Source organism: Streptomyces sp. NPDC006134 (assembly GCF_040628835.1).
Classification (GTDB): Bacteria; Actinomycetota; Actinomycetes; order Streptomycetales; family Streptomycetaceae; genus Streptomyces.
Map to the genome: position 1 here is coordinate 1 of NZ_JBEXTV010000011.1, position 57671 is coordinate 57671.

General features: G+C 73.5%; 49 protein-coding genes and 1 pseudogene (1 of these 50 running past the window's edge). 30 read left to right on the forward strand and 20 right to left on the reverse strand.

What is annotated here, in order from left to right; translation table 11 throughout:
* Positions 1-271 precede the first annotated feature (271 nt).
* Together ABZ340_RS09480 and ABZ340_RS09485 are read right to left on the reverse strand one after the other, a co-directional pair.
* Entirely contained in the window at positions 272-760 is a 489-nt protein-coding gene (locus ABZ340_RS09480) for a hotdog fold thioesterase (protein WP_358781168.1), read from the reverse strand.
* Positions 761-822: 62 nt separating this feature from the next.
* Positions 823-3102, reverse strand: coding sequence for an FdhF/YdeP family oxidoreductase (locus ABZ340_RS09485; RefSeq protein WP_358781169.1), 2280 nt, complete (start codon positions 3100-3102; stop codon positions 823-825).
* Positions 3103-3266: 164 nt separating this feature from the next.
* On the opposite strand from ABZ340_RS09485, the gene polA reads away from it, so the two are divergent.
* Both polA and ABZ340_RS09495 read left to right on the forward strand, forming a co-directional pair.
* On the forward strand, positions 3267-5990 hold the full coding sequence (gene polA / locus ABZ340_RS09490) for a DNA polymerase I (protein ID WP_358781170.1): 2724 nt from the start codon (positions 3267-3269) through the stop codon (positions 5988-5990).
* Positions 5991-6449: 459 nt separating this feature from the next.
* Complete coding sequence (locus ABZ340_RS09495; RefSeq protein WP_358781171.1) at positions 6450-6887, forward strand: hypothetical protein; 438 nt, start codon at positions 6450-6452, stop codon at positions 6885-6887.
* On the opposite strand, the gene ABZ340_RS09500 is transcribed toward ABZ340_RS09495, so the two are convergent.
* A complete protein-coding gene (locus ABZ340_RS09500; protein ID WP_358781172.1) occupies positions 6784-7662 on the reverse strand; it encodes a DUF4184 family protein in 879 nt (292 codons plus the stop codon). The two genes, ABZ340_RS09495 and ABZ340_RS09500, sit on opposite strands and share 104 nt — an antisense overlap.
* A gap of 261 nt (positions 7663-7923) precedes the next feature.
* Here ABZ340_RS09500 and ABZ340_RS09505 point away from each other — a divergent pair, with 261 nt between their 5' ends.
* Complete coding sequence (locus tag ABZ340_RS09505; RefSeq protein ID WP_358781173.1) at positions 7924-9735, forward strand: lytic transglycosylase domain-containing protein; 1812 nt, start codon at positions 7924-7926, stop codon at positions 9733-9735.
* Between the two features lie 131 nt (positions 9736-9866).
* Here the strand turns inward: ABZ340_RS09505 and ABZ340_RS09510 are convergent, their stop codons facing one another.
* Positions 9867-12539: an ATP-dependent helicase C-terminal domain-containing protein gene (locus ABZ340_RS09510; protein WP_358781174.1), complete on the reverse strand. Its 2673-nt coding sequence runs from the start codon at positions 12537-12539 to the stop codon at positions 9867-9869.
* Between the two features lie 332 nt (positions 12540-12871).
* A complete protein-coding gene (locus ABZ340_RS09515; protein WP_358781294.1) occupies positions 12872-13702 on the reverse strand; it encodes a class I SAM-dependent methyltransferase in 831 nt (276 codons plus the stop codon).
* A 362-nt stretch (positions 13703-14064) separates the two neighbouring features.
* On the opposite strand from ABZ340_RS09515, the gene rpsA reads away from it, so the two are divergent.
* The 5 genes from rpsA (at position 14065) to ABZ340_RS09540 (ending at position 19797) form a co-directional block, all read left to right on the forward strand.
* Positions 14065-15555 (forward strand): 30S ribosomal protein S1, encoded by a 1491-nt coding sequence (rpsA, locus tag ABZ340_RS09520; RefSeq protein ID WP_164396170.1) that lies wholly within the window; start codon positions 14065-14067, stop codon positions 15553-15555.
* Between the two features lie 249 nt (positions 15556-15804).
* Entirely contained in the window at positions 15805-17448 is a 1644-nt protein-coding gene (locus tag ABZ340_RS09525; protein ID WP_358781175.1) for an FAD-dependent oxidoreductase, read from the forward strand.
* A gap of 208 nt (positions 17449-17656) precedes the next feature.
* A complete protein-coding gene (locus ABZ340_RS09530; protein WP_358781176.1) occupies positions 17657-18595 on the forward strand; it encodes a PAC2 family protein in 939 nt (312 codons plus the stop codon).
* A 133-nt stretch (positions 18596-18728) separates the two neighbouring features.
* Complete coding sequence (gene coaE / locus ABZ340_RS09535; RefSeq protein ID WP_358781177.1) at positions 18729-19367, forward strand: dephospho-CoA kinase; 639 nt, start codon at positions 18729-18731, stop codon at positions 19365-19367.
* A gap of 49 nt (positions 19368-19416) precedes the next feature.
* A complete protein-coding gene (locus ABZ340_RS09540; protein ID WP_358781178.1) occupies positions 19417-19797 on the forward strand; it encodes a tetratricopeptide repeat protein in 381 nt (126 codons plus the stop codon).
* A 92-nt stretch (positions 19798-19889) separates the two neighbouring features.
* On the opposite strand, the gene ABZ340_RS09545 is transcribed toward ABZ340_RS09540, so the two are convergent.
* On the reverse strand, positions 19890-20153 hold the full coding sequence (locus tag ABZ340_RS09545; protein WP_358781179.1) for a DUF6343 family protein: 264 nt from the start codon (positions 20151-20153) through the stop codon (positions 19890-19892).
* A gap of 202 nt (positions 20154-20355) precedes the next feature.
* On the opposite strand from ABZ340_RS09545, the gene ABZ340_RS09550 reads away from it, so the two are divergent.
* Positions 20356-21306 (forward strand): acyltransferase domain-containing protein, encoded by a 951-nt coding sequence (locus tag ABZ340_RS09550; protein ID WP_358781180.1) that lies wholly within the window; start codon positions 20356-20358, stop codon positions 21304-21306.
* A gap of 110 nt (positions 21307-21416) precedes the next feature.
* Here the strand turns inward: ABZ340_RS09550 and ABZ340_RS09555 are convergent, their stop codons facing one another.
* Positions 21417-21878, reverse strand: coding sequence for an RNA-binding S4 domain-containing protein (locus ABZ340_RS09555; RefSeq protein WP_358781295.1), 462 nt, complete (start codon positions 21876-21878; stop codon positions 21417-21419).
* Positions 21879-22181: 303 nt separating this feature from the next.
* On the opposite strand from ABZ340_RS09555, the gene ABZ340_RS09560 reads away from it, so the two are divergent.
* Together ABZ340_RS09560 and pip are read left to right on the forward strand one after the other, a co-directional pair.
* The gene (locus ABZ340_RS09560; RefSeq protein WP_358781181.1) at positions 22182-22913 is read left to right on the forward strand and encodes a uracil-DNA glycosylase; all 732 of its coding nucleotides are present in this window, start codon (positions 22182-22184) and stop codon (positions 22911-22913) included.
* A 37-nt stretch (positions 22914-22950) separates the two neighbouring features.
* Positions 22951-23910, forward strand: a pseudogene (gene pip / locus ABZ340_RS09565) (prolyl aminopeptidase); the annotation flags it as partial.
* Positions 23911-24019: 109 nt separating this feature from the next.
* Here the strand turns inward: pip and ABZ340_RS09570 are convergent.
* Positions 24020-24433 carry a RidA family protein gene (locus ABZ340_RS09570; protein WP_358781182.1) on the reverse strand — a complete coding sequence of 138 codons (414 nt, stop codon included), beginning with the start codon at positions 24431-24433 and terminating at the stop codon, positions 24020-24022.
* Between the two features lie 191 nt (positions 24434-24624).
* On the opposite strand from ABZ340_RS09570, the gene ABZ340_RS09575 reads away from it, so the two are divergent.
* The 6 genes from ABZ340_RS09575 (at position 24625) to ABZ340_RS09600 (ending at position 30783) form a co-directional block, all read left to right on the forward strand.
* Complete coding sequence (locus ABZ340_RS09575; protein ID WP_358781183.1) at positions 24625-25440, forward strand: nucleotidyltransferase domain-containing protein; 816 nt, start codon at positions 24625-24627, stop codon at positions 25438-25440.
* Positions 25441-25811: 371 nt separating this feature from the next.
* Positions 25812-27668, forward strand: a complete 1857-nt coding sequence (locus tag ABZ340_RS09580; RefSeq protein WP_358781184.1) for an FUSC family protein — start codon at positions 25812-25814, stop codon at positions 27666-27668.
* 44 nt (positions 27669-27712) lie between these two features.
* Positions 27713-29158: an amidohydrolase gene (locus ABZ340_RS09585; protein ID WP_358781185.1), complete on the forward strand. Its 1446-nt coding sequence runs from the start codon at positions 27713-27715 to the stop codon at positions 29156-29158.
* A gap of 55 nt (positions 29159-29213) precedes the next feature.
* Positions 29214-29633 (forward strand): hypothetical protein, encoded by a 420-nt coding sequence (locus ABZ340_RS09590; RefSeq protein WP_358781186.1) that lies wholly within the window; start codon positions 29214-29216, stop codon positions 29631-29633.
* A gap of 119 nt (positions 29634-29752) precedes the next feature.
* On the forward strand, positions 29753-30442 hold the full coding sequence (locus ABZ340_RS09595) for a DUF899 domain-containing protein (protein ID WP_358781187.1): 690 nt from the start codon (positions 29753-29755) through the stop codon (positions 30440-30442).
* A 155-nt stretch (positions 30443-30597) separates the two neighbouring features.
* Positions 30598-30783 carry a hypothetical protein gene (locus ABZ340_RS09600; RefSeq protein ID WP_358781188.1) on the forward strand — a complete coding sequence of 62 codons (186 nt, stop codon included), beginning with the start codon at positions 30598-30600 and terminating at the stop codon, positions 30781-30783.
* A 216-nt stretch (positions 30784-30999) separates the two neighbouring features.
* On the opposite strand, the gene ABZ340_RS09605 is transcribed toward ABZ340_RS09600, so the two are convergent.
* Positions 31000-31440, reverse strand: coding sequence for a hypothetical protein (locus ABZ340_RS09605; RefSeq protein WP_358781189.1), 441 nt, complete (start codon positions 31438-31440; stop codon positions 31000-31002).
* Positions 31437-32156 carry an ATP-binding protein gene (locus ABZ340_RS09610; RefSeq protein WP_358781190.1) on the reverse strand — a complete coding sequence of 240 codons (720 nt, stop codon included), beginning with the start codon at positions 32154-32156 and terminating at the stop codon, positions 31437-31439. Before ABZ340_RS09610 ends, ABZ340_RS09605 begins: the two co-directional genes overlap by 4 nt.
* Positions 32157-32414: 258 nt before the next feature.
* Here ABZ340_RS09610 and ABZ340_RS09615 point away from each other — a divergent pair, with 258 nt between their 5' ends.
* The 3 genes from ABZ340_RS09615 to ABZ340_RS09625 all read left to right on the forward strand — a co-directional run bounded on the left by ABZ340_RS09615 (position 32415) and on the right by ABZ340_RS09625 (position 34696).
* Positions 32415-33275 carry a helix-turn-helix transcriptional regulator gene (locus ABZ340_RS09615; protein WP_358781191.1) on the forward strand — a complete coding sequence of 287 codons (861 nt, stop codon included), beginning with the start codon at positions 32415-32417 and terminating at the stop codon, positions 33273-33275.
* Entirely contained in the window at positions 33276-33551 is a 276-nt protein-coding gene (locus ABZ340_RS09620) for a DUF397 domain-containing protein (RefSeq protein ID WP_358781192.1), read from the forward strand.
* Between the two features lie 341 nt (positions 33552-33892).
* On the forward strand, positions 33893-34696 hold the full coding sequence (locus tag ABZ340_RS09625; RefSeq protein ID WP_358781193.1) for an SAM-dependent methyltransferase: 804 nt from the start codon (positions 33893-33895) through the stop codon (positions 34694-34696).
* 108 nt (positions 34697-34804) lie between these two features.
* On the opposite strand, the gene ABZ340_RS09630 is transcribed toward ABZ340_RS09625, so the two are convergent.
* On the reverse strand, positions 34805-36235 hold the full coding sequence (locus ABZ340_RS09630; RefSeq protein WP_358781194.1) for a PLP-dependent aminotransferase family protein: 1431 nt from the start codon (positions 36233-36235) through the stop codon (positions 34805-34807).
* A 47-nt stretch (positions 36236-36282) separates the two neighbouring features.
* Between ABZ340_RS09630 and ABZ340_RS09635 the strand changes: the two genes are divergently transcribed.
* A complete protein-coding gene (locus tag ABZ340_RS09635; RefSeq protein ID WP_358781195.1) occupies positions 36283-36834 on the forward strand; it encodes a carboxymuconolactone decarboxylase family protein in 552 nt (183 codons plus the stop codon).
* Positions 36835-37041: 207 nt separating this feature from the next.
* Here ABZ340_RS09635 and ABZ340_RS09640 read toward each other — a convergent pair whose 3' ends face one another.
* From ABZ340_RS09640 to ABZ340_RS09650, 3 genes are all read right to left on the reverse strand, one after another.
* Entirely contained in the window at positions 37042-38532 is a 1491-nt protein-coding gene (locus tag ABZ340_RS09640) for a glutamate synthase subunit beta (RefSeq protein WP_358781196.1), read from the reverse strand.
* Positions 38533-38719: 187 nt separating this feature from the next.
* Complete coding sequence (locus ABZ340_RS09645) at positions 38720-39199, reverse strand: anthrone oxygenase family protein (protein WP_358781197.1); 480 nt, start codon at positions 39197-39199, stop codon at positions 38720-38722.
* Positions 39200-39441: 242 nt separating this feature from the next.
* Positions 39442-40161 carry a DUF2293 domain-containing protein gene (locus ABZ340_RS09650; RefSeq protein ID WP_358781198.1) on the reverse strand — a complete coding sequence of 240 codons (720 nt, stop codon included), beginning with the start codon at positions 40159-40161 and terminating at the stop codon, positions 39442-39444.
* A 108-nt stretch (positions 40162-40269) separates the two neighbouring features.
* Between ABZ340_RS09650 and ABZ340_RS09655 the strand changes: the two genes are divergently transcribed.
* Positions 40270-40902 carry a uridine kinase gene (locus tag ABZ340_RS09655; RefSeq protein WP_358781199.1) on the forward strand — a complete coding sequence of 211 codons (633 nt, stop codon included), beginning with the start codon at positions 40270-40272 and terminating at the stop codon, positions 40900-40902.
* Between the two features lie 111 nt (positions 40903-41013).
* On the opposite strand, the gene ABZ340_RS09660 is transcribed toward ABZ340_RS09655, so the two are convergent.
* Positions 41014-42141, reverse strand: coding sequence for a magnesium and cobalt transport protein CorA (locus ABZ340_RS09660; RefSeq protein WP_358781200.1), 1128 nt, complete (start codon positions 42139-42141; stop codon positions 41014-41016).
* A 332-nt stretch (positions 42142-42473) separates the two neighbouring features.
* Between ABZ340_RS09660 and ABZ340_RS09665 the strand changes: the two genes are divergently transcribed.
* Positions 42474-43268 carry a methyltransferase gene (locus ABZ340_RS09665; protein ID WP_358781201.1) on the forward strand — a complete coding sequence of 265 codons (795 nt, stop codon included), beginning with the start codon at positions 42474-42476 and terminating at the stop codon, positions 43266-43268.
* A 105-nt stretch (positions 43269-43373) separates the two neighbouring features.
* Here ABZ340_RS09665 and ABZ340_RS09670 read toward each other — a convergent pair whose 3' ends face one another.
* Positions 43374-44354: a PfkB family carbohydrate kinase gene (locus ABZ340_RS09670; protein WP_358781202.1), complete on the reverse strand. Its 981-nt coding sequence runs from the start codon at positions 44352-44354 to the stop codon at positions 43374-43376.
* Positions 44351-45259, reverse strand: a complete 909-nt coding sequence (locus ABZ340_RS09675; RefSeq protein ID WP_358781203.1) for a pseudouridine-5'-phosphate glycosidase — start codon at positions 45257-45259, stop codon at positions 44351-44353. The genes ABZ340_RS09670 and ABZ340_RS09675 overlap by 4 nt, the downstream gene beginning before the upstream one ends.
* 102 nt (positions 45260-45361) lie before the next feature.
* On the opposite strand from ABZ340_RS09675, the gene ABZ340_RS09680 reads away from it, so the two are divergent.
* Complete coding sequence (locus ABZ340_RS09680; protein WP_358781204.1) at positions 45362-45790, forward strand: VOC family protein; 429 nt, start codon at positions 45362-45364, stop codon at positions 45788-45790.
* Between the two features lie 176 nt (positions 45791-45966).
* Here ABZ340_RS09680 and ABZ340_RS09685 read toward each other — a convergent pair whose 3' ends face one another.
* Positions 45967-46521, reverse strand: coding sequence for a methylated-DNA--[protein]-cysteine S-methyltransferase (locus ABZ340_RS09685; protein WP_358781205.1), 555 nt, complete (start codon positions 46519-46521; stop codon positions 45967-45969).
* Between the two features lie 82 nt (positions 46522-46603).
* Positions 46604-47485 carry a glycerophosphodiester phosphodiesterase family protein gene (locus ABZ340_RS09690; RefSeq protein ID WP_358781206.1) on the reverse strand — a complete coding sequence of 294 codons (882 nt, stop codon included), beginning with the start codon at positions 47483-47485 and terminating at the stop codon, positions 46604-46606.
* Between the two features lie 278 nt (positions 47486-47763).
* On the opposite strand from ABZ340_RS09690, the gene ABZ340_RS09695 reads away from it, so the two are divergent.
* The 6 genes from ABZ340_RS09695 (at position 47764) to ABZ340_RS09720 (ending at position 56528) form a co-directional block, all read left to right on the forward strand.
* A complete protein-coding gene (locus ABZ340_RS09695) occupies positions 47764-48651 on the forward strand; it encodes an MHYT domain-containing protein (RefSeq protein ID WP_358781207.1) in 888 nt (295 codons plus the stop codon).
* A gap of 40 nt (positions 48652-48691) precedes the next feature.
* Positions 48692-50845, forward strand: a complete 2154-nt coding sequence (gene uvrB, locus ABZ340_RS09700; RefSeq protein ID WP_358781208.1) for an excinuclease ABC subunit UvrB — start codon at positions 48692-48694, stop codon at positions 50843-50845.
* A 214-nt stretch (positions 50846-51059) separates the two neighbouring features.
* Positions 51060-51638, forward strand: a complete 579-nt coding sequence (locus ABZ340_RS09705) for a TerD family protein (RefSeq protein ID WP_358781209.1) — start codon at positions 51060-51062, stop codon at positions 51636-51638.
* A gap of 82 nt (positions 51639-51720) precedes the next feature.
* Positions 51721-53763, forward strand: coding sequence for a TerD family protein (locus ABZ340_RS09710; RefSeq protein ID WP_358781210.1), 2043 nt, complete (start codon positions 51721-51723; stop codon positions 53761-53763).
* A gap of 287 nt (positions 53764-54050) precedes the next feature.
* Entirely contained in the window at positions 54051-55052 is a 1002-nt protein-coding gene (locus ABZ340_RS09715) for a TerC/Alx family metal homeostasis membrane protein (RefSeq protein WP_358781211.1), read from the forward strand.
* A 375-nt stretch (positions 55053-55427) separates the two neighbouring features.
* Positions 55428-56528: an ionic transporter y4hA gene (locus tag ABZ340_RS09720; protein WP_358781212.1), complete on the forward strand. Its 1101-nt coding sequence runs from the start codon at positions 55428-55430 to the stop codon at positions 56526-56528.
* A 42-nt stretch (positions 56529-56570) separates the two neighbouring features.
* Here the strand turns inward: ABZ340_RS09720 and ABZ340_RS09725 are convergent, their stop codons facing one another.
* Positions 56571-57671 carry the 3' portion of an MFS transporter gene (locus ABZ340_RS09725; protein WP_358781296.1) on the reverse strand. The gene runs 171 nt beyond the window's last position, so only the last 1101 of its 1272 coding nucleotides appear in the window; its start codon lies off the right edge, out of view; its stop codon occupies positions 56571-56573.

The following is a 57671-nucleotide window of genomic DNA, read 5'->3' on the forward strand; positions in this document are numbered from 1 at the left end:
GGCGGGGGGTCGGGGGGGGCGGGGGGGGGGGTGGGGGCGGACGGGGGGGCGCGCGGGGGCCGCCCGTCACCGCGAAGCCGGAGCCGTCGGCCAGTCCCGCATGCCGCCGCTCCCGCCCAGGGGGGGCTGCTCCTGCCACGGAGGCCGCTCCCGCCCAGGAGGCCGCGCCCGGTCAGGGGTAGCTCCCCGTCCCGTGCCCTGATGCCACGGCGCCGGACGGCAGGGGGTGGTGGCCCTGCCGTCCGGCGCCGTGGAGTGTGCCGGGAGGTGTTCAGCCCGTGGTGCCCGCGCGGGCGGCGTCTCCGGGGCCGGCGTCCCGCAGCAGGCAGGTCAGCCGGGCGCTGCACACGCGGCGCCCTTCCTCGTCGCTGATCACGATGTCGTACGTCGCCGTCGTGCGGCCCCGGTGGACGGGTGTGGCCACGCCGGTGACCAGGCCGGAGCGGACCCCGCGGTGGTGGGTGCAGTTGAGGTCGACCCCGACGGCGATCTTGGTGCTGCCGCCGTGCAGCATGGAGCCGACCGAGCCGAGCGTCTCGGCCAGTACCGCGGAGGCCCCGCCGTGCAGCAGCCCGTAGGGCTGGGTGTTGCCCTCCACCGGCATGGTGCCCACGACCCGCTCGGCGGACGCCTCGAGGATCTGGACGCCCATGCGCGTGCCCAGGTGCCCGGCGGAGAACAGGGCGGGCAGGTCGACACCGAGCGCGGCGTACTCGTCGATGACCTCCTGCGGGAACTTCACGTGCTGCTGCTCGCCCATGGGCCCGGCTCCGTTCGTCGTTCGTCCAGATCGCTACGGCTGCGCGTCGGCTGAGCAAACGCTCAGTCGGTCGCCGATTGTTCCAGACGGACGACGACGGACTTGCTGGCCGGGGTGTTGCTGGTGTCCGCGGTGGCGTCCAGCGGCACCAGGACGTTGGTCTCCGGGTAGTACGCGGCGGCGCAGCCCCGGGCGGTCGGGTAGTGGACGACGCGGAAGCCGGGCGCCCGCCGCTCCGTCCCGTCCTTCCACTCGCTGACCAGGTCGACGTAGGAGCCGTCCCGGACGCCCAGCTTCCGGGCGTCCTCGGGGTTGACCAGGACGACCCGGCGGCCGTTCCTGATGCCGCGGTAGCGGTCGTCCAGGCCGTAGATCGTGGTGTTGTACTGGTCGTGGGAGCGCAGTGTCTGCAGCAGCAGCCGCCCCTCGGGCAGGTCGGGGTACTCCACCGGCGCGGCGGTGAAGTTGGCCTTGCCGGTGGCGGTGGGGAAGCGGCGCTCGTCGCGCGGGGCGTGCGGGAGCGCGAAGCCGCCGGGGCGGGCCACGCGCGCGTTGAAGTCCTCGAATCCGGGGATCACGCGTGCGATGCGGTCGCGGATCGTCGCGTAGTCCTTCTCGAACTCCTCCCACGGCACCGTGCTGTCCGCGCCGAGCACCCGGCGGGCCAGGCGGCACACGATGGCCGGTTCGGACAGCAGGTGCCCGCTCGCCGGGTCGAGCCGGCCGCGGGAGGCGTGCACCATGCCCATGGAGTCCTCCACGGTCACGAACTGCTCGCCGCTCGCCTGGAGGTCGCGTTCGGTGCGGCCGAGGGTGGGCAGGATGAGCGCACGCGCGCCCGTGACGGCGTGCGAGCGGTTCAGCTTCGTCGACACGTGCACGGTCAGCCGGGCGCGCCGCATGGCCGCCTCGGTGACCTCGGTGTCGGGGGAGGCCGCGACGAAGTTGCCGCCCATGGCGAAGAACACCTTCGCCTCGCCGTCGCGCAGCGCGCGGATGGCCCGGACGACGTCGTAGCCGTGCTCGCGCGGCGGGGCGAAGCCGAACTCCCTCTCCAGGGCGTCCAGAAAGTCGGCCGAGGGCCGCTCGAAGATGCCCATCGTGCGGTCGCCCTGCACGTTGGAGTGGCCGCGCACCGGGCACACGCCCGCGCCCGGGCGGCCGATGTTGCCGCGCAGCAGGAGGAAGTTGACGACCTCGCGGATGGTGGGGACGGAGTGCTTGTGCTGGGTGAGGCCCATCGCCCAGCACACGATGGTCCGCTGCGAGGCGAGCACCATGCGGAAGGCTTCTTCGATCTGCGCGCGGGTGAGGCCGGTCGCCGTGAGCGTCTCGTCCCAGTCGGCGGCGCGGGCCGCCCGGGCGAACTCCTCGTAGCCGTGGGTGTGCTCGCGGACGAAGGTCTCGTCGACCGCGCCGTCGGTCTCGACGATCAGCTTGTTGAGGAGGCGGAAGAGGGCCTGGTCGCCGCCGAGGCGGATCTGCAGGAACAGGTCGGTGAGCGCGGCGCCGGTGGCCAGCCCCTTGGGGGTCTGCGGGTTCTTGAAGCGCTCCAGGCCCGCCTCCGGCAGCGGGTTGACGCTGATGATCCGCGCGCCGTTCGCCTTGGCCTTCTCCAGGGCGGAGAGCATGCGCGGGTGGTTGGTGCCCGGGTTCTGCCCGGCGACGATGATCAGGTCGGCTCGGTACAGGTCCTCCAGCAGGACGCTGCCCTTGCCGACGCCGATCGTCTCCGACAGGGCCGAGCCGGACGACTCGTGGCACATGTTCGAGCAGTCCGGCAGGTTGTTGGTGCCGAGCTCGCGCGCGAAGAGCTGGTAGAGGAAGGCGGCCTCGTTGCTGGTGCGCCCGGAGGTGTAGAAGACGGCCTCGTCGGGGGAGGAGAGGGCGGCGATCTCCTCGGCGACGATGTCGAAGGCACGCTCCCAGGTGACCGGCTCGTAGTGGTCGGCGCCCTCGGGCAGGTACATGGGGTGGGTGAGGCGGCCCTGCTGGCCGAGCCAGTAGCCGCTGCGGCCGGCGAGGTCGGTGACGGAGTGCGCGGCGAAGAACTCGGGGGTGACGCGGCGCAGGGTGGCCTCCTCGGCCACCGCCTTGGCGCCGTTCTCGCAGAACTCCGCCGTGTGCCGGTGTTCCGGTTCCGGCCAGGCGCAGCCGGGGCAGTCGAAGCCGTCCTTCTGGTTGACGCTCAGCAGGGTCAGCGCGGTGCGCTTGACGCCCATCTGCCGCTGGGCGACGCGGAGGGTGTGGCCGATGGCCGGCAGCCCCGCCGCGGCGTGCTTCGGCTCGGCGACCTGCGGCGCGTCCTGGACCGGATCACTCGTGGGCGGCTTCGTGGCCATCGCGCGCTCTCCTTCACGTCCGCGTGTGAGGTACGTCTCCGATCCTCGCACGCGCCGGTGACAGTGCCGAGGGCCGGGCGTGCGGGAGGCGGGAAACGGGGCACGGTCCGGTGCGTCGCGGCGGGCGGCGCCGGCTGTCGGTGCGGCGTGGCAGGATCGGGGGCGTGGCAGAGACAGCATCGAAGAAGACCGACACCACCTCCGGCGGCCGTCCGCGGCTGATGCTCATGGACGGGCACTCGCTGGCCTACCGCGCGTTCTTCGCGCTGCCCGCGGAGAACTTCACGACCGCGGCCGGCCAGCCGACCAACGCGATCTACGGCTTCGCGTCGATGCTGGCCAACACGTTGCGCGACGAGGCGCCCACGCACTTCGCGGTCGCGTTCGACGTGTCCCGCAAGACCTGGCGGTCGGCGGAGTTCGCCGAGTACAAGGCGAACCGCTCCAAGACCCCGGACGAGTTCAAGGGCCAGGTCGAGCTGATCGGCGAGCTGCTCGACGCGATGCACGTCTCCCGCTTCGCGGTGGAGGGGTACGAGGCCGACGACATCATCGCCACGCTCGCCACGCAGGCCGAGGCCGAGGGCTTCGAGGTGCTGATCGTCACCGGTGACCGGGACTCCTTCCAGCTGGTCAGCGAGCACACCACGGTGCTGTATCCGACCAAGGGCGTCTCGGAGCTGACCCGGTTCACCCCGGAGAAGGTCGTCGAGAAGTACGGGCTGACGCCCGCCCAGTACCCGGACTTCGCGGCGCTGCGCGGCGATCCGTCCGACAACCTGCCGGGCATCCCGGGCGTCGGGGAGAAGACGGCCGCGAAGTGGATCAACCAGTTCGGGTCGTTCGCGGAACTGGTCGAGCGCGTCGACGAGGTCAAGGGCAAGGCCGGGCAGAATCTGCGCGACCACCTGGAGTCGGTCAAGCTCAACCGCCGCCTCACCGAGCTGGAGCGGCGGGTGGAGCTGGGCAAGCCGGTCACGGAGCTGGCGCGGGCCCCCTACGACCGCAAGGCCGTGGCGATGATCCTGGACACCCTGGAGATCCGCAACCCGTCGCTGCGGGAGCGGCTCTTCGCCGTCGACCCGGGCGCCGAGGAAGCGGAGTCCACGCCGGTCGTGACGGACGGCGTGGAGCTGGACGGCACGGTCCTCGGCACCGGGGAGCTGGCCGGCTGGCTCGCCGAGCACGCCACGCAGGCGCTCGGCGTCGCCACCGTCGACACCTGGGCGCTGGGCGCCGGCTCGGTCGCCGAGGTCGCGCTGGCCGCGCCCGGCGGGGCCGCCGCCTGGTTCGACCCCTCCCAGCTGGACGAGGGCGACGAGACGGCGTTCGCCGGCTGGCTGGCCGACGCCGGCCGGCCCAAGGTCTTCCACGACGCCAAGCGGGCGATGCGGGTCTTCGCCGAGCACGGCTGGAGCGTCGACGGCGTGCGGATGGACACCGCGCTGGCGGCCTACCTGGTCAAGCCGGGCCGCCGCTCCTTCGACCTGGACGCGCTGTCCCTGGAGTACCTGCACCGGGAGCTGGCCCCCGCCGCCGCGGCCGACGGCCAGCTGGCGTTCGGCGCCGACGAGGGTGCCCAGGCCGAGGCGCTGATGATCCAGGCCCGCGCCGTCCTCGACCTGGGCGAGGCGTTCGAGAGCCGCCTGGAGGAGGTCGGCGCCGCGGACCTGCTGCGGGACATGGAGCTGCCGACGTCCGCGCTGCTGGCCCGGATGGAGCGGCACGGCATCGCGGCCGACCGGACCCACCTGCAGGCCATGGAGCAGATGTTCGCGGGCGCCGTGCAGCAGGCGGTGAAGGAGGCGCACGCCGCGGCCGGGCACGAGTTCAACCTGGGCTCGCCCAAGCAACTCCAGGAAGTCCTCTTCGGCGAGCTGAACCTGCCCAAGACGAAGAAGACGAAGACCGGCTACACCACCGACGCCGACGCCCTGGCCTGGCTGGCGACGCAGACCGAGAACGAACTGCCGGTGATCATGCTCCGCCACCGTGAGCAGGCGAAGCTGCGCGTCACCGTCGAGGGCCTGATCAAGACGATCGCCGCCGACGGCCGCATCCACACCACGTTCAACCAGACGGTCGCCGCGACCGGCCGGCTGTCGTCCACGGACCCGAACCTGCAGAACATCCCCGTCCGCACCGACGAGGGCCGGGCCATCCGCCGCGGCTTCGTGGTCGGCGAGGGCTTCGAGTCCCTGATGACGGCGGACTACAGCCAGATCGAGCTGCGCGTGATGGCCCACCTGTCCGAGGACGCGGGCCTGATCGAGGCGTTCACCTCCGGCGAGGACCTGCACACCACCGCCGCCGCGCAGGTGTTCTCCGTCGACCCGTCGGCGGTGGACGCGGAGATGCGCCGCAAGATCAAGGCGATGTCGTACGGCCTGGCCTACGGCCTGTCCGCGTTCGGCCTCTCCCAGCAGCTGAACATCGAGGCGGCCGAGGCCCGCGGCCTGATGGACGCCTACTTCGAGCGCTTCGGCGGCGTACGGGACTATCTGCGCCGGGTCGTGGACGAGGCCAGGGCGACGGGCTACACCGAGACCCTCTTCGGCCGCCGCCGCTACCTGCCCGACCTGAACAGCGACAACCGCCAGCGCCGCGAGATGGCCGAGCGGATGGCGCTGAACGCCCCGATCCAGGGCACGGCGGCGGACATCGTCAAGATCGCCATGCTGCACGTGGACCGGGCGCTGCGCGAGGCCGGCCTGAAGTCCCGCATGCTTCTGCAGGTCCACGACGAAATCGTCCTGGAGATCGCCCCCGGCGAGCGGGAGACGGCGGAGGAGATCGTCCGCCGCGAGATGGCGGCCGCGGTCGACCTCCGCGTACCGCTGGGCGTGTCGGTGGGCGTGGGCCCGGACTGGGAGTCGGCGGCGCACTGACCGCCGGCGACGGCCTCGCGCGGGGCAGCATCCGAAGGCGGCTGCCCTGGGACTCCCGGGACCTCCGGGCCTTCCGGGCTTCCCGGGCCCCCGGGCCCCCGGCCCCCCGGGCCCCCGGGCCTCCCGGGCTTCCCGGGACCCTCCGAGGGCGACTGCCCCGGGGGCCCCGGGCCCGGGACCCTCTCGGGAAATCCCCGAGGAAAGCCGCCCCCTCGCGAAGGAAGCCGCCCTCTGGGAAAGCTCCTCAGGAAAGCTGTCCCTCTGAGGAAGCCGCCCCGGAGGAAGCCGCCCCGGAGGAAGCTGCCCCGGAGGAAGCCGCCCCGGAGGAAGCCGCCCCGGGGAAGCCCCCACCCGGGGGAAAAGCCGCTGCCCGGGGGAAAGCCCCCGCCCCCGCGGCGCCGTCACTCGGCCGGCCCCCGCGGGAAAGCCCCCGTCCCCGACGCCCGCGAGGATGCGGGCATGGGTATACGCACGCTCCACCATCGGACCGCACCACCGCGGGCCGGCGCCGAGGGGCCCGCCTGCGTCTCACTCCCGCCGGTCCCGGTCTTCGCGCCGGACGCAAGCACCGCCCGCATCCCCGAGACCCTCGCGACGGCCCTGCGCCGGGCCGCGGCCGGCCTGCGCCGCGGACTCGCCCACCGGGCCCCGGCCGCCGCGGGCACCGGCGAGACACCCGCCTGGCGCCTGTGGACAGAGCTGGCCCGCGGCTACCTGGCGCTCGCCCTCACCCTGCTGCCGCAGCCCCGCCCCACCCCCGCCTTCACCGTGTTCGTCGCCACGGCCGACCCGGTCAGCGCACGGGCGAACGGTCCGGCTCCGTACCGGCGCCGCCCCGCACGCCCAGGCTCAGACCCGGGCCTGGGCCCGGGCCCCGGACCGGACGTCGCACCCTGACCACCACGGCGTACAGCAGCAGCCCGGGGACGAGCCCCGCGCCCGCCCCGAAGCACACCGTCGGGATCAGCTCCCACGGCTTGGCGACCGCCCCCCAGTAGTCCCACCACCGCGTCGCCCGGTGCACCGCCGCGGCCACCGCGCAGCCGCCGATCACCACGGCGGCTCCCCACCGGTCCCGCGCCGACAGCACCGCCACCCCCAGCGGCTCGGCCCGGGGTGTCCGCCGCAGCGCCCGCGCCAGGAACACGGCGATCACGACCGCCGCCACCGCGGAACCGCCGTACTGCACATACCAGTACAGGGGCGAGCCCGCGACCTCCCGGGCCAGGACCGGGAACACCCGCGTCCCCCACCGGTCGTGGTGCGTGAACGCGTCCCACACGATGTGCGTCAGAGCGCCGAGCACCGCCGACACGTACCACCACGCGACCAGCGAGGGCCGCACGCGCGCGCGTGCCGTCCCGCACCGCAGCAGCGCGGCCACCGGCCCCTGCCAGGCCCGCGGCAACAGCGCCACCAGCGGTTCCCGCACCAGCAGCCACAGCCCCACCAGAGCCCAGGCGATGAGCACATCGACCGTGAACACGCCCGGGACGGAGTGCGTGACATCACCGAACTCCATCGCCCCGGGCACCACACTCGCCGCGTAATAGGTCAGGTCGGGCGAGAAGGACCCCGTCACGAGCACGGCGGGCACCAGCGCTCCCCGCCCGGTTCCGTCGGTGCGCACGGCGGGCAGGACCGCTGCCGCATGACTGAGGGTGAACGGCAACGGGGCTCCTCGCGTCGGTCGTCGGCCGGGCGGCGCGCCCCACGTGGCCAACCGGTGAAAATCGGGCACCAACGGGTGCCTCTGCACAGCAAGTTGTCGTAGGGTCGCCTGCGTCACCGTACCGGTCGAACACGCGAACAAGACGCACCCGGCACCCGGGACCGCTCCGGGGGCAACCCCGGGCGCGCGCCGATGGTCACAACAGGGCGAGCACAGCGGACACAGACGGGCGCCCGGGCGTCCACGGGAGGGGTTCACTCTATGGCGGCGCATTTCGGCAGCAGGCTGCGCAAGGGAGCGGCGACCACCGCCGTGGCCGCGGCCGCGGTCGCGGCCCTGTCCGCGTCCCAGGCTCCGGGTGTGACGGTCGACGACCACGGCAGACAGACCGCCGCCGACGCGACGCCCTCACCGGAGACGGACGCCGCCGACGACAGCGCCACCGGCAACTCGCCGTACTACACGGACCTGCCGCCGCTCAACACCCCGCGCCCGAGCCCGTCGACGGTCATCGGCACCCCCGTCTCCCAGGGACCGGCCGAGGCGGGCATCCCCGCCACCGTCCTTGACGCCTACAAGAAGGCCGCGGCGTCGCTGCGCGCGTCCAAGCCGGGCTGCAACCTGCCCTGGCAGCTCCTCGCCGCCATCGGCAAGGTGGAGTCGGGCCAGGCCCGCGGCGGACGCGTCGACGCCGAGGGCACCACCCTCGGCCGCATCCTCGGACCGCAGCTCGACGGCAACGGCTTCGCGCTCATCAAGGACACCGACAACGGCGCGTACGACGGCAACAGCAGCTACGACCAGGCCGTCGGCCCCATGCAGTTCATCCCGTCCACCTGGGCATGGGCCGGACGCGACGGCAACGGTGACGGGGTGAAGGACCCCAACAACATCTACGACGCGGCACTCGCCGCCGGCCACTACCTGTGCCGCAACGGCTGGGACCTGTCCACGCAGGCCGACCTCGACCGCGCCATCCTCAGCTACAACAACTCGCGGGACTACCTCAACACGGTCCTCAGGTGGATGGAGTACTACCGCAAGGGCACCCACGAGATCCCCGACGGCACCGGCACCCTGCCCGTCGGCCGCAGCGACGGCGGCACCGGCCGGACCACCCGGCCCGAGCCGTCGCCCCAGGACACCCGCACGCCGACGGCGCCCGAGGAGACCCGGAAGCCGACGGCACCGGGCACGTCCACGCCGGGCCCCGGCAAACCGGCCGAACCCGCCCCCGGGTCCCCGGGCACCACCCCGCCCCCCACGGACTCGCCGGCCCCGGTCCCCACGCCCACCGACACGGTGCACCACCTGGAGGACGCCGGCACCGAGCGGCTCACCGCCACGGCCGGCGACGTGTTCGCCGAGCGGATCCGCACCCGGGCCGAGACCGCGGCCGGCGAGGCCGTCGGCAAGGTGCGCGTCCGGTACCGGATCATCGGCGACACCGACGCCGCCTTCGCCGGCGGCGAGCGCGTCGCCACGGTCGTCACCGGCAGCTCCGGCGTGGCCGTCGCCCCCGCCCTGCGGGCGGGCGAGAAGACCGGCTCCTTCACCGTCCGCGCCACCGTCGTCGGCCGCACCGTCCCCGGCCTCGACTACGAGGCCGCCGTCACCGAGCGCGTCGCCGACGCCCTCACCCGCACCGGCGACACCGCCCTCGTCTGTGCCCCGGGCGGCACGTTCGCCGACCAGGTCCAGGTGAAGGCCACGTACAAGGGCGCCGCCGCCGACGGGGTCGCCGTCACCGCGACGCTGATCGAGTCGGCGCAGAACCCGGCCGCCGCCGACCGGGGCCCCTACTTCAAGGACGCCGACGGCAAGGCCGTCCGCACCCTCACCGGCCTGCGGACCGACGCCCGGGGCCTGCTGACGCTGCCCCGGCTGTACGCGGACGACGCCGCCGGCACGTTCACGCTGCGCCTCACCACCGCGGGCGGCGCGACGCTCGACGTGACGCTGACGGTCCGGGCGCAGGAGACGTCCTCGCCCGGCTCATCGGCGAGCCCCGACGCGTCATCGAGCCCCGACGCGTCATCGAACCCCGGCCCGTCGGCGAGTCCCACCGCGTAGGACCCCGCGTACGGGGGCCCCGCGTGTGGGTCCCCCGCGTGTGGGTCCCCCGTACGGCACGGGAGTGTGGGTCCCCCGCGTGTGGGTCCCCCGTACGGCACGGGAGTGTGGGTCCCCGTACGGCACGGAGGTCACCGCCGGAGCCGGGCGTTGGTGTACCGGGTCGGCTCGGCGGTGGCCGGGTCCTCGGGCCACGGGTGCTTCGGGTACCGGCCGCGCAGCTCCGCCCGGACCCCCCGGTAGCCGTCCCGCCAGAAGGAGGCCAGGTCGGCGGTGACCGCGGCCGGGCGGCCGGCGGGGGAGAGGAGATGCACGAGCAGCGGCACCCCGGCGATCTCCGGGGTCCGCTGGAGCCCGAACATCTCCTGCAGCTTCACCGCGAGCACCGGCCGCCCGGGGTCGGCGTAGTCGATCCGGACCCTGGACCCGCTCGGCACGGTGATCCGCTCCGGCGCCAGCTCGTCCAGCCGCGCGGCCTCGCCGGTCGCCCAGGGCAGCAGCCGGGCCAGCGCCCGGCCGGCGTCGATCCGCTCCAGATCCGCCCGGCGCCGGGCCCGCCCCAGCTCCGGCTCCAGCCACTCGTCCACGCGCGCGTGCAGCGCGTCGTCGGAGACGTCCGGCCAGGGCTCCCCCAGGTGCAGCCGCAGGAAGGCGAGCCGCTGCCGCAGCACCCGCGCCTCCTCGGACCAGCGCAGCAGCCCGAACCCTTCCCGCCGCAGCCCCTCCAGCAGGGCGTCCCGTACGCGACCGGGGCCGGCGTCGGCCGGCGGTCGCACCGCCAGCTCGACGGCCCCGAGCCGCTCCACCCGCCGGGCCACGACGTCACCGTCGGCCCAGCGCACCTCTTCCTCCTCGGCGTACAGGGGCGCGGCGGCCAGCCGGGCGGTCTCCTCGTCCACCTCGGCGGCCAGCCGCACGCGCGCGTGCCCCCGGCCCGGCGGCCGGTCGGCCACGGCGACCGCGAGCCAGGGCGCCCCCCGCAGCGCCGACCCCTCCCCGAGCTCCACCCGGGTGCCCGAGGCCATGAGGTACGAGCTGCCGTCCTTCCGCGCCACCCGCTCGGGGAAGGCCAGCGCGGTCACGATCCCGGCGAGCCGCCCCTCACCCGGCGCGGCCGGCTCACTCGGGGAGCCCCCTCCCTCCACCGCGAGGGCCGCCCGGATGTCACCGGCCCCCTCCGCCGCAGTGGTGCCTCGGGACCCGCCGGTCGCCTCCGCCGCAGTGGTGCCTCGGGACCCGCCGGTCGCCTCCGTCGCAGTAGTGCCCCGGGAGCCACCCGTCGTCTCCTCCGCGGCGGGCACCTCCGCCGCGACGGCCCGCAACCGCCGCACCTCCGCACGCCACCGCGCCCCGTAGGCGTCACCCGCGTGCCGTGCCGCCCGGAGCGCGGCGGCGAGATCGTCCCCGTACTCCCGCGGCGCCTCCTCGCCGAGCAGCGCCACCACCTCGGCCGCCCCGTGGGAGGCTCCCGCGTCCAGCAGTGCCCGCCCCAGCCGGGGATGCACCCCCAGCCGCGCCAGCCGCGTCCCGCGCCCGGTGGCGCGCCCCGCGGAGTCGACCGCCCCGACGGCCGTCAGCACCGACCGCGCCGCCGCCATCGCCCCGGCCGGCGGCGGGTCCAGCAGCGCCAGCCCGGAGGCGTCCGGATCGCCCCAGCACGCCGCCTGCAGCGCGAACGCCGTCAGGTCGGCCACCTGGATCTCGGGGGAGGGGAAACGCGGCAGACGGGCGTCCTCGGCCTCGGACCAGCAGCGGTACACCACCCCCGGCGCCTCACGCCCGGCCCGCCCCGCCCGCTGCCGTCCCGAGGCCCGCGACGCCCGCACGGTCGTCAGAGCGCTCAGCCCGCGCGCGTGATCCACCCGCGGCTCCCGCGCCAGCCCCGAGTCGACGACCACCCGCACCCCGGGAACCGTCAGCGACGACTCGGCCACCGAGGTCGCCAGCACCACCCGGCGCCGTTCCCCCGGCGCCAGCACCGCGTCCTGCACGGCCGCCGGAGCCCGCCCGTGCACCTGGAGCACCTCGACGTCCCCGAAGCCCGCGAGATCACCGAGCTGCCCGGCGACCCGCGCGATCTCCCCCACGCCCGGCAGGAAACACAGCACGTCCCCCGCGCGCTCGGCCAGCGCCCGCCGCACCACCGACGCCACGTGCGCCAGCAGCACGGGGTCCACCCGCATCCCGTGCGGCGGCCGCACCGGCCGCACCGGCGGCGCCCACACCACGTCCACCGGATACGAGGCCCCCCGCGCCTCCACCACCGGCGCCCCGCCCAGCAGCCGCGCCCAGCCCTCCGCGTCGGTCGTCGCCGACGCCGCCACCAGCCGCAGCTCCGGCCGCAGCGCCTGCCGTACGTCCCACAGGAAGGCCGCCGCCGTGTCCGCGTCCAGATGCCGCTCGTGGCACTCGTCGAGCACCACCACGTCCACCCCGGCCAGCTCCTGGTCGCGCTGGAGCCGCTGCAGCAGCACACCGGTCGTGACGACCTCCACGCGCGTGTGCCGCCCCACGGCCCGCTCCCCGCGCACGGTGTACCCCACCGTCCCGCCGGCCTTCTCGCCCAGCAGCCACGCCATCCGCCGGGCCGCCGCCCGCGCCGCGATCCGCCGCGGCTCGGCCACGACCACGCGCCGCGCGGGCCCCTCGCCCAGCAGCCCCGCCAGCGCGAGCGGCACCAGCGTCGTCTTGCCGGTGCCGGGCGGCGCGACGAGGACCGCGGTGCCGTGCCCGTCCAGGGCGTCGTGCAGGGCGGGCAGGGCCTCGCGTACGGGCAGGGCGTCCAGGGCGTCGTAACGGATCACGCCCCTAGTGTCGTACGCCGCGCGCAACCACCTTCACGCGCGCGGGCACGCACGGAACCGCCCTCACGCGCGCGGGCACGCGTACGGGGCGCCCGACGTCCACTCCGGCTACGAGGAACCGCCCTCACGCGCGCGGGCACGCGCGTACGGATCCGCCACCGCCGTCGTCCCCGCGTCCGCGGGGGTCACGCGCGCGGGCGCGCGCGTACGCATCAAGACGAGCGGCGCCTCGCCCGGCAGGGCGACCACAGCGCGCGGGCGCGCGCGTACGGATCAAGACGGGACCGGTCCCGTCTCAAGAGGGGGACCGGTCCCGTCGGCTCGGCGGGTGCTCAGTCCCGCTCGCACACGAAGATCGCCGTTCCCGGGATCAGGGCGCCCCGCAGCGGCGACCAGCCGCCCCACTCGGAGGTGTTCCAGGCCGGCCACTCCGGCTCGACCAGGTCCACCAGGCGGAAGCCGGACGTCACGACGTCCCGGACCCGGTCGCCGAGGGTCCTGTGGTGCTCGACGTACACCGCGCGGCCGTCCTCGTCCTGCTCGACGTAGGGCGTGCGGTCGAAGTAGGAGGCGGAGACGGACAGGCCCTCGGGCCCCGGCTCGTCCGGGAAGGCCCAGCGGACGGGGTGGGTCACGGAGAAGACGAGACGCCCGCCCGGGCGCAGCACCCGGTGCACCTCCCGCAGGACCAGCCGCGGATCGGCGACGAAGGGCAGCGCGCCGTACGCCGAGCAGGCCAGGTCGAAGGAACCGTCCGCGAAGGGCAGCGCGGCCGCGTCGGCACACACCAGAGGGAACGTTCCGCCGATGCGCAGCGCGTGCTGGAGCTGCCGGTGCGAGATGTCCAGGGCGACGGGGCGGGCGCCCTGGCCGGCCAGCCAGCGCGAGCACTGGGCGGCGCCGGCGCCGAGCTCCAGGACGTCCCTGCCCTTCAGCTCCTCGGGCGGGCCGAGCAGCTCGGCCTCCACCTCGTCCAGGCCCTCGGGACCCCAGACGAAGCGGTCGTCGCCGAGGAAGGTGCCGTGCTCGACCTGGTACTCGTCCGCGTTGCGGTCCCACCAGCCCCGGTTGGCGCGGGCGCTCTCCGCGACACCGGCGTCGCGGCGGGTGGCCTCCGGTTCGGACGCATGGGGTTCTTGGATGATCGGCTCCTTCGTACTAATCTGCGGCCTCGCTCCCGTCCAGGGGTCCCGGGGGGCCGCGAAGCGGACATCACGCACTCCGGGCAGCCCCGCGAGACACGTTTTCTGCCGGGAATGCGGCGATCCGCCCCGAGTGCGCGGCTTCGCGCATTGACCCTGCCCGGCCGCCCCCGTATGCTACAAGTTGCGCTGCGGGCCTGCGCGCCTCAGACGGAGCAGGCTGCGCTCGCATCTGTTGTATGTCCCCTCGGTTGTCGAGGCGCCGCCGGGTACCCGGTGTCCGGATTGGCGCTTCCTTGGCTGTCCGGCTTCTGCAGAGCGAAACGGGCTCCAGCGTGAGCAGTACCTACGACTTCAATGTCCGTACCGGAGCCCTTTACCACATGACGAGCAGCACCGAGACCACCGCCACCACCCCCCAGGTTGCGGTCAACGACATCGGTAACGAGGAAGCGTTCCTCGCCGCGATCGACGAGACGATCAAGTACTTCAACGACGGCGACATCGTCGACGGCGTCATCGTGAAGGTCGACCGGGACGAGGTCCTGCTCGACATCGGCTACAAGACTGAGGGTGTCATCCCCAGTCGCGAGCTCTCGATCAAGCACGACGTCGACCCGAACGAGGTTGTCGCCGTCGGCGACGAGATCGAGGCCCTGGTTCTCCAGAAGGAGGACAAGGAAGGCCGTCTGATCCTCTCGAAGAAGCGCGCCCAGTACGAGCGTGCCTGGGGCACCATCGAGAAGATCAAGGAAGAGGACGGCATCGTCACCGGTACCGTCATCGAGGTCGTCAAGGGTGGTCTCATCCTCGACATCGGCCTCCGCGGCTTCCTCCCGGCCTCCCTGGTCGAGATGCGCCGTGTCCGCGACCTCCAGCCCTACGTGGGCAAGGAGCTCGAGGCGAAGATCATCGAGCTGGACAAGAACCGCAACAACGTGGTCCTGTCCCGCCGTGCCTGGCTGGAGCAGACCCAGTCCGAGGTCCGCCAGACCTTCCTCACGACCCTCCAGAAGGGTCAGGTCCGTTCCGGCGTCGTCTCCTCGATCGTCAACTTCGGTGCCTTCGTGGACCTGGGTGGCGTCGACGGTCTGGTCCACGTCTCCGAGCTGTCCTGGAAGCACATCGACCACCCGTCCGAGGTCGTCGAGGTCGGCCAGGAGGTCACCGTCGAGGTTCTCGACGTGGACATGGACCGCGAGCGTGTCTCCCTGTCGCTGAAGGCGACGCAGGAAGACCCGTGGCAGCAGTTCGCCCGCACCCACCAGATCGGCCAGGTCGTGCCCGGCAAGGTCACGAAGCTGGTTCCGTTCGGTGCGTTCGTCCGCGTGGACGAGGGCATCGAGGGTCTGGTCCACATCTCCGAGCTGGCCGAGCGCCACGTGGAGATCCCGGAGCAGGTCGTCCAGGTCAACGACGAGATCTTCGTCAAGGTCATCGACATCGACCTCGAGCGCCGCCGCATCAGCCTCTCGCTGAAGCAGGCCAACGAGTCCTTCGGTGCCGACCCGACGGCGGTCGAGTTCGACCCGACCCTGTACGGCATGGCCGCGTCCTACGACGACCAGGGCAACTACATCTACCCCGAGGGCTTCGACCCGGAGACCAACGACTGGCTGCCGGGCTACGAGAAGCAGCGCGAGGAGTGGGAGCGCCAGTACGCCGAGGCGCAGGCCCGCTTCGAGCAGCACCAGGCGCAGGTCATCAAGTCCCGCGAGGCGGACGCCCAGGCCGCTGCCGAGGGTGGCGAGGCCGCCGCTCCGGCCGCGTCCGGCGGTTCGTACTCCTCCGAGGGCGGCGACACCTCCGGTGCGCTGGCGTCGGACGAGGCGCTGGCCGCGCTGCGCGAGAAGCTGGCCGGCGGCCAGAGCTGAGCCCACGCTGAGCAGCTGCTCGTGACCGAGCGATAGCTCTTGGCCCGAAGGCCCGCACCCCTCCCGGGTGCGGGCCTTCGGCATGGACGCGTCCGGGAGGGCCCGCCCGGCGCGCAGAGGCCCTCGGCAGGTGTCCTCGTGCGGCGCACGCGTTCGGAAACAAGTGCGATACGCCGGAGGGCGTCGATCCGTAACGGCCCCCTGGGAGGCTTCCCCGGTCATTTCATGATCGGAAAGGGGAGCCGATACATGGCCCAGACCCAGCAGACCTCCGGGGCGCGGCAGACCTTCGGGACACGGCAGATCTTTGGTACGAGCCGCCGGTCCTTCCTGCGCGATGTCGGGCTGACCGGCGGCGCCGGCGCCCTGTTCGCCACCATGGGGGCCCTCGGTCTCGCCCCCACCGCCCAGGCCGCCCAGCGGGAACGGCCCTTCCGTGCCCCCAGAGCGAGCGACTTCACGCTCACCGGACGGGCCGCCGCCAAGGTGGTCGTCGTGGGCGGCGGCGTCGCCGGGCTGACCGCCGCGTACGAACTCGGCAAGGCCGGCTACGACTGCACGGTCCTGGAAGCCGGGGACCGCACCGGCGGCCGCAACCTCACCGTGCGCGGCGGGGACGGCACGGTCGACCTGTACGGCAACCGGCAGAGGGCCCGCTTCGCCGACGGCCAGTACCTGAACGCCGGGCCCGCCCGCATCCCGCAGTGGATGGTCACCCTCGACTACTGCCGGGAACTGGGCGTCCCCGTCGAGGTGTTCGCCAACACCAACGCCGACGCCTACCTCTTCAACGCGTCGGCCGGGATGACGGAACCCGTGCGGTACCGCACCGCGAAGGCCGATGTGTACGGCTACGTCTCCGAGTTGCTCGCCAAGGCAGCCGACAAGGGCGCCCTGGACCAAGAGCTGACGGCCGACGACCGGGAACGGCTCGTGGAGTTCCTCAAGGACTGGGGGGAACTCGGAGAGAAGCTGACGTACGAGGGCGGCGAGCGCCGCGGGTACTCCGTCGTGCCCGCCGCGGCCGGAACGCCCGGTGTGCTGCTCGGTGACGTCCCCACCGTCTCCGAGGTCCTCGCCAGCGGTGTCGGACGGTACTTCTCCTTCGAGTTCGGCTTCGACCAGGCCATGCCGATGTTCCAGCCGGTCGGTGGCATGGACCGCATACCGCAGGCGCTCACCAGGGCCGTCGGCGACCGGCGGGTGCGGACCGGGGCGGTCGTCTCGGGCATCACCGACACCGGACGGGGCGTCACCGTCACCTACACCCAGGGCGGCCGTACGAAGACGATCGACGCCGACCACTGCGTCGCCGCCCTGCCACCCAACATCCTCGCCAGGATCCCGCACAACCTGGGCCCCGGGGTGCAGCGCGCGCTGGAGGCCATCACGCCCGCCTCCGCGGGCAAGATCGGCCTCGAGTACCGGTCCCGCTGGTGGGAGCTGGACCACCACATCTACGGCGGCATCACCGAGACCGACCAGGACGTCACCCACATCTGGCACCCGTCGCACGGCTTCCACGGCGAGCGGGGCGTCATCGTCGGCTACTACAACTACGGCGCCGACGCGGACGCCTACGCCCGGCTCACCCCCGAGGAGCGCGAACGCCGGGCGGTCGCCGTCGGGGAGAGGATCTACGGGCCCAAGTACCGCACGGAACTGGCCTCCTCCTTCTCCCACCACTGGCGTCAGACGCCCCACCTGGAGGCGGCCTGGCACGACACCCCGGGCGGCCCGGACCACCCGCGCTACAAGCCGCTGACCGAGCCCGCCGGACGCGTCCACTTCGCCGGCGACTGGCTCAGCCACACCAGCGCCTGGCAGCACGGCGCGTTCACCTCCGCCCGCCGGACCGTCACCGCCCTGCACGCGCGCGTGCTGTCGTCGTGACACCCTGCACGCGCGCGTGCCCTCGCCACGGTGCCCTGCACGCGCGCGTGCCCTCGCCGCGGCGCCTTCCGCGCGCGTGCCCTCGCCGCGAGAGGCCGGCCGCGCGGGTGAAGAGGGGGTAAAGAAGGGCCTGATCAGGGGCGTGGACGGGGAATGCCCGCGCCCCGCGGCACGTTGTGCCGTACGAACACGAGGAGGAGCGGTCACTGTGCTTGATCCGCAGGGTTTGTACGCATGGGAGCCGAAGGGCCTGGCCGTGGTCGACATGGCGCTCGCCCAGGAGTCGGCCGGCCTTGTCATGCTCTACCACTTCGACGGATACATCGACGCGGGTGAGACCGGCGACCAGATCGTCGACCGGCTGCTCGACTCGCTGCCCCACCAGGTCGTGGCCCGTTTCGACCACGACCGGCTCGTGGACTACCGGGCCCGCCGCCCGCTGCTGACCTTCAAACGCGACCGGTGGACCGGTTACGAGGACCCCGCCCTCGAGGTGCGGATCGTCCAGGACGCCACCGGAGCGCCCTTCCTGTTGCTGTCGGGCCCCGAGCCGGACGTGGAGTGGGAGCGCTTCGCCGCGGCCGTCCGGCAGATCGTGGAGCGGCTCGGCGTCCGCCTGTCCGTGAACTTCCACGGCATCCCCATGGGCGTCCCGCACACCCGTCCCGTGGGCCTCACCCCGCACGGCAACCGCACCGACCTCGTCCCCGGCCACCGCAGCCCCTTCGAGGAGGCGCAGGTTCCCGGCAGCGCCGAGTCGCTGATCGAGTACCGGCTCCTGCAGGCCGGGCACGACGTCCTGGGCGTCGCCGCGCACGTGCCGCACTACATCGCCCGGTCGCCGTACCCGGACGCGGCGCTGACCGTCCTGGAGGCCATCACGGCGGCGACCGGCCTGGTGCTGCCCGGCATCGCGCACTCCCTGCGCACGGACGCCCACCGCACGCAGACGGAGATCGAACGGCAGATCCGCGAGGGCGACGAGGAACTCACCGCGCTCGTCCAGGGCCTGGAGCACCAGTACGACGCCGCTGCGGGCGCCGAGACCCGCGGCAACATGCTCGCCGAGCCCGTCGAGATCCCCTCGGCGGAGGAGATCGGGCGGGAGTTCGAGAAGTTCCTGGCGGAGCGGGAGGGGGACGGCTGATCGGATACGCTGCCGGATGGCCGCGTCCCACCCGTTCCCGCCCCTGCGGGCCGGCCCGGTGGATCTGACCGGCGGCATCGGAGTCGGCAAGTCTCCCCCGCGTCGGCGGGGGTGGTGAGAGTGGAGGCGCGGCATGCTGTCCGTGGGCCTGACCGGCGGGATCGGCGCCGGAAAGAGCGAGGTGTCGCGGCTGCTCGTCGAATGCGGGGCCGTGCTGATCGACGCGGACCGCATCGCGCGCGAGGTCGTCGAGCCCGGTACGCCCGGGCTCGCCGCGGTCGTGGCGGCCTTCGGCGAGGACGTGCTCACCGAGGACGGCGCACTGGACCGGCCCAGGCTGGGCTCCCTCGTCTTCGCCGACCCGGAGAAGCTGGCCGCCCTCAACGCGATCGTGCACCCCCTGGTCGGCGCCCGCTCCCGCGAGCTGGAAGAGGCCGCCGCCGAGGACGCCGTCGTCGTCCACGACGTCCCTCTCCTCACGGAGAACGGCCTGGCCCCGCTGTACGACGTCGTGGTCGTCGTCGAGGCCGCCCCCGCCACCCGGCTCGACCGGCTGGTGCGCCTGCGTGGGATGAGCGAGGAGGACGCACGCGCGCGTATGGCCGCCCAGGCGACGAGCGAGCAGCGCCGGGAGATCGCGGACATCGTCATCGACAACGACGTACCGCTGGAGGAGCTGCGGCGCCGGGTGAAGGAGGTGTGGGCCGAGCTGGCCCACAGGGCGCACACGTCCGGCCGGACGGCCCGGCAGCCCCGGTCGCCCCAGGAATAGCGGCACGCGCGCGGGCGTTGAACGCTCCCAGCGAGGGAAGGACTGTGCCGTGCCCGAGACCAGTGGTTCCACCGGACGTACTCCGGAGACGCACGTCATCGACTTCCGTGCCGCCGAGCAGCTTCTCGCGGCGCGGGACCCGCGGGGCGCGGTGAAACTGCTCGACAAGGTCGTCGCCGCCCACCCCGAGAACACCGCGGCGCGGCTGCTGCGCGCGCGTGCCTTCTTCCTGGCGGCACAACTGCGGCCCGCGGAGCTGGAGTTCACCGTGGTCCTGGAGCGCGAGCCGGACAACGCGTTCGCGCACTTCGCGCTCGCCCGGACCTACGAGCGCCAGGGGCGCCCCGACCAGGCCAGGCGTCATTTCCGTCTGGCGGCCGCCCTGGACCCCAACCCCGAGTACCTGCAGCGGGCGGACTTCGACGTCTGAGACGCCCGGGCGGCCGGGCGGCTGGGCGGCCGGTCCCGCTCGCCGGACGCCGCCCGCCCTGCAGGGGTGCCCGCCCTGTGGGGGCGTTCTCCCTACGGGGGGTCGTCCGGCGGCCGGTACGGCGGGACGTCGTGGCCCGGCTGGTAGTGCGGGCCCTGGCGGATGTGCCTGAGGACGAGCGTCAGGTCGATCATGACGACCAGCCACAGCGCTGCGCAGGCCGCCGCCCAGCCGGGGTGTCCGATGAGGACGAACGCGACCGTTCCGAAGACCGTCCAGACCACGCCCCACGCGCACAGCCACAAGCGCGCCCGCAGCGCACTGCGCGCGGTCACCGGTTCACTGCCCGTACGCATCTTCACTGCCCGTACGCATCTTCACTGCCCGTACGTGTCTTCACTGCCCGTACGTGTCTTCACTGCCCGTACGTGTCTTCACTGCCTGTACGTATCGGAATCACCGCTCCTGCTGGAAACGTACTCTTCCCGTGGGACGTTCTCCAGGAGGGCTCGGAAGCCGCCGAGCGCTCGCGGGGACGTCGAGGAGGGGAGGCGGTCCGTGCTGCCGGACGCCGACGAGTTGCCCGAGATCCTGCTCGACCTGGCGGTGCCGCACGAGGACATCGACGTCCTGGTCGGACTGCGCCGGGTGCTGACGGGGGACGGCGGGGCGATGCGGCTCCTGGGGGAGTGCGTCGAGGAACTGGTGCGGGACATCGGAGGGACGGGCGGGAAGGAGACGGGCGGGAAGACGGACGGGCAGGTGCGCCTCGGCGAGCGCGTCGCCGAGGCGCCCCGGGCACTGGGTGACTACTTCGCCGTGTACGTGTTCGTCGCCGCACTGCCGTACACGCGCGCGTACCACCGGGAGCGCGGCATTCCGTCCGACGTCACCCGGCGGACCCTCGCCGACCTGGGGCGGAACATGGCGGTCCACCGCAGATGGCACGGTGAGGGAGGGTTGCGGGAGACGGTGTGGCTGGCCCGCCACTTCCGGGGAGAGCTGTTCCAGCTGGGACGGCTGCAGTACGAGCGGACGCGGGTGGGGCGGCGCACGGCGCCGGTGCTCGCGGCGGCCGGGCTGGACGCGGCGCCGGGCACGCCCTGCCTCGACCTGCACATCCCCGGCTTCCGCGGCCCTCTCTCGCCGGCCGCCTGCGACCACTCCCTGGAGATGGCCCGGGAGTTCTTCGCACGGCACTTCCCCGAGGAGCCGTACCGCGCGGCGATGTGCCACTCCTGGCTGCTCGATCCGCAGCTGAGGAAGTACCTGGACCCCGAATCCAACATCGTCCGCTTCCAGCAGCGCTTCCGGGTGGCCCACGAGGACACCGAGCCGGACGACACCGTGCCCGTCCGGTTCGTCTTCGGGAACCCCGGCCTGCCGGTGGAGGGCCTGCCGCGGCGGACCTCGGTGGAGCGTGCCGTCGGGGACCACCTGCGGGCGGGCGGCCACTGGTACATCGGGCACGGATGGTTTCCCTTCCCGGCCTCCCGGCTGCCCGGGTGAGGCGGGGGCCGGGGGACCGGGGGGCGGGGGACCGGGGGCCGGGGGAGGAGGAGGCGACACGGGCCGGGTGCGCGCGTCGCCGGTGGACCGGCCGCGTGGGCCTGCGGACGTCAGCGTCCTTCGGGGCGGCCGCCCAGCCCGCGCAGACGTTCCAGCTCCCGGCGCTCCCGCTTGGTCGGGCGGCCCGCGCCGCGGTCGCGGATGCCCGCCGGAGCGATGGCCTCACGCGGCGGTGGCGGCGGGGAGTTGTCGATGTAGCACTGGGCGGCCACCGGGGCGCCGACCCGCTTGCGGATCAGCCGCTTGACGACCACGATCCGCTCCCGGCCCTCGTGCCGCAGGCGCACCTCGTCGCCGACGCGCACGGAGTACGCGGGCTTCACCCGCTCGCCGTTGACGCGGACGTGCCCGCCCCGGCAGGCGGTCGCGCCGATCGACCGGGTCTTGACCAGGCGTACGGCCCAGATCCAGCTGTCGATGCGGACGGTCTCGCCGTTCTGCGGCCCGGCCGCCTCGGCGGCGGCGATCGCGGCGGCGGTCTTCGGGTCGACGGCGGGCGCTGCGGCACCGATATCGGTGCCGGTGCCGGTGCTGGTGCCGGTGCTGGTACCGGTGGATGCACCGGGTTCCCCGCCGTGCCCGTTCCCGTCGTGTCCGTCCTCGGCCTCGCTCCGGCCCCCGGTCCCGGTCCCGGCTCCGGTCCTGCCGCCGGTCCGCGTCCCGGAGGAGGCCCCTGGGTCGGCCGTCCCGCCGTATGTGTCCTCGTCGCGCTCGGAAGCCATGCCCCCGACCTTAGCTCCCCGGCCCGGCTGCCGGGTTCGCCGATCACCGGACGGCGTGACCCGCCGGGCGAGCGGGCGTCCTACGGTGGACGCATGGACACCAGCGCCCTCGCCGTACTCGATGAACGGATCGCCGGGTGCCGGGCCTGCTCGCGGCTGGTCGCCTGGCGGGAGGAGGTGGCGCGCACGAAACGGGCCGCCTTCGCCGACTGGACGTACTGGGGCCGGCCGGTCCCGGGTTTCGGCCCGCCGGACGCCCGCCTGCTGATCGTCGGGCTCGCCCCGGCCGCGCACGGCGGGAACCGCACCGGCCGGATGTTCACCGGCGACCGCTCCGGTGACGTGCTGTACGAGGCGCTGTACGACGTGGGTCTCGCCTCGCAGCCCACCTCCGTCACCGCCGACGACGGCCTGGAACTGTACGGCGTGCGCGTCACCTCGCCGGTGCACTGCGCCCCGCCCGCCAACAAGCCCACCCCCGGGGAACGGGACACCTGCCGGCCGTGGCTCGTGCAGGAGCTGAGGCTGCTGCGGCCGACCCTGCGCGCCGTGGTCGTGCTCGGCGGCTTCGGCTGGCAGGCCGCGCTGCCCGCGTTCGCCGAGGCCGGCTGGAGCGTGCCCAGGCCGAGGCCGGCCTTCGCGCACGGCACCCGGGTCCCCCTCGACGGGATCGACCTCTTCGGGTGCTTCCACGTCAGCCAGCGCAACACGTTCACCGGCAGGCTCACGCCCGCGATGCTGCGGGAGGTACTGCGCACGGCGGCCGATGCGGCGGGGCTGCCGCCGCAGCCGTCCCCCGGGTCCGGCCGATGGGGCCCGAAATGAGGTGACCGTGCCGCCGCAGAGGTCCTACGGTGCTCCGATGGGCCTCTATCCGGAGATAGAACCGTACGACCACGGCATGCTCGACGTCGGTGACGGCAACCGCGTCCACTGGGAGGTCTGCGGCAACCCGCGCGGCAAGCCCGCAGTGGTCCTGCACGGCGGCCCGGGGTCCGGCTGCACGCCGCCGCTGCGGCGGTTCTTCGACCCGGACGCGTACCGGATCGTGCTGCTCGACCAGCGAGGCTGCGGGCGTTCGACACCGCACGCGAGCGCGTACGGCACCGACATGAGCGTCAACACCACGGCCCACCTCATCGCCGACCTGGAGCTGCTGCGCCGGCACCTGGGCGTCGAACGGTGGCTGGTCTGGGGCGCGTCGTGGGGATCGGTGCTCGCGCTGCGGTACGCGCAGACGCACCCCGGCGCCGTGACCGAGCTGGTGCTCACGGCGGTCGCGACCGGTTCCGACCCCGAGGTCACCCTGCTGACCAGAGGGCTCGGCAGGTTCTTCCCGGACGCCTTCGAACGCTTCCTGTCCGTGCTGCCGGAGGACGAGCGGGACGGCAACCTCGCCGCCGCGTACAACCGGCTGCTGGAATCCCCCGACCCGCGGGTGCGGGAGCGGGCGGCACGTGCCTGGACCGACTGGGAGACGGCGATCGCCTCGGCCCCGCCGCGCTCGGTGGAGCGCTACGAGGACCCGGTCTTCCGCATGGGCTTCGCGCGGACCGTGACCCACTACTGGGGCAACGGCCACTTCCTGGGCGAGGGCAACGACGAGGGCGTCGTCCTGCGCGACGCCCATCTGATCGGGCACATTCCCGGCACCCTGGTCCAGGGCGGCCTCGACCCGGGCAACCTGCTCGGCACCGTATGGCGGCTGCACCACGCCTGGCCGGCGAGCGAGCTGCTGGTCGTGGACGAGGCCGGGCACGGCGCGGGCGCGCCCGAGGTGGCCGATCTGCTGGTGGCGGCGACGGACAAGTACGCCAAGGGGCGAGAAGTACGCCGAGGCCGCGGAAGTGGTGCGTCCGGTCTTGGCGGGGGTGTGTCCGGTCCTGGCGGAGGTGCGTCCGCGCCGCCGCAGGATGCCGGAACCGGGCGCCTCACGGGTGGGCGCCCTCCGGCACGACGGCCGTGGCCGTGATCTCCACCAGCTGCCCCGGATATCCGAGGCAGGCCACTCCGATCAGTGTCGACGAGTGCGGACCGGCGCTCAGGCCGGACGCCCTCACCACTTCCCAGACGGCGGTCAGGTCCGCGGGATCGCCGCTCACGACGTATACGTCCGTGGTCACGACGTGTGGGAGATCGCTGCCGACGGCGCGCAGTTGCGCACCGAGATTCGCGATCACCTGCTCGGCCTGCCGGACGGGGTCGCCCTCGCCGACCAGCTTGCCGTCGGCGTCGAGCGGTACCGCTCCGGCCAGGAAGGCGAGTTTCGTCCCGGCCTCGACGACGGAGGCGTGGGCATAGGCCGGCGGCGGGAAGAGACCGGCGACGGTGACGCGCTGGACCATGGGCGCTCCTCGGACGGGTGGCGGACGGCTTCCCGATCGTCCTTCGTTCCGCTCGCGTCCGCATCCGCTTTTTCCTCGGCCGCTTTCGGCTCCGGAGGCTTTCACCGCCCGCGTCATCCCTCGCAGCGCGACCGGAGATCCGCATACGCTGCCCGTCGACGCCACACCTCCTGCCGGAAGGAGCCTCAGCAGTGTCCTCCCCCAAGGACGTCACGGATCCCACCGATCCCACGGACCAGACCTTCCTCGACACCACCGCCGACCGTCTCGCCGCCCTCCCCGCCGTCCGGGCCGTGACGCTCGGCGGCTCCCGCGCCCAGGGCAGCCACCGCCCCGACAGCGACTGGGACCTGGCGATCTACTACCGAGGCACCTTCGACCCCGCCGACCTCCGCGCCGTCGGCTGGGAGGGCGAGGTCTCCGAGATCGGCGGCTGGGGCGGCGGCGTCTTCAACGGGGGCGCCTGGCTGACGATCGACGGGCGGCGGGCCGACGTCCACTACCGGGACCTCGACGTCGTCGAGCACACGCTGGCGGAGGCGGAGGCCGGGCGCTTCGGCATCGAGCCGCTGATGTTCCACCTGGCCGGCATCCCGACCTACCTGGTCGTCGCGGAACTCGCGGTCAACAGGGTGCTGCGGGGCACCCTGCCCCGCCCCGCCTACCCGGAGCCGCTCCGCCGGACCGCTCCCGAACGCTGGTACGGCATGGCCGCCGCCACCCTCGCCTACGCCAAGGCCGGACATGCCCCCAGGGGCGCCCTCACCCAGGTCGCCGGCGCGATCGCGCTCGCCGCCACCCAGACGGCACACGCGGTGCTGGCGGCACGCGGCGAGTGGGTCACCAACGAGAAGGGGCTGGTGGAGCGGGCCGGGCTGGGCGCGGCCGACGCGCTCCTGGGCGGTCTGCGGCCGGACCCGGAGGCGTTGCGCCGGGCGGTCGCCGACGCCGAGACGCTGTTCGGGCAGGCCGTGGAGAAGGCCCGGACGCCGGCCGGCGCTTTCTAGGAGTCCGGGCCTTCTCCACGGTCCGTCGTCCCCGGTGTCCGTCCCGGTCCGCTGCCCCCGGTGTCCGTCCCGGTCCGCTGCCCCCGGTGTCCGTCCCGGTCCGCTGTCCCCGGTCGCCGTCCCGGCCCGCCGGGCGCCCGGCGCTCCCCTCTCAGCCCTCACCCTCGCTCCTCACGCCTCGCCCTCCGCCCTGTCTCCCCCTCCCGTCTCCGGCCGCCCCGAGGCCTCTCCCCACCCATCCGTCACACGCCCGAAATGCGCCCGTTTCCCCACTTCCACGAACACCCCCTACCCTGGACACCCTCACCCCACAGCCCGGCCACCGTCGCCCGAAGGCTCACCCCCGCCCTCGACCAGTCGACAGGAGCCACGTGTCCCGTCCCGCAGTCCCCGCACTTCCGCCCTGGCTCGGCCATGCCCTGCGCGCCCAGCGCGGGCCCGTGCCCTGGAGCGCGGTCGTCCGGGGTGCGCTGGCCGCCGGGCCCCTCCTGCTCGCCGCCGTCCTGACGGGGCGGCCCTCCGCCGGTGTCGTGGCCGCCATAGGCGCCATGCTGGCCGGGGTCAACGACCGGCCGGGCAGCCGGCGCTCCTCCGTCAAGCGGATCGGGGTGCCCGCGCTCGCCGGTGCGGGCGGGCTGCTCGTCGGCACGTATGCGGGGGGACACCTGGGCGCGGTCGCGCTGACGCTGGTGCTCACCGCCCTCGGCTGCGCGGCCGGCGGGATCAGTGCCGCCGGGCCCGTGGCCTCCGCCTCCGGGACGCAGGTGCTGGTCGCCGCCGCGGTGGGGGCCGGGATGCCGTTGCCCGAGCCGGGGTGGCAGCGGTCGCTGATCTTCCTCGCGGGGGCCGGCTGGCTCCTCCTGCTGCGGCTGGTCCTGCCGAGCCCGGGCGCACGCGCCGGCAGCTTCCGGTTCGACGGGGAGCGGGCGGCCGTCGCCGACGTCTACGACGCCGTCGCAGCCCTGCTCGACGCCGTCGGCGGTCCCGACGCCACCCGGCGCCGCGCCGCGCTCACCGCCGCCCTGGACCACGCGCAGGACACGCTCGCCGGGCCCCGGCTGCGGCGGTACGCCTCGTCCGCGGCCGAGCGGCGGCTGCACGCGCAGTATGCCGCCGCCCTGCCCCTCGCCGAGGCCGCGACCGCGCTCGCCTGGGCCGGCGAGGCGGTTCCGGCGCGGGCGGGGGAGGGGCCCCGGCGGCTCGCCGCCGCCGTGCGCGGCAACACGCCCACCGGACCGCTGCCCGCCCCTCGCCGGTCGGCACCCGGGCTGCGCGCCCTGGACGACGCGCTGCTGCACGCCGCCGAGGCCTTCGACCGGGGAGAGGGAGCCGCCCTGCACTCCCGCAGGCGTACGGTCCGGGAGCTGCTGCCGGCCGTGCTCGGTCCGGGCGGGCGGGAGTACGGGCTCCGCGCCGGCCTGTGCTTCGGCGCCGGGGCCGCCGTCGCCCAGGCCCTGCACCACACCCACTGGTACGGGCCGCACCAGCACTGGTACTGGCTGCCCGCCACCGCCGTCTTCCTCGTCAAGCCCGACCTCGGGCCGCTCGTCTCGCGTGTGCTGTGCCGCGTCGCCGGGACCGCGCTCGGGGCCCTCGTCTTCGCCGCCTGCGCCGCCCTGCTGCCCCGGCCCGCCGGACTCGTCGCGCTCGTGGTGGTCAGCGGCGCCCTCATCCCCGTCGCCGCCCGGCACTTCGCCGCCCAGACCGCCGTGGTCACCGTCCTCGTCCTCGCCCTGGTCATGGCCGGCGGAGAGCCGCCGGCCTCCGTCAGCCGCATCGGCGAGACCCTGCTGGCCTGCGCGATCGTGCTGATCGTCGGCCATCTGCCGGTGCCCGGACAGCGCGGCGGGGGCGTGCGGGACCGGCTCGCCGCGGCGGGCGTGGCCGCCCAGGCGTACCTCGCCCACGTGCTCGACGGGTCCGGCGACCGCGCCACCCGCTGGAAACTGCGCCGCGAGGCCTACCGCACGCTCGCCGAGGCCCGCGCCGCCATCGCCCTCGCCTCCGCCGAGCTGCCCGCGCTCGCCCGGCACACCGAGGGCGCCGACGAGCTCGCCGCCACCCTCGAACGGCTCGTCGACACCACCACCGCCTGCGCCGTGCACCTCGACGACACCGGCCGGCTCACCCCCCGGCACACCGGACGCCTCGCCGACCTGCGGGCCGAGGTCGAACAGCGGCGCGAGCACGTGGGACTGCGGCTGCCCGAACTGCCCCTCGCCGGATAGCGCCGCGAGGGACCGGCCCCGTCCCGGCGCCGTACGTTGGCGGGATGACGCCTTCCGACGCACCGCGGGCCGCCGGGCCCGCCCATCCCGCCCATCCCCCCGGGCCCGCCCATCCCCCCGGACCCGCTCATCCCGCCGGGCCCGCTGAACCCGCCGACCTCGTCGTCACCGGCTGCACCGTCCTCCTCCACGACGGCCGCGAGCGGATCACGTTCCAGGAGGACGCCGCCGTCGTCGTACGCGACGGAATCATCGACTCCGTGACCTCCGCCGCCGAGGCCGACGGTCTCCCGGCCCGCGAGCGGATCGACGCGCGTGGCCAGGTCGCCCTGCCCGGACTGATCAACTGCCACACGCACGCACCGATGGTCGCGCTGCGCGGACTCGCCGAGGACCTGCCCACCGAGGAGTGGTTCAACGACGTCGTCTGGCCCGTCGAGTCCAACCTGACCGAGCGGGACGTCGCACTCGGCGCCCGGCTCGCCTGCGCGGAGATGATCCGCGGCGGCGTGACCTGCTTCGCCGACCACTACTTCGCGATGGACGCGGTCGCCGCCGTCGTCGCCGAGTGCGGGCTGCGGGCCCACCTGGGCCAGGCGTACTTCTCCTCGCAGGGCGCCCGGGGCAGGGAGGCGTCCCTGGAGTTCGCCCTGCGCCACCGGGGAGCCGCCGGCGGCCGCATCACCACCGCCCTCGCCCCGCACGCCCCCTACACCGTGGACGACGCCGACCTCACCGCGACCGCCGACCTCGCCCACGCCCACGGCCTGCCCGTGCACCTGCACGCCGCCGAGAACCGCGCCCAGACCGACGCCAGCCTCGCCCGGCACGGCGCCACCCCCATCGAGATCCTGGAACGCACCGGCATCCTCGGCACCGACGTCCTCATCGCCCACGGCACCGGCATCGTCGAACGCGACCTGCCGGTCCTCGCGCGCGCGGGCGGCCGTACGGCCGTCGCCACCGCGCCCCGCGGCTATCTCAAGTTCGCCTGGCCCACCACCACACCCGTCCGCGCCCTGCGCGACCTCGGCATTCCCGTGGGGCTCGCCACGGACGGCGCCGCCTCCAACAACTCCCTCGACGTGTGGGAGTCGATGGCGCTCACCTCCCTGATCCAGAAGTCCACCGAAGGCGACCCGCGCTGGCTGACCGCCCGCCAGGCCCTGCACCACGCCACGCTGCAGAGCGCCCGCGCGGTGGGCCTCGCCGGCTTGGCCGGCAGCATCGCGCCGGGGCGGCGGGCCGACCTCGTGCTCGTCGACCTCACCGGCCCGCACACCCAGCCCGTCCACGACCTCGCCGCCACCCTCGTCCACAGCGCCCGGGCCTCCGACGTCCGCACGACGATCGTCGACGGGCGGATCCTCATGCGCGACCGGGAACTGCTCACCCTCGACGTGCCGGCCGTCGTCCGGGAGCTGGGGGAGCGGCTGCCCGCGCTCGTCGACCGCGGACACGGCCGGCGCATCCAGCGGTACGACACCTGAGGGGCGGGGCACCCGGCCGGACTGTGCTGCCGCGACCTGCCGGGAGTCCGCCTTGATGCCCGTGTACTCGTCTCTGACCCGTGCCTTGGCCGAGGCATTGGCCGACGTCCTGTGGTCCATCGAGAGCAGTGAAGACGAGCAGGTGAGTCCGGACGGCGCCGTCAAAGTCCTGGAGGGCATCGCCCACCTGGTCGGCAAGCTGTCGAGCGACCAGCGGAACGAATGGAACGACCTGCTGGGGACGAGGGCCGGTGCCGAGTCCGATCCCGCTGACCGGGGACGAGGCCACCGCCTGCGCGGCGATGTCCGCGGCGGCCGACGGCCCGATCGACCGCACCGGTCTCACCCCACCGGCTGGCCGGCACGGCCCACCGACCCCACCACCCGCACGACCCGCCACTCTTACGAGCACAGGCGGCCAGCAGGCGGCCACGTGCTGTCGTTCGGCGTGAACGAAGCCGGACACCCGAGGTGAGAGCTCGGGATGTGAGCCCGGGATGAGGGCCCGGGAAAAACTGAGCCCCGCAGCGATGAGTTCCGCTCCTGCCGCCGGTCACCACCAGAACGGGACCGTTGCACAGGAGGAGCCAGCCCATGTCGCTTCCCGAGATCGTCTCGCGCGAGGAGTGGCGCGCGGCACGCGAGGCCTTACTGGCCAAGGAGAAGGCGGCCACGCGCGCGCGTGACGCGCTCAACGCCGAGCGGCGCAGACTGCCCATGGTGCAGATCGACAAGGAGTACGTGTTCGAGGGCGGCGACGGCAAGGTCTCCTTGCTGGACCTCTTCGAGGGACGGCATCAGCTCGTCGTCTACCACTTCATGTTCGCTCCCGAATGGGACGCCGGCTGCCGCAGCTGCTCGGCGTTCCTGGACCAGATCGGCCACCTCGCGCACCTGAGGGCCCGCGGCACCTCCTTCGCGGCCGTGTCCCGGGCGCCGTACACCAAGATCCTTCCGTTCAAGGCGCGGATGGGCTGGACGCTGCCCTGGTACTCGTCGTACGTCTGCGACTTCAACCTCGATTTCGACGTGACGCTCGACGTCGAGGGCGAGCTCGTCGAGCGGCCGGGCCTCAGCTGCTTCCTGCGGGACCGCGACCGCGTCTTCCACACCTACTCGACGTACGAGCGCGGCCTCGACGGCCTCGGCTCCACCACCAGCCTGCTGGACCTGACCGCACTCGGCCGACAGGAGGAGTGGGAGGAACCCAAGGGGCGCGCGACGGCTCTCGGGGCGCCTGCGGGAAGTGAGCGGATCCGCTATCACGACGAGTACGAGGAGTGACGCGGAGGGTGAGGAAAACAGCCGAAAGGCCGAGGTTCTCCTCACTCGTCGCGGTGAACAGGTGTCAACTACGTCTCAGTACCGTCACTGCCCGAGGCGTATGCCCCATGGTTGGCGTTTAACTCTACGAGTACAGCGCTACCTGGAGGTGCGGGGTGAACGGGCGAACAGTGCTCGAACGTTTTCCCGCCGGTGGCCCGCGAGGGTCCTGGCCGGCGGAGGAGTTCGCTCATGCGCGACGTCTGGAGGGTCTTCCCGCGGAGGTCGTCATGGACCTCGCGACGGACATGTTCCTGGTGATCGTGCGGAGCGACGACCCCGTCGGCGACGTCGCCGCCTGACGCGACACCGTCCGGCGGCGTCGCCGTCCGCCGCCGCGCGGACCGGACCGTACGGCACACCGCCGGGACACCGCCGGGACACCGGGCGGGCGCTCGTCCGCCGCCGCGCGGACGGCCCGCGGTGCCGGACACGGCTCCGGCTCCGGTCTCCGGCTCCGTCGGTCCGCCTCCGTCGGTCCGCCTTCGGAGAGGGCGGGCCGGTGCCTTGCGGAACGCCTACGCGTTCACCGGCCTCGACCACGCCGGAGTGGTTCCGGTCAGCCGGCACAGCGCCAGGTAGAGCGGGATCGGCGGCGTATAGGGGAGTGTGCCGTCCGGGCGGTGGATGAGACCGGGGAGGTCCGGGGCGTCCGGGAGAACCGCGCCGGTGGCGTACTGGGCGGGCGCGGGCCACTCCAGGGCGTAGTCGGAGTCGGACGGGACGATCCACCACCAGTGCGCCTCGTCGGCGTAGACACATCCGACACGGGGCAGCCGGGGCATCACCAAGGGCCCGAAGCGGGCGGGCACCGCCACCGCGTCACAGCCCAGCGGGGCCGTCATGCCGTCCGGCACGGGCAGCCGCCGGAGCGCCCCCGGCCTGCGCAGTCCGCGCTGGAGGCGGACCAGCGTGTCCAGTCCGAGCGCGCGGGTGCCGGACGCGGGCCTCACAGTCATTCGGCCCTCGTTTCCTGGTGCGCCTGCCGCTCCCCGGACCCGGGCCCCGCCCCCGGCTCCGCCTTCCCGGTGCTCCCGGTGCTCCCGGTGCTCCCGGAACCCTCGGATCTCTCGGTGTCACCGGAGTCGTCGGCCTCGCCGGCCTCATCCTGCCCGCCGGACGGTCCCGGCTTGGGACGGGCGCCCCAGCCCAGGTCGTCCCGGGGGCCGGACGGGGCGCGCGGCGCGCCGGCCGTGCGGGGCAGCTCGGCCCAGACCAGCAGCCCCGGGCCGTGCTCGTGGGCACCCCAGGCGTGACACAGGGCGTCGACCAGCAGCAGCCCTCGGCCGTGTTCCTCCTCCGGCTGCTGCCGGGCGGCCCGGGGCTGACCGGGGGCACACCCCTCATCGTGTACGGCTATGCGTACCAGGTCGTCATCGTCGTGGAGCTCGCACACGACGTGGCGGCTGGCGGTGTGCACGATCGCGTTGGTGACCAGCTCGGAGACCACCAGGGCCGCGGTGTCGCAGGTGTCCTCGCACACGGACCAGCCGGTCAGCCGGGCCCGCGTCAGGCGTCTGGCCTGTGCGGGAGAGCCCGGATGCGCGGCCAGTTCGAAGCGGAACCGGCGCTCGGAGGGGGCCTGGGAAGGCCCGGCTTCCGAAACGGCACCGAGGCCGGCGAAGCTCCCGGTGACGTCTGTTCCTAAAGGCGCGGACGGAATCACGCTTGCCACTATCGCCCCGCCGGGAACACTTGGCAAGAGTCACTCTGAAAAATGCAGAGTGCTTCGTGACGGGGTGGACGGGCGTGGCACACTGCTCGCAACAGCACGTCGAGCGGCGCCACTTCGGATCGTCGAAGGTCTGCCCAGACCTTCGAAAAAGTCTTCGAATGGCGCCGCCGGGCTGTCGGCAGGCCGTCGGCCACCGGTGCGGCCGGCCCGGCGTGCCTGTCACCCGTACAGGACCCTTCGTGGAGGTGGAGGTGGAGCGTGAGTGAGCCGCGGTCCGCGCCGACGGTCGGCCAGGTCGTCCTCGGCCGGCGCCTGCTGGACCTGCGGGAACGCGCCGGGCTGAAGCGTGAGGAGGCCGCCCGCATCCTCCGTGTCGCCCCCGCCACGGTCCGCCGCATGGAGACGGCCGAGGTCGCGCTCAAGATCCCGTATCTCCAGTTGCTGCTGAAGGCGTACGGCGTCCCCGACGAGGAGGCCGAGGCGTTCGTCGAGCTGGCCGAGGAGGCCAACAAGCCCGGGTGGTGGCAGCGGTTCCACGACATCCTCCCCGGCTGGTTCTCCATGTACGTCAGCCTGGAGGGTGCGGCCAGCCTCATCCGCAGCTACGACCCCCACTTCGTCCCCGGCCTGTTGCAGACCGAGGACTACGCGCGCGGGGTGCTGATGTCAGGTGCCATCGGCCAGACCCGGCCCGACGACATCGAGCGCCATGTCGCCCTGCGTATGCGGCGCCAGCAACTGCTCACCCGCGAGGACGCGCCCCGGCTGTGGGCCGTGATGGACGAGACCGTGCTGCGCCGCCCGGTCGGGGGGCCCGAGGTGATGCGCGCCCAGATCGACAAGCTGCTGGAGGCCACGGCGCTGCCCCACGTGACGTTGCAGGTCGCCCCGTTCGCGAACGGGCCGCACCCCGGCACGTACGGGCCCTTCGTGCTGTTCCGGTTCGCCGTGCCGGAGCTCCCGGACATGGTCTACAGCGAGTACCTGACCGGAGCCGTCTACCTCGACGCGCGCACCGAGGTGGCGACCCACCTGGAGGTCATGGACCGCATGGCGGCGCAGGCCGCCACGGCACATCGTACGAAGGAGATCCTCCAGGATCTCCGCAAGGAGTTGTGAATGGAACGCATCATGCCCCAGCCCGCACCGCGGATCCTCGGTGAGCGCATCTACAACGGCATGCCCGCCCGCGAACTGGGCAGTGAGGGCTGGCACAAGCCGTGGAGCGGCGGCAACGGCGGCAACTGCCTGGAGGCGATGAAGCTGGCCGACGGACGGGTCGCCCTGCGCCAGTCCACCGACCCCGACGGGCCGGCGCTGATCTACACGTCCGACGAGATGACGGCCTTCATCGAGGGCGCCAAGGCGGGGGAGGCTGATTTCCTGCTGTCCTGACTCCGCGTCCAGCGGATTGGTTCCTCTGCGTAATAGTTTGTGACTATGTGTGACTGTTCAGTGCTTCACCCGCTTTTCCGACGGGCCTGACACCTCACAGGCCGGACGCCGCACAGACCCGACATCCCATCGACCTGACCCCCCACAGATCAGACGCCCCACAGATCAGACGCCCCACAGACCTGACGCCCCACAGACCTGACGCCCCACAGATCTGACGCCTCATCGGCCATCCACCGCCGCGACACCCCGACGTTCAAGGCGACGTGCAAGGCGACGCGCGACTCGTCGTGCGACTCGTCGTTCAACTCAACGTTCCACTCAACGTGATGGAGTCCGTCATGACCGGGCAGCACCCCGTCGAAATCGACACGACCAGGCCCCACCCCGCGCGGATGTACGACTGGTACCTCGGCGGCAAGGACAACTATCCGGTCGACGAGGAGATGGGCCGGCAGATGCTCGCCCTCGACCCGAGGGTTCCGGTGATGGCCCGGGTCAACCGCGCCTTCATGCACCGTGCCACGCGCTGGCTGGCCCGGGCCGGCGTCCGGCAGTTCCTGGACATCGGAACCGGCATACCGACCGAGCCCAACCTCCACCAGGTGGCCCAGGAGATCGCGCCGGACGCGCGCGTCGTCTACTGCGACAACGACCCCATCGTGCTGGCCCACGCGGCGGCCCTGCTGCGCGGCACACCCGAGGGGACGACGGAGTACCTGCAGGCCGACGTGCGAGAGCCGGACGCCATCCTGGACGGCGCCCGGAAGGTCCTCGACTTCAGCCGGCCGATCGCCCTGTCGCTCATCGCGCTGCTGCACTTCGTCCCCGACGAGGACGGCGCCCGGGAGCTGGTCCGCAGGCTTCTGTCCGAACTGCCCTCCGGCAGCCACCTCGTGATCAGCCACGCCACGGCCGACTTCACGCCCGAGGAGTCGCGGGCGGCCACCGAGAAGCTCAAGGCCGCGGGCGTCACCCTGGCCCTGCGCTCCCGCGAGGAGTTCACCCGCTTCTTCGACGGCCTGGAGCTGATCGAACCGGGCGTCGAGGTGCCCCACCGGTGGCACCCCGAACTGGGCGAGCCGGTTCCCGGACAGGAGGACGGGATCATTCCGGGGTACGGCGCGGTGGGACGCAAGCCCTGACGGCTGCCGGCCCGCCGCCGCCCCCGGTGCCGGAATCCGCACCGGGACGGCGGCGGGTACCGGCACCGCACACCGCACACCGCACACCGCGTCCGGCGTCCGCCCGGCTCACGGTGGTGGAAGCACCCCGCACAAGGCGTCCAGCGCGGCCTGGTACGCGTGCTCCGAGGGGGCCGCGTATCCCACGACGAGTCCGTCGGAAGGCGGCATGTCCGCCTCCGGGTGCCGGAAGTCCGCCAGCCCGTCCAGCGCGACGCCCCGCCAGGCGGCGGCCTTGACGGCGGACCGCTCGGTGCCGGGCGGCAGCCGCAGCACCGCGTGCAGTCCGGCCGCGATGCCCGTGACCTCGACGTGCGGAGCCCGCGCGGCGAGCGCTCCGACCAGGCGGTCCCGGCGCCCGCGGTAACGCTGCCGCACCCGCCGCACGTGACGGTCGTACGCGCCGGAGACGAGGAACTCGGCCAGGCTCAGCTGGTCCAGGACGCTCGCCCACGCCTCGCGCTCGCCCTTGGCCGCCAGTACGGCGTCGACGTACCGCTCCGGCAGCACCATCCAGCCCAGCCGCACTGCCGGTGACAGGCTCTTGCTGACCGAGCCGAGGTGGATCACCCGCTCGGGATCGAGTCCTTGGAGGGCGCCGACGGGCCTGCGGTCGTAGCGGAACTCGCCGTCGTAGTCGTCCTCCAGCACCAGCCCGCCACGCGCGCGTGCCCAGTCGACGACGGCGGCGCGCCGCTCCGGGTGCAGCGGGCCGCCGGTCGGAAACTGGTGCGCGGGCGTCAGCAGCACGGCTCGTTCGCGCCCCAGTCCCTCGACGCGGGCCCCGTGTTCGTCGAGGGGCAGGGGGACCGTCCGGACACCGGCGTCCGCCAGCAGCCCCCGATGAAAACCCAGACCGTACGCCTCCACGGCCAGCGGGCCGCGCAGCACCCCACCGCCCCCGCCGCGGTCCTGCCCGAACAGCAGGCGCAGCGCGTGGGCGAACCCGGAGCAGACCACGATCCGCTCCGGCTCGGTGCGCACCCCGCGTGCGCGGGCCAGATACTCCGCCAGCGCCTCCCGCAGTTCGATCCGCCCGGCCGGGTCGCCGGGGCCGAACACCTCGTCGGGCGCCTTCTGGAGGGCCCGCCGGTAGGCGGCGAGCCAGGCCGTGCGCGGGAACGCCGACACGTCCGGTGTGCCCTGCCGCAGATCGTGCCGTGGCCCACGCGCGCGTGGCGGCGCCTTCCGGGGCGTGCGGGCGGCCGGCCGCGGCGGCCGGGTCCGTTCCGCCACCCGGGTCCCCGAGCCCTGGCGGGCGGTCAGCCAGCCTTCCGCCACCAGCTCCGCGTACGCGTCGGCCACCGTGTTGCGGGCCACGCCGAGGTCCGCGGCGAGTGAGCGGTACGGCGGCAGCCGCGCGCCGGGAGCGAGCCGGCCGCTGCGCACGGCCTCGCGCAGCGCGCGGATGAGCGCGGCCCGCCGCCCGCCCGGCCCGGACAGCTCCAGGTGCAGGTCGGCACCGATCCGCGCCGCGTCATTGACCCATGATTCCGCCATGGAATTGCACCCTACCGCCGGTCTTTCCGGCCCGTAGGTTGAGAGACATGACGACCGACACGGCATCGCCGAACGCTTCTTCGGCCTCCCTCGCCACACCGGCCACCGCCGCCGACGTGCCCGCCGCGGTGGCCACGGCGGCGGCCGGGCGGGACCGGCTGGACTTCGCGAAGTCCGCCCCCAAGGTCTTCCGCGCCCTGATCGGCTTCGACGCCGCCGCCCGTGAGGGCCTCGACCCGGCCCTGGTGGAACTGGTCCAGATTCGCGCCTCGCACCTCAACCACTGCGCCTACTGCCTGCACATGCACACCAACGACGCCCGCAAGGCCGGTGAGAGCGAGGACCGGCTGCACATGGCCGCCGTGTGGCGCGAGGCCCGTCACTTCTTCAGCGAACGCGAGCAGGCCGCCCTCGCGCTGACGGAAGCGGTGACCCTGGTCGCCGACGGCGGAGTCCCGGACGACGTCTACGCCCGTGCCGCCGCCGTCTTCGACGAGAGGGAACTGGCCCACGTACTGGCCCTGATCTGCACGATCAACACCTGGAACCGGGTGGCCCTGTCGACCGCCAAGGTCGCGGGCACCGACGAGCGGCGCTGAGCCTGGGCGGGGACGGGGCGGGAACGAGGGTGTGGCGGGGACGGGGCGGGAACGAGGGTGTGGCGGGGACGAGGGCGGGGGCGGGACGAGGGCGATCGCGGAGGGCCGGGCGGTGGCGACGGCAGCGGCCCGGTGCACGCCGTACGCGCCGCACACGGCGGCCCCCGCCCCAGGGCTCCCTGCCCCCGGGCTCCCCGTCCCGGATCCCTACACCGCCATCGGCCGGTCGTACGGCCCGATCGGCGCCGGGAGCCGTGTGCTGCCGCCCGACAGATGGCGGTCGACGGCCGCCGCCACCGCCCGGCCCTCCGCGATCGCCCACACGATGAGCGACTGCCCGCGCGCGGCGTCCCCGGCGGCGAACACACCGGGCACGCCGGTCGCGAAGTCCGCGTTCCGCGCGATCGTGCCGCGCGGGTCCAGCTCCAGCCCCAGTTGCCCGATGATCCCGTCGGACCGGTCCGGGCCCGAGAAACCGAGGGCCAGCAGGACCAGGTCGGCGGGGAGGGTCCGTTCGGCGCCCGGCAGCGGACGGCGCCGGGCGTCGACCCCGGTCAGGTGCAGTGACCGTACATGCCCGTCCGCGTCGCCGGTGAGACGCAGCGTGGACGCCGCGAACAGGCGCGCGTCGGCGTCCGCCGCCGGTGCGGAGCGCAGCTCGCGTGCCTCCTCGTGGGCGGCCGACAGCCGGTAGAGGCGCGGATACGTCGGCCAGGGCTCGGTCTCCTCGTCGCGTTCCGCCTCCGGCCGGGTGTGGATGTCCAGCTGGGTCACGGACGCGGCGCCCTCCCGGACGGCGGTGCCGAGGCAGTCCGCCCCGGTGTCGCCACCGCCCACGATGACGACGTGCTTCCCGGCGGCCGACAGTGGCGAGACGGCCAGGTCTCCCTGGCACACCCGGTTGGCCAGGGGAAGGTACTCCATCGCCTGGTGCACGCCGTCCAGTTCGCGCCCCGGCACCGGCAGGTCCCGCCACGCGGTCGCCCCGGTGGCGATCACCACCGCGTCGTACCGTGCCCGCAGTTCGGCCGCGTCGACATCCCGCCCGACCGCCGTCGACGCGCGGAACCCCGTCCCCTCGGCCCGCATCTGCTCCAGCCGCCGGTCCAGGTGCCGCTTCTCCATCTTGAACTCGGGGATGCCGTACCGCAGCAGCCCGCCGATCCGGTCGTCCCTCTCGTACACGGTCACCGTGTGGCCCGCCCGGGTCAGCTGCTGCGCCGCGGCCAGTCCGGCGGGTCCCGACCCGATCACCGCCACCGTCCTCCCGGACAGCCGCTCGGACGGGACCGGCCGGGTGAAGCCCTCCTCCCAGGCCCGGTCGGCGATGGCGCACTCGACGTTCTTGATGGTGACCGCCGGCTGGTCGATCGCGAGCACGCAGCCCGCCTCGCACGGTGCCGGGCACAACCTCCCGGTGAACTCGGGGAAGTTGTTCGTGGCGTGCAGCCGGTCGCTCGCCGCCCGCCAGTCCTCCCGGGCGACCAGGTCGTTCCACTCGGGGATCAGGTTGCCGAGCGGGCAGGCTTCGTGGCAGAAGGGGATGCCGCAGTCCATGCAGCGGCCGGCCTGCTTGCCGACCAGGGGCAGCAGCGCCCCGGGGACGTACACCTCGTTCCAGTCCCGGACCCGCTCCGCCACCGGTCTGCGGGGCCGGTCCTGGCGGGGCGTGGTCAGGAATCCCTTGGGATCGGCCATGGCCGTCTTCCTTGCGTGCGGGGTGGCAGGCCGTGCGCCGCCGGGCGGCGCCCTTCCCGCCACGATAAGTCCGGCGGGCCCTGTGCGCAGGGCACGGGGCAGAGCGTTTCCGAGGCTCCCGCGACGGAGAACCCCGGCGGAGGCCGGCGCAGCCCGCGGGCTCGGGCGACGGACCCCGGCGGTGGCCTCACGCGAGCGCCAGCACGTAGGCCACCGCCGCCGCTGCCGACGCCACCGTGCGCACGTGGTTCCACGCCGTCCACCCGCGGACGTACGACGGCCAGTACGCGGCCGCCTCCGCGGTGCCCGGCGCCAGCCGGTCCAGGGCGTCGTTGCGCGGCACGTTGGCCGCCGCGGTGACCCCGAACGCCCCGAACAGGTACAGCGCGCTGCCCAGCAGCAGCTCCACGGCGCCCTCGTCCGGCCACAGCACGAACGTCACCACGGCTATCACCGCGCACAGCACCGCCGACCCGACAAAGACGATCATGAAGGGCGGCCGTACCGCGGCCACGTTGATCGCCTTCATCGCGGCGATCCCCTGCGCGGGCGGCAGCGCCGCGAGTCCCCGCATGACGAAGGCCGAGAAACCGCAGAAGACGCCGGCCGTCAGGCCGGTCCCGAGGACCCCCAGCACCGTCAGCGCGAAGAACGGCCCATCGATCATGTCGTGTCAGCTCCCGCCCGTCGAGCCGGGCCCCGCCCGGCAACGTCTGTCACCCCAAGTCAAGCCCGTGACCGGCAACCGCGGCCACGGCCGATCGGCGCCGGAACACGCGCGAGCGTCCGGCGGACGCCGGTATGGGCCAAGCCTGCCCTGCCGGGGCTCACCCACCACCGGCCGGGGCGGGCGCACCCGGTGCCGCCCCGCCCCGCCCCCTCGATGTCCGGTCCGGTCCCCTTCCCGTGTCAGCCCGCCTCGGCCTCCGTCCCCGCCGCCCGCCAGTCCCGCAGCACGCTCTCCACGGCCGCCGCGACCCGCCGCCTGGCCTGCTGACGCGGCACCCCGCTGACGAGCAGCCGGTCGTACGGTGTGTCCAGGTGCCGTACGGACGCCACGACCGCCGAGGTCACCGCCTCCCCGGACAGCGCCTTCCCCGCCGCGCTCCGGCCCACCCGCCCGCTGCCGCGCACCGAGGCGTGGGCGGCGATGGCCAGCGCCCGCCCGGCCGGACAGCCCGGGAACAACCGCCGTATCTCCGCCGCGAACGCGTCCGTGAAGCGCAGGTCCTGCGCGGCCCGCCGCGCCGCGTCCCGCACCCGGCGCCGTCGCCGCGCCTCCGCGTCGGCCAGGCACCGCCGCTCGGCCCGGGCGAGCGCCTCCTCCTCGACCAGGAGGCCCTGCCGCTCGTAACGGCCCCGGCGCCGGTCGAACCGCACCACCACCGCCCACAGGGCGCTCTCCTCGCGCGACCGGCGGGTCAGAGCCGTGTCGCCGCGCGGCAGGTAGACCAGGTGGCCGAGATCGGCGCAGTCCAGGCAGTGCGGCGCGCCCTCCTCCAGGAGGAGCAGGGACAGCGGCCCGCGGCGGCACTTGGCGCAGCGCCGCCGCTTGACCGGCCGGAACACGACGAGTCCGGGACGCGGCGGGGGAACCGGAGCGGGGGAGGCAGTCGGGGAAGGCACCATGCAGAGGTCATTCCCCCGTCGGCCGGGCGACCTGCGCGCGGCCGCGACGAGGCGCCTGTGTCCGGTCTCCGTCCGCCGCCGAACGGCGACTGACGCATCATGGGCCCTGTGCGACTGGAAGCGATCACCTGGGACCGGCTCGGCGACCAGCTCGCCGAGCGGCTGCTCGACCTGCGGCCGGCCGACGGCGGTGCGTGGCCCCGCATCGCCTTCGACGGCGCCCCCGCCGCCCGCCCGGGCGACCTCGCCGAGCGTGTCTCCGAGGCCCTGCGCCTTCGGGGACGCCCCTCGCTCGTCGTCGCCGCCGAAGGTTTCCTGCGACCCGCGTCCGTCCGCCTGGAGCACGGCCGCCGGGACATCGAGTCCTACTACAGCGGCTGGTACGACACCGGCGCGCTCTGGCGGGAGGTCTTCGGCCCCCTCGACCCCGGCGGGAACGGACGTGTCCTGCCCGACTTGTGGGACCCCGTCACCGATCGTGCCACGCGCAGCCCCTACGTCCATCTCCCACCCGGCGCCCCCCTGTTGCTCCACGGTCCCTTCCTCCTGCGTCACTGGTTCCCGTTCGACCTGAGCGTCCACATCCTCCTGACCCCCGGCGCCCTGCGCCGCCGGACCCCCGATGCCGAGCAGTGGACCCTGCCCGCCTTCGAGCGGTACGAGCAGGAGACCGGCCCCGCCGCCACCGCCGACGTCCTGATACGTGCCGACGACCCACGCCATCCGGCGTGGAGCGGCTGACACGGTTCCGCCGGACCTTGCGCCGTTCCGCCCGTGCCGCCGCTCCGTCCGTTCCGCCATTCCGCCCGTGCCGCCGTCCCCGGCGTGCCGCCGCCCCGGGGCGTGCCGCCGTCAGAGCCAGCCGTTGCGCCGGAAGCCGCGGTACAGGGCCAGGCAGGCCAGGGATATGACGCCGATGGCCAGGCCGTAGCCGTACCGCCAGCGCAGTTCCGGCATGTGGTCGAAGTTCATGCCGTACGTGCCGCAGACCATGGTCGGCACGGCGATGATCGCGGCCCAGGCCGTGATCTTCCGCATGTCCTCGTTCTGGGCGACCGTGACCTGGGCGAGGTGGGCCTGGAGGATCGAGTTGAGCAGTTCGTCGAAGGCGGCGATCTGTTCGGCGGCCCGCAGCAGATGGTCGGAGACATCGCGGAAGTAGGCCTGTATCTCCGGTGCGACCACCCGGCTCGGCCGGGTGGCGAGTTCCTCCAGTGGCCGTCCCAGCGGCACCACCGCCCGCTTCAGCTCCAGGAGTTCACGCTTGAGCTGGTAGATCCGTCCCGGGTCGACCCGCGCGCCGTGCTCCGCGAACACCTCCGTCTCCACCGTGTCGATGTCTTCCTGCACGGCGTCGATGACGCTCAGGAAGTCGTCGACCACGTGATCCGCGATCGCGTGCAGCACCGCCGACGGCCCCTTGGCGAGCTGCCGGGGATCCGATTCCAGATCCTCGCGCAGCGGGCCGAGCGAGCCGTGCCGCCCGTGCCGCACCGTCACCACGAAGTCCTGGCCGACGAACACCATGATCTCGCCGGTGTTCACGACCTCGCTCGTGGCCGTGAGCTCCTCGTGCTCGACGTAGCAGACCGTCTTGAACACGGCGAAGAGCGTCTCGCCGTACCGCTCCAGCTTCGGGCGCTGATGGGCCTCGATCGCGTCCTCGACCGCCAGCGGATGCAGGTCGAAGAGGTCGGCGATACCGGCGAACTCCTGGTCCGTCGGCTCGTGCAGGCCCAGCCAGACGAAGCCGTCACCGTGCTTGCGGACCCGCTGCACGGCGTCGACGAGATCGCCGCTCCCGTCGGTGCGGACACCGTCGCGGTAGGTCACGCAGTTCACCACCGAGGAGCCCAGCGGGGACCGGGCGGGGTGGCTCAGGTCGACGCGCGGGCGCCGCCGGGCCAGCCGCGCCACCCTGCGGAGACCGCCGGCCCGGCCGAGGCTCGTGACCTTCCGCAGGTTCCCTGCCATGGACATCTGGATCTCCTCGCGTGGATCTCCCGGCGCCGTGCTTCCCGCGCCCTGGCGCGCCAGTCTGCCAGGTCGGCGCGGTCGGCGGGCCGGCCTGTGGGCAGGCTCCGTTCCGCTTTGTTCCCGGCTGTGGACAAACGTTTGTTCCCTGCCGCGGGCGAACGGAGTTCAGCGGGGCGGCGCGGCGTCCGCGCAGTGGACGGCGCCCTTCACCGGCGGCCGGTGAAGACCGCTCTCCCGCGGCCCGGGCCGCGCGCTCCGACGCCCAGGGCCCCTGCCCTCGTCCCACCGGAGCGTCGACCACTCCGGACAACCCGGGCAACTGGGATGATCACGGCATGACGCACACCGATGGATACCTCCTCACCCACCGGCAACCGAAGGCGGCGGACCGCTTCGACGCCGCCGCCACGCTCTTCGATCCCACGACGTTCCGGCACTTGGAGAATCTCGGCGTCGGGCCCGGCTGGCGCTGCTGGGAGGTCGGTGCCGGCGGCACCTCCGTGGTGTCCTGGCTGGCCAAGAAGGTCGGCCCCACCGGACGCGTCGTCGCGACCGACATCGACACCTCGCGGCTCGCTCCTGCGGCCCGCCCGCCGGTCCAGGTACGCCTCCACGACGTGGGGGTCGAAGAACCGCCGGGCGAGGGCTTCGACCTGGTGCACGCCCGGCTCGTCCTCGTCCATGTCCGGGACCGGGAAAGGGCGTTGCGGTCGATGGTCAAGGCCCTGCGGCCGGGCGGACGTCTCCTGGTCGAGGACGCCGACCCCACGTTGCAGCCGCTGTCCTGCCCGGACGAGCACGGTCCGGAGCAGCGGCTGGCCAACCGGGTCCGCCAGGGCCTGCGCCGGCTGCTCGCCCACCGCGGCGCCGACCTCGCCTACGGCCGCACCCTCCCGCGCCTGCTCAGGCAGGCCGGGCTGCGCCGCGTGGAGGCCGACGCCTACTTCCCGATCACCTCGCCGGCCTGCGCCGCCCTGGAGTCCGCCACGATCAGCCAGGTACGCGACCAGCTCGTCACCGCGGGGCTGGTCACGGACGAGGACATCGACCGCCATCTCGCGAACGTGGCGTCCGGCGCCATGGACCTGGCGACGGCCCCGATGATCTCGGCGTGGGGGCGCAAGGCGTAGCCGCGGGTGCCCGGAACCCGGCGGTGGCGTCCCGGAGCCCGGGCGGCAGCCCGTCGGCGGCCGTCACCCCGCCCCGGAACCCGGGCGGCACTCCGCCGACGGCCGTCACCCCGCCCCGGAACCCGGGCGGCACTCCGCCGACGGCCGTCGCCCCGCCCTGGGCGGCCTGCCGCCCACCCGTTCGACCGCCCGCGCACCCGCCCGGCACCCCTCCTCCGCCGCCTCCCGCGGACCGGCGCCCGCGAGCAGCGCGGCCAGGAAGGCGCCCGTGAAGGCGTCACCCGCGCCCGTGGTGTCCCGGGGGGCCGCCGCAGCGGCGGGCACCCGCGCGTACACGGTGCCCGAGCGGGCCACCACGGCACCGGCACCGCCCTGCTTGACGACCACCAGGGGGACGTACCGGCTCAGTTCGGCCGCCGCGTCCGCCGGGTCGGGCAGCCCCGTGAGCAGACACGCCTCGTCCCGGCTGGGCAGCAGGACGTCCATCCCCTCGACGAGCGCCAGGAAACGGCCGGCGCCGAGCCGTGCGAGGAAACCCGCCGACGCGGGATCCAGGCTGACCGGCACCCCACGCGCGCGTGCCGACTCGACGGCGACCGCGGCCAGCGCACGGCCGGACTCCGAGAAGAGCAGGTAGCCCGACAGGTGGAGACGGCCGGCACCGTCCAGCAGCGCGTCCGACCAGTCGCCGGGCGCGAGCCGCAGAGACGCCCCGCTGTCCGTGAGGAACGTCCGCTCCCCGCAGGCGCCCGAGTCGACCAGGCAGATCACCGTCCCCGTCGGCACCTCCGCGTCGACGGCCAGGAAGGGATGTACGCCACAGGCGGCCAGCTCCCGTTCGTGCCAGGCCGCCGTGTCCGCGCCGACCCGCCCGAGGAGCCGTACGTCCCCGCAGCCTTCGTGGGCGGCCCAGCAGGCCACGTTGGCGCCCGCCCCGCCCGGCAGCGTGCGGACCGAGGCGGGCGTGTCCGTCCCCGCCGCCAAAGGCCCGTGGTGCCGGGCGACGACGTCCGTGATGACGTCCCCGACCACCAGCAGCCCGCCGCCCGGCTCGCCACCCGGCCCACTGCCCGGCCCGCCGGTCATGCCCCGGCCCAGGCCGCCGCGACGCGTGCCGCCAGCCGGACGTTGCCGCGCACCGCGGCGAGATTGGCGCTCAGCGAGGCGCCGTCCGTGTGGCGCACCAGGTGGTCCAGCAGGAAGGGCGTGACCGCCTGGCCGGTGACGCCCTCCTCCTCGCACGCGTGCAGCGCGTCGGCGAGCACGCGCGCGTGCAGCCCGGGATCCAGCTGCTCGTCCTCCGGCACGGGGTTGGCGACGATCAGCGCCGACTCCGGCGCGCCGAGCGCGTCCTGGGCCCGCATCACGTCCGCCACCTGCCCGGGTGTGTCCAGCCTCCAGTCCACCGGATGTCCCGAGTCGGACAGGTAGAAGCCGGGGAAGCGGTCCGTGCCGTAGCCGGCCACCGCCACGCCGAGCGTCTCCAGGCGCTGCAGGGTCGCCGCCACGTCCAGGATCGACTTCACGCCCGCGCACACCACCGTGATCCGGGTACGGGCCAGCAGGCCGAGGTCGGCCGACTCGTCCTGGGTCACCGTCCACTGCCGGTGCACGCCCCCGAGCCCCCCGGTGGCGAACACCCGTACGCCCGCCCGGGCGGCCAGCAGGGCGGTCGCCGACACCGTGGTCGCACCGCTCGCCCCGGAGGCCACCGCGAGCGGCAGGTCGCGGTGGCCCAGTTTGCGGATGCCGTCCCCGTGCGCGATCCGCTCCACCTGCTCCTTGCCCAGGCCGACATGGGGACGCCCGTCCAGCACCGCGATCGTCGCGGGCACCGCGCCCTCCTCCCGTACCGCCTCCTCCAGTTCCAGCGCCACCCGGAGGTTGCGCGGACGGGGCAGCCCGTGCGCGATGATCGTGGACTCCAGGGCCACCACCGGGCGGCCCGCGCCGACCGCCTCCCGCACCTCTTCCGACACCACCAGCACCATGGGCCCCGCCTCCCGTCCGTCGGTCCTCCCTCATCCCTGGCGGGTACCGCCCCGGGTCAAACCCCCTTGCGTCCCACGGGCGGGAGCATGAGTCTGTGCACCATGACGGAGAACGCGATGCGCCTGGACCACGTCGTCCTGTGGGTGCGCGACCCGGTCGCCTCGGCCGGTTTCTACGAGAAGGCGCTCGGCATGGAACCGCTGCGGGTCGCCGAGTACACCCGGGGGACCGCGCCCTTCCCCTCCGTGCGCCTCAACGAGGAGACCATCTTCGACCTCGCGCCGCTCGCCCTCGCGGAGCGCATGACGATGCTCCCGGGCGCCGCGAGCGGCGCCGGCCACCCGGTCAACCACGTCTGCCTGTCACTGCCGCGGCACGACTTCGAGGCCCTCCACACCCGCCTGCGGGAACAGGCGGTCCCCGTCACGGACTTCTCCCACGACTCCTACGGCGCGCGCGGGAAGGCCAGGCGCAGCTTCTACTTCGGCGACCCGGACGGCAACATCGTCGAGGCCCGTCACTACGACTAGGGGGCTTCTGACGGATCTCCGTGGCGTCGCGACGCCCGGCACGCTCCCCCAGAGGGGGCGCTCCCACCCTCCGCCCCGCACGCCGAGAGCACGCACCGAACGCCGCTCCTTCTTCCGCGGAGATCCGTCAGAGGCCCCTTAGGCCGGCACCTGCCGGGGCGGCCGTGCCCGGGCCGTCAGAACAGCGGCTCGGGCAGCACGCCCTCCAGGGCGAGAAGCCTGCGCTTGGTCTCCAGGCCGCCGCCGAATCCGCCGATCCCGCCGTCACTGCCGACGACCCGGTGGCACGGCACGACGACCGGCAGCGGATTGGCGCCCATCGCCGCCCCCACGGCCTGCGAGGCGTCGGGCCGGCCGACGCGCCGGGCGAGGTCGCCGTAGCCGACGACCGAGCCGTACGGGACGCCGCGGGCCAGCTCCCGCAGCACTTCCCGGTTGAAGCCCGAGATCAGCGACCAGTCCAGCGGCAGGTCGAAGCCGCGCCGCTCCCCTGTGAAGTACGCCTCGACCTGCCGTATCGCCTCGGCCAGCAGCGGGGAGCCGGGCGCCCCGGCGGGCTCGGCGCCCAGCCGGGACGCCAGCCGGGCCAGCGCCCGGTCGCGCACCTGGTCCGTGGCGTGGAACACGACGTTGACGAGCCCCTCGCGGGTCGCCGCCAGCAGCAACGGCCCGATGCCGGTGCCCACGACGGTCCACACGACGTGCCGCTCGTCCTGCCCATGGCTGTCCATGCGCCCACCGTACGGCCCGCCACCGACAGTGCCCGGGGGAGCGGAGACCGGCACGGGGGTCCGCTCCCCCCGGGCGCGGGGTTCACTCCCCGGCGCCGCGCACCGCCTCCCGCACCACGTCGGGCTTGTTGGTGATGATGCCGTCGACGCCGTGGCCGGCGACCTGCCGGGCGCGGGCGGGGTCGTCGACCGTCCAGGTGAAGACCTCCAGCGGCTTGCCGTGCGGGCCGGTGAACGCCTGCACGGCGGCCACGTAGTCCGCGGAGAGGGAGCCGTGGGAGGGGTTGATCTGGTCGGTGAAGGCCGCGTACGAGGGCAGCTCCGCCACGGGCGGCGTGCCGAGGAAACCGGTCTTGACGGCCGGCTTCAGCTCGTGGACGGTCCGGACGCTGTCCGCGCTGAAGCTCTGCACGATCAGCCGGTTCGCCACGTGCCGCCGGTCCAGCCAGCCCTCGTTGGCGAGGACCTTGAGGGTCTGCCGCTCGATGCCCGGGTACAGCCCGGGGTTCTTGATCTCCAGCAGCAGCTTCTGGTGGTGGCGCTCGACACGCCTGACGTACTGCTCCAGCGTCGGCACGCGCGCGCCCGCGTACGCGGGGCCGAACCAGCTCCCCGCGTCCAGCCGGGCGATCTCGGCGGCGGTGAAGTCCTTCACCTTCCAGGGGGCCCGGTCGGGGAAGACCTCCTCCACGTCGGTCGTGCGTCGCAGGCTGTCGTCGTGGAGGACGACGAGCTCACCGTCCTTGGTGCGCTGGACGTCGTTCTCGACCCAGCGGATGCCCAGCTCGGCAGCCTTGTCCACGGCGGCCAGGGTGTTCTCCGGCGCGTACGCCGAGGCGCCCCGGTGGGCGACGACCGTGGGCGGCCGTGTGCCGCTGTCGACGGCGTGGGCGGGGGAGGAGGGAGCCGGCAGGAAGGCTCCCAGGAGTGCGGCGGTCGTGACGGCAACTGCGCGCGCGTGCATGCGTACTCCTCGCGTCGAGCGATCACGGACAGCTCCACTGTGACAGCGGAGAGGCAACGGCAGGCGGGTGCAGAATGGCCACAGACTGAATGGAGTTGCTCAACTCCGCTCACTGGGGGCGCACAACTGGGGCAAGGCCGTGATTCTTTGCCAGAAAATCGTTCGACCATTCCGGTGGGGGTCATACTCTCTGCCTCAACCCTGACCGCTTGCGCGGTGCTGGGAAGGGGTGTACATCGGATCATTCCGGACGGAAGAGGGCGGAAAGGTAGCCGCGCATGCAGGGCACGGTCGACGGATTCAGCTACGGACTCGTCACACCGCTGGTGGCCTACCTCATGGCCTGCCTCGGTGGAGCTCTCGGCCTGCGCTGCACCACCAGAACCATGAGGGTCGCCCGGTCCTGGCGTCCCGGATGGCTCGCCCTCGGCTCGGCGGCGATCGGCTCGGGCATATGGACCATGCACTTCATCGCCATGATGGGGTTCACGATCGAGGGCACGCCGATCCGGTACGACATGGCGATGACGTTCGCCAGCCTGGCCGTCGCCATCGTCATGGTCGGCATCGGGATCTTCATCGTCGGCTACCGGGGCGCGCGCGGAGCGGCCCTGTTCACCGGCGGCACCATCACGGGCCTGGGCATCGCCTCGATGCACTACCTGGGAATGGCCGGTATGCGCCTCGACGGAGAGCTGCGGTACAACACGCTCACCGTGGGCGCGTCCGTCGTCATCGCCATGGCCGCCGCCACCGCCGCCCTGTGGGCGGCCGGGCAGGTGCGGGGCTTTCTGTGGAGCGTGGGCGCGAGCCTGGTGATGGGGCTCGCCGTCAGCGGCATGCACTACACGGGCATGGCCGCCCTCAGGGTCCACCTCCACGGCACGGCCGAGCCCGCATCCGGCGAGTCGGCCGCGGCCCTGATCGCGCCCATGATGATCGGGCCGCTGGCCTTCCTCGTCCTCGCGGGCATCGTCGTGATCTTCGACCCGCTGACGGTCATGGGCGAGCCCGCCGGAGCGCAGACCGACCACAGGCCGGGCGTCCCCGCCCGTCCCGCCCGCCCCGCCGTCCACGACCCGGCCGGCCCGGCGGCCCGCCGCCCCTGGCCGCACCCCCGCCGCCACCTGGCGCGCAGGCGCCCCCGCGTCCCGCAGAACCGGTGATCCGGACCCGTTGTCGGTGCGGGGCCGTACGGTGGATGTCATGCGGCCCGTTTCCCACATCGAACGCACGGTGGCGCCCTTCGAGGTCGTCAGCCCCTACCGGCCCAGCGGCGACCAGCCCGCGGCCATCGCCGAGCTCGCCCGGCGCATCGAAGCCGGCGAGAAGGACGTCGTCCTGCTCGGCGCCACCGGCACCGGCAAGTCCGCCACCACCGCGTGGATGATCGAGAAGCTCCAGCGCCCCACGCTCGTGATGGCGCCGAACAAGACGCTCGCCGCCCAGCTGGCCAACGAGTTCCGCGAGCTGCTGCCGAACAACGCCGTCGAGTACTTCGTCTCGTACTACGACTACTACCAGCCCGAGGCGTACGTCCCGCAGTCGGACACCTACATCGAGAAGGACTCCTCGATCAACGAGGAGGTCGAGCGCCTGCGCCACTCCGCGACCAATTCGCTGCTCACCCGCCGTGACGTGGTCGTGGTCGCCTCCGTCTCCTGCATCTACGGCCTGGGCACCCCGCAGGAGTACGTGGACCGCATGGTCCCCCTGAGGGTCGGCGACGAGATCGACCGGGACGAGCTGCTGCGCCGCTTCGTGGACATCCAGTACACGCGCAACGACACCGCCTTCACCCGCGGCACCTTCCGCGTCCGCGGCGACACCATCGAGATCTTCCCGGTCTACGAGGAGCTCGCCGTCCGCATCGAGATGTTCGGCGACGAGATCGAGGCCTTGTCCACCCTGCACCCGCTCACCGGCGAGATCCTCAGCGACGACCGGCAGCTGTACGTCTTCCCGGCCTCCCACTACGTCGCCGGACCCGAGCGCATGGAACGGGCGATCAACGGGATCGAGAAGGAGCTGGCCGAGCGCCTGGCCGAGCTGGAGAAGCAGGGCAAGCTCCTGGAGGCCCAGCGCCTGCGGATGCGCACGACGTACGACATCGAGATGCTCCGCCAGATCGGCACCTGCTCCGGCGTCGAGAACTACTCGATGCACTTCGACGACCGTCTGCCCGGCTCCCCGCCGAACACCCTGCTGGACTACTTCCCGGACGACTTCCTGCTCGTCATCGACGAGTCCCACGTCACCGTCCCGCAGATCGGCGCCATGTACGAGGGCGACGCCTCCCGCAAGCGCACCCTCGTCGACCACGGCTTCCGGCTGCCCTCCGCCCTCGACAACCGTCCGCTCAAGTGGGAGGAGTTCCAGGAGCGCATCGGGCAGACGGTCTACCTGTCGGCGACCCCCGGCACCTACGAGCTCTCCCGCTCGGACGGCGTGGTCGAACAGATCATCCGCCCCACCGGCCTGGTCGACCCGGAGGTCGTCGTCAAGCCCACCGAGGGCCAGATCGACGACCTGGTGCACGAGATCCGCAAGCGGGTCGAGAAGGACGAGCGCGTCCTGGTCACCACGCTCACCAAGAAGATGGCCGAGGACCTCACGGACTACTTCCTGGAGCTCGGCATCCAGGTGCGCTACCTGCACAGCGACGTCGACACCCTGCGCCGGGTGGAGCTGCTGCGCGAGCTGCGCAGCGGCGAGTACGACGTCCTGGTCGGCATCAACCTGCTGCGCGAGGGCCTCGACCTGCCCGAGGTCTCCCTGGTGGCGATCCTCGACGCCGACAAGGAGGGCTTCCTGCGCTCCGGCACCTCCCTGATCCAGACCATCGGCCGCGCGGCGCGCAACGTCTCCGGCCAGGTCCACATGTACGCGGACAAGATCACCCCGGCGATGGAGAGGGCCATCGAGGAGACCAACCGCCGCCGGGAGAAGCAGGTCGCGTACAACAAGGCGAACGGCATCGACCCCCAGCCCCTCCGGAAGAAGATCAACGACATCGTCGCGCAGATCGCCCGCGAGGACATCGACACCGAGCAGCTGCTCGGCTCGGGATACCGCAAGTCCAGGGACGGCAAGGGCGCCAAGGCCCCCGTGCCCTCCCTGGGCGGCAAGGCGGCCACGGGTCCGGGCGCCAAGGCCGGGAAGTCCGCCAAGGGCAGGACCGAGGCGACGGCGCCGACCGACCGTCCCGCGGCCGAGCTCGCCGAGCAGATCGAGGAACTGACCGCGCGGATGCGGGCCGCCGCCGCGGACCTGCAGTTCGAGATCGCCGCCCGGCTGCGCGACGAGGTGTCGGAGATGAAGAAGGAGCTCCGCCAGATGCGGGAGGCGGGCCTGTCCTGACGGTGGCGAGGGCGCCGGTCCGCACCGGACCGGGGCCCTCGCCTGCCGGACCGGCGCCCTCACCTTTCTCCGGCGCCCCACCAGGGACACGCTGTGTTGCAAGACCGACACAAAGTGCGGTCCGCGGTGCGGCGCTGTCAGTGGCCCTGCGTAGTGTTCTCGGCAACCGCGGGCAGCGCGGCGACAGGGGACTGTTCGAGAGGGGAAACAGCGCGTGACCGTCAACATGACCAAGGGTCAGGCCATCAGTCTGCAGAAGAGCGACGGGGGCAGCCTGACCGCGGTGCGCATGGGTCTCGGCTGGCAGGCGGCCCCCCGGCGCGGCCTGTTCGGCTCCCGCACCCGGGAGGTCGACCTCGACGCCTCCGCCGTCCTGTTCGCGGAGAAGCAGCCGGTCGACGTCGTGTTCTTCCGGCACCTGGTGAGCGACGACGGCTCGGTGCGCCACACCGGGGACAACCTCGTCGGCGGTGTCGGACAGGGCGGCGACGACGAGGCGATCCTCGTCGACCTCCAGCGCGTCCCGGTCCACATCGACCAGATCGTCTTCACCGTGAACTCCTTCACGGGCCAGACCTTCCAGGAGGTGCAGAACGCGTTCTGCCGCCTGGTCGACGAGACCAACGGCCAGGAGCTCGCCCGCTACACGCTGGCCGGCGGCGGCGCCTACACCGCCCAGATCATGGCGAAGGTCCACCGCACGGGCGCGGGCTGGACGATGACCGCCCTCGGCTCCCCGGCCAACGGCCGCACCTTCCAGGACCTGATGCCGGCCATCCTGCCCGTTCTGTGATCCGGGCCGTGCCCGCCCGAGGCGGGCACGGACGAGCGGGCGACACACGGCACACCACGAGCGGACACAGGGGGAGAGGACGATGACGGCCGAGCTGGTGCGGGGGCAGAACCACCCGCTTGACCGGACCCGTCTGGAGATCCGGGTCTCGGCCGGCACGCCGGTCGTGGCCGGAGCCACACTCGGCGACGCCGACGGCAGGGTCCACGGCCCCGAATGGGTGGCCCACCCGGGCGCGCCCGTCCTGCCGGGCCTGGAGGTCCCCCGGCAGGCCGCCGCCGACCATCGCCTCGCGGTGGACCTGGACGCCGTACCGGACGCCGTGCACCGCGTCACCGTGCTGCTCGCCCTGCCCGCCGCCGACGGCCCGTCCCGCTTCGGCGCCGTCGCCGCCCCCTCCGTCACGGTCACCGGCCTCGACGGCACCGGGGTCGCCGGCTACACCGTCACCGGCCTGGACACCGAGTCGGCCGTCGTCGCCCTGGAGCTCTACCGCAGACAGGGCGCCTGGAAGGTGCGCGCCGTCGGCCAGGGCTACGCGGGCGGCCTCGCCGAACTCCTCACCGACCAGGGCCTGCCCCAGGCCCACGACCTCGCCGGCAGCATCGCGGAGGCGGTGGCCCGGGGACCGGCCCGCCCGGTGCCCGCACCCCCGCCGCACACGGTGGACGGCGACCGCCCCCGGCAGGCGACCGCGCCGGTGCTCGGCCCGGACCACGGCGGCGCCGCACCCCGGAGCACCCCCGGCCCCGTACCGGCGGTGCCTCCCCACGACCCGCACCCCGCGCCCGGTGCCCGTCCGCCCGGCACCCCGGGGCAGCCCGCGTCACCACCGCCGTACCCGGGCGGCGGCGGGGCGGCGGCCCCCTCCGCCGTCACCCAGCCGCCCCCGCCCGCCGCCGGCGGCCCGATCGACTACAGCCACCCACGCCGCCACAGCACGCCGCCTCCGCCCCCGCCGGCCTCGCCGCCGGCCGCACCCGGACAGCCCGCCCGCCCCGTCGCGGGCGACGCGACCGGCTGGTCCATGGACGAGCGGCTCTACAACCAGGTATGGGGCATGTTCGAGGACCTGGCCCGCACCACCGCCGCCTACCGCAGCGCCGTCGACTTCGCCGACTCGCGCCGGGAGAAGGAACTCGACCGGCTCCTCTCCGACCCGCGCAGCCGGATCAGCGGACAGGGCGACGCCGCCAGGGAGACGGCCCGCGCCCGGTACGACCAGCTCGTCTCCCAGGCCCGGGAGGCCCTCGACCGGGACCTCGCCCAGCTCACCGCCGAGGCCGAGGTCGTCGAGCCCGCGCTGCCACCGGCGTACGCACGCTGGGACAGCCCCGTCTGGCACGCCTACCGGGTGCCCACGGAGGCGCCCATGGCCCTGCGCCTGGGCGACCTCCACCTGCCCGAGACCGGCCGGATACGGATCCCGATGCTCGTCCGGCTGCCGCTGGAACGCGGTCTGTGGATCGACGGCGGACGCTCGGGATCGCTCGACGGTTCGTTCGTCGACGCACAGGAGCTGCGGCGCCGTGCGCTGGAGACCGCGGTGGCGCACACGGCCCGGCTGCTCGCCGTCCATCCGGCGGGCGAGTTCACCGTGCAGGTCGTCGACCCGGCCGGCTCCGGCGCGCGGGCGCTGGCCCCGCTGGTGCGCACCGGGGTGCTGGCGGATCCGCCCGCGCTCGGCGCCGCGGGAGTGGCGGAGGTGCTGGCCCGGCTCACCCAGCGTGTCGACCTGCTGCAGATGGCGGTGCGCGGCGGCGCCACCGACTCCCTCCCGCGCGGCTTCGACACCTCCCAGCACCTGCTGGTCGTCCACGACTTCCCGCACGGCTTCGACGACCGGGCCGTGAACCAGCTGCGCTACCTCGCGGACGAGGGCCCGTCCGTCGGCGTCCATCTGATGATGGTCGCCGACCGCGAGGAGTCCGCCGGGTACGGGCCGCTGCTCGACCCGCTGTGGCGTTCCCTGCTGCGCCTGACCCCGGTGGCCGACGACCACCTCGCGGACCCCTGGGTCGGGCACGCCTGGACGTACGAGCCGCCGCTCCCGCCGCCCGGCAGCCAGGTGCTCCAGCAGGTGCTCACCCAGGTCGCCGCGGCCCGCCGCACCGGGCGCGGGTGACCGCCGCCCCTTTGCGCCAAGCCCTCGTAAAGTGGCTGTGACCAGCCTTTTTGGCGTTTCTTTTGCAATTCTCTTTACTGTTCCTTGGTGATTGGGGTACTGTTCTTCGTACGGAGGGGAGTACTCCCTGTCTGCTGCGGCGTACCCGTCAATACGGATCAGGCCAGATCCCGGGGCGTCGGCCCGCGGGCTCCGGACGCGTCGGGCGCGTCCGAGGCCCAGGGTGGAAGAGACCTCCGGCAGCGACGACGCTGACATCCGTTGTGTTACGTACTGCCGGAGGCGTAGTGGAAGTTTCCCTGACCCTGTGGGTCCTCACCGTCGTGGGCCTCGCCGCCCTGATTGCGGTCGACTTCTTCATCGGGCGCAAGCCGCACGATGTGTCGATCAAGGAAGCGGGCACCTGGACGGCCGTCTGGATCGCGCTGGCCTGTCTCTTCGGGCTCGGCCTGCTCGTCTTCGGCGGCGGCCAGCCCGCCGGCGAGTTCTTCGCCGGCTTCATCACCGAGAAGTCGCTGAGCGTCGACAACCTCTTCGTCTTCGTCCTGATCATGGCGAAGTTCGCCGTGCCCTCGCAGTACCAGCAGCGGGTGCTGCTCATCGGCGTCCTCATAGCCCTGATCCTGCGGGCGGTCTTCATCGCGGCCGGTGCCGCGATCATCGCCAGCTTCTCCTGGGTCTTCTACCTCTTCGGCGCCTTCCTCATCTACACCGCCTGGAAGCTCATCCAGGAGGCGCGGGCCGAGGAGGACGACGAGGAGTACGAGGAGAACAAGCTGCTCAAGGCGGCCGAGCGCCGTTTCGGCGTCGCCGACCGCTACCACGGCACCAAGCTGTGGATCCAGCAGAACGGCAAGCGGGTCATGACCCCGATGCTGGTCGTGATGCTCGCGATCGGCACCACGGACGTGCTCTTCGCGCTCGACTCGATCCCGGCGATCTTCGGCCTGACCCAGGACCCGTACATCGTCTTCACGGCCAACGCGTTCGCCCTGATGGGTCTGCGCCAGCTGTACTTCCTCCTCGGCGGCCTGCTGAAGAAGCTGGTCCACCTCTCCTACGGCCTGTCGATCATCCTCGGCTTCATCGGTGTGAAGCTGGTCCTGCACGCCCTGCACGAGTCCGGGGTCCACGTCCCGGAGATCAGCATTCCGGTCTCGCTCGGCGTGATCTGCGCGGTCCTGATCGTCACCACGATCACCAGCCTGAGGGCGTCCCGGAAGCAGGCGGCGGCCGAGGCGGCGGATGCGCGAGGCGAGGACGCCGCGAAGGACAGCGTCGAGGCCTGATCCTCCCCTTCGGAAGCCGGAAGCCGGAAGCCGGAAGCCGGAAGCCGGAAGCCGGAAGCCGGAAGCCGGACTCCGCGGCACCGGGAGTGGCGAGCGGCACAGCGCCGGCCGCACCTCCCGGTGCTCGCGCGTCCGCGGCCCGCGTTCCCGCCCGGGAACGCCCCGGCGGGCGGCAGCACGCGTGACGGACACGAAGACCACCGGTCGTCCGAACGGATCAGTCCCTTCGCTGCCGGGTTCCGCACGGACGAGAACCCGCACGGGACAGGCGGCCGCCCCCACCGCAGCGGTGCGGCCGAGCGCAGGCCGTGCTGCCGGGAGCGGACCCCGGACGGCCGGAGTGCGGGACCCGACCGCCTCTGCGACGATCGCCGCATGGTCACTCGGCCCAGGGCGCTCATGGCGCAGTGGACGACCGCCGTGCCCGTGGCCGCGGTCGTCCTGCTGGTCCTCGTCTGGGGACGCGATCTGCCCGGCGTCGTCGTCGCGCTGGCGACGGTCGTCCTCGCCGGGGCGGTCCTGGCGGCGGTCCACCACGCCGAGGTGGTGGCGCACCGGGTCGGCGAGCCCTTCGGCTCCCTGGTCCTCGCCGTCGCCGTCACGATCATCGAGGTGGCCCTGATCGTCACGCTGATGGCGGACGGCGGGGACAAGAGTTCCACGCTGGCCCGGGACACCGTCTTCGCGGCCGTGATGATCACCTGCAACGGAGTGGTCGGCGTCAGCCTCCTGGTCGCCTCCCTGCGCCACCGCACGGCCGTCTTCAACCCGGAGGGCACCGGTGCCGCTCTCGCGACGGTCGCGACCCTCGCCACCCTCAGCCTGGTACTGCCGACGTTCACCACGAGCAAACCGGGCCCGGAGTTCTCCACGGTGCAGCTGACCTTCGCGGCGCTCTCCTCACTCGTCCTGTACGGCCTGTTCATCGCCACCCTGACCGTCCGGCACCGCGACTACTTCCTGCCCGTCACCCGGCAGGGCCACGCGATCACCGCGGAGGACCACGCCGACGCACCGTCCACCCGCACCGCCCTGATCAGCCTCGGACTGCTGGGCCTCGCCCTGATCGGCGTGGTCGGCCTGGCGAAAGGAGTCTCGCCCACCATCGAGGACGGGGTGGAGGCCGCCGGGCTGCCCCACGCCGTCGTCGGCGTGATCATCGCCCTGCTGGTGCTGCTGCCCGAGACCATCGCCGCGCTGCGCGCCGCCCGCCGTGACCGGGTGCAGACCAGCCTGAACCTCGCGCTCGGTTCGTCGATGGCCAGTATCGGCCTGACCATCCCCGCGGTCGCCCTGGCCTCCGTATGGCTCTCCGGCCCCCTCGTCCTCGGTCTGAGCGCCACCCACATGGTGCTGCTGGCCCTGACCGTGGTGGTCGCCTCCCTGACGGTCGTACCGGGCCGCGCCACGCCCCTGCAAGGCGGCGTCCACCTGGTGCTGTTCGCCGCCTACCTGGAACTCGCGATCAACCCCTAGCCGGGAGCGGGCCACCGGGAACCCGGGCCGGCCGCGCCCTCGTCAGCCTGGGGCGGGCTGCTCCGCCATCACCGGTGCCGGGCGCGTCTCGGGCAGCAGCGCGAAGCAGCCCAGGCTGATCAGGGCGAGGACGGTCAGGTACGCCGCCACGCCCCAGGGCACCCGTCCGCCCTGCTCGGCCAGGGCCGTCGCCACGATCGGGGTGAGCGCTCCCCCGAGGACACCGCCGAGGTTGTAGCCGACCGCGGCGCCCGTGCAGCGCACCCGGGGCTCGTACAGCTCTGGCAGATAGGCGGCGATCACCGCGAACATCGTGATGAACGCGAGCATCGCGCCCAGGAAACCGAGGAACATCGGCAGCGGCGCGCCCGTCGCCAGCAGCGCGACCATCGGGAACATCCACAGGGCCGCGGCCGCGCACCCGGCCAGGCACAGCGGCCGCCGGCCGTAGCGGTCGCCCAGCAGCGCCGCCAGCGGAGTGAGGGCGCCCTTCACCAGCACCGCGGCCATGATGCAGGTCAGCATGGTGCTGCGCCCCACCCCGAGCCGCTCCGTCGCGTACGCCAGGGACCAGGTGGTCACGGCGTAGAAGATCGCGTATCCGACCGCGAGCGCCCCGGCGGTCAGCAGGACGAGCCGCCAGTGGTCGCGCACCACCTCCACGAGCGGCACGCGCGCGTGGTCGTCGAGTTCCAGGAAGCGGGGGCTCTCGGCGAGCGACGACCGCAGCCACAGCCCCGCCAGGGCCAGCACGCCCGCGGCCCAGAACGGCACCCGCCACCCCCACTGGGCGAACTGTGCGTCGGACAGCGTCGCCGACAGCGCCAGCATCACCCCGTTGGCGACCAGGAAGCCGACCGCGGGCCCGATCTGGGGGAAACTCGACCACAGCCCGCGCCGGCCGGCGGGCGCGTGCTCCACGGTCAGCAGCACGGCCCCGCCCCATTCCCCGCCGAGCCCCAGCCCCTGCAGGAACCGCAGGAGCACGAGCAGCAGGGGAGCGGTCAGGCCGATCGTCCCGTACGTCGGCAGGAAGCCGACCGCGACCGTGGAGGCGCCCGTCAGCAGCAGCGACGCGACCAGCACCGGCCGCCGCCCGTGCCGGTCCCCGATGTGCCCGAACAGCACCGACCCCAGCGGCCG

Coding starts and splice junctions, on each gene's coding strand:
- ABZ340_RS09670 (WP_358781202.1), bottom strand. CDS start 44,354: ATGACCGGCGGGCCGGGCAGTGGGCCGGGTGGCGAGCCGGGCGGCGGG.
- ABZ340_RS09640 (WP_358781196.1), bottom strand. CDS start 38,532: ATGGCCGATCCCAAGGGATTCCTGACCACGCCCCGCCAGGACCGGCCC.
- ABZ340_RS09480 (WP_358781168.1), bottom strand. CDS start 760: ATGGGCGAGCAGCAGCACGTGAAGTTCCCGCAGGAGGTCATCGACGAG.
- ABZ340_RS09525 (WP_358781175.1), top strand. CDS start 15,805: ATGGCCCAGACCCAGCAGACCTCCGGGGCGCGGCAGACCTTCGGGACA.
- ABZ340_RS09650 (WP_358781198.1), bottom strand. CDS start 40,161: ATGGTGCCTTCCCCGACTGCCTCCCCCGCTCCGGTTCCCCCGCCGCGT.
- ABZ340_RS09695 (WP_358781207.1), top strand. CDS start 47,764: ATGCAGGGCACGGTCGACGGATTCAGCTACGGACTCGTCACACCGCTG.
- ABZ340_RS09495 (WP_358781171.1), top strand. CDS start 6,450: ATGGGTATACGCACGCTCCACCATCGGACCGCACCACCGCGGGCCGGC.
- ABZ340_RS09590 (WP_358781186.1), top strand. CDS start 29,214: ATGCCCGTGTACTCGTCTCTGACCCGTGCCTTGGCCGAGGCATTGGCC.
- ABZ340_RS09690 (WP_358781206.1), bottom strand. CDS start 47,485: ATGCACGCGCGCGCAGTTGCCGTCACGACCGCCGCACTCCTGGGAGCC.
- coaE (WP_358781177.1), top strand. CDS start 18,729: ATGCTGTCCGTGGGCCTGACCGGCGGGATCGGCGCCGGAAAGAGCGAG.
- ABZ340_RS09585 (WP_358781185.1), top strand. CDS start 27,713: ATGACGCCTTCCGACGCACCGCGGGCCGCCGGGCCCGCCCATCCCGCC.
- rpsA (WP_164396170.1), top strand. CDS start 14,065: ATGACGAGCAGCACCGAGACCACCGCCACCACCCCCCAGGTTGCGGTC.
- ABZ340_RS09665 (WP_358781201.1), top strand. CDS start 42,474: ATGACGCACACCGATGGATACCTCCTCACCCACCGGCAACCGAAGGCG.
- ABZ340_RS09680 (WP_358781204.1), top strand. CDS start 45,362: ATGACGGAGAACGCGATGCGCCTGGACCACGTCGTCCTGTGGGTGCGC.
- ABZ340_RS09595 (WP_358781187.1), top strand. CDS start 29,753: ATGTCGCTTCCCGAGATCGTCTCGCGCGAGGAGTGGCGCGCGGCACGC.
- ABZ340_RS09685 (WP_358781205.1), bottom strand. CDS start 46,521: ATGGACAGCCATGGGCAGGACGAGCGGCACGTCGTGTGGACCGTCGTG.
- uvrB (WP_358781208.1), top strand. CDS start 48,692: ATGCGGCCCGTTTCCCACATCGAACGCACGGTGGCGCCCTTCGAGGTC.
- ABZ340_RS09675 (WP_358781203.1), bottom strand. CDS start 45,259: ATGGTGCTGGTGGTGTCGGAAGAGGTGCGGGAGGCGGTCGGCGCGGGC.
- ABZ340_RS09505 (WP_358781173.1), top strand. CDS start 7,924: ATGGCGGCGCATTTCGGCAGCAGGCTGCGCAAGGGAGCGGCGACCACC.
- ABZ340_RS09560 (WP_358781181.1), top strand. CDS start 22,182: ATGGACACCAGCGCCCTCGCCGTACTCGATGAACGGATCGCCGGGTGC.
- ABZ340_RS09645 (WP_358781197.1), bottom strand. CDS start 39,199: ATGATCGATGGGCCGTTCTTCGCGCTGACGGTGCTGGGGGTCCTCGGG.
- ABZ340_RS09660 (WP_358781200.1), bottom strand. CDS start 42,141: ATGTCCATGGCAGGGAACCTGCGGAAGGTCACGAGCCTCGGCCGGGCC.
- ABZ340_RS09570 (WP_358781182.1), bottom strand. CDS start 24,433: ATGGTCCAGCGCGTCACCGTCGCCGGTCTCTTCCCGCCGCCGGCCTAT.
- ABZ340_RS09485 (WP_358781169.1), bottom strand. CDS start 3,102: ATGGCCACGAAGCCGCCCACGAGTGATCCGGTCCAGGACGCGCCGCAG.
- ABZ340_RS09545 (WP_358781179.1), bottom strand. CDS start 20,153: ATGCGTACGGGCAGTGAACCGGTGACCGCGCGCAGTGCGCTGCGGGCG.
- ABZ340_RS09720 (WP_358781212.1), top strand. CDS start 55,428: ATGGTCACTCGGCCCAGGGCGCTCATGGCGCAGTGGACGACCGCCGTG.
- ABZ340_RS09630 (WP_358781194.1), bottom strand. CDS start 36,235: ATGGCGGAATCATGGGTCAATGACGCGGCGCGGATCGGTGCCGACCTG.
- ABZ340_RS09625 (WP_358781193.1), top strand. CDS start 33,893: ATGACCGGGCAGCACCCCGTCGAAATCGACACGACCAGGCCCCACCCC.
- ABZ340_RS09635 (WP_358781195.1), top strand. CDS start 36,283: ATGACGACCGACACGGCATCGCCGAACGCTTCTTCGGCCTCCCTCGCC.
- ABZ340_RS09605 (WP_358781189.1), bottom strand. CDS start 31,440: ATGACTGTGAGGCCCGCGTCCGGCACCCGCGCGCTCGGACTGGACACG.
- ABZ340_RS09620 (WP_358781192.1), top strand. CDS start 33,276: ATGGAACGCATCATGCCCCAGCCCGCACCGCGGATCCTCGGTGAGCGC.
- ABZ340_RS09710 (WP_358781210.1), top strand. CDS start 51,721: ATGACGGCCGAGCTGGTGCGGGGGCAGAACCACCCGCTTGACCGGACC.